Consider the following 54,757-nt stretch of genomic DNA (forward strand, 5'->3'; position numbering starts at 1 on the left):
TCCAGTGGTACGAACGGACGCTGCTCGACGCCGGTGTACTCCGCGCTCGGCCGGATGATGCGGTTGTTCGCCCGTTGCTCGAAGACATGGGCGGTCCAGCCGGAGACCCGCGAGCAGACGAAGATCGGCGTGAACAGCTTGGTCGGGATGCCCATGAAGTGATACGCCGAGGCATGGTAGAAATCGGCGTTGGGAAACAGCTTCTTCTGCTCCCACATGACCCGCTCGATGGCCTCGGAAACCGGGAACAGCACGCTATCGCCGACTTCGTCGGCAAGCTGCCGGCTCCAGCCCTTGATCACCTCGTTGCGCGGGTCGGACTCCTTGTAGATCGCATGGCCGAAGCCCATGATCTTGTCCTTGCGCTCGAGCATCGCCAGGGTACCGGCGCTGGCCTCTTCGGCCGAGGCGAACGTCTCGATCATCTCCATCGCCGCCTCGTTGGCGCCGCCGTGCAGCGGCCCGCGCAGGGAACCGATGGCCGCGGTGACGCAGGAGAAGATGTCGCTGAGCGTCGAGGCGCAGACCCGGGCGGTGAAGGTCGAGGCGTTGAATTCGTGCTCGGCGTAGAGAATCAGCGACACGTTCATCACCTTGACGTGCAGCTCGCTGGGCTTCTTGCCGTGCAGCAGCGCCAGGAAGTGACCGCCAATGGTCGGTTCAATGCTGTTGCAGTCGATACGCCGGCCTTCATGACTGAAGCGGTACCAGTAGGTCATGATCGCCGGCAAAGCGCCGAGCAGGCGGTCGGCCTTTTCGCGTTGCTGCTCGAAGCCGGTTTCCGGCTCCAGATTGCCCAGCACCGAGGCGCCGGTGCGCATCACATCCATGGGATGAGCCTCTTTCGGGATACGCTCCAGCACTTCCTTGAGTGCCTGGGGCAGATCACGCAGGCCCTGCAGTTTCTTCAGATAACCGTCCAGTTGCGCCTGGTTCGGCAGCTCGCCATACAGCAGCAGGTAGGCGACCTCCTCGAAAATCGCCCCACCCGCCAGCTCACGCACGTCATAACCCCGATAAGTCAGCCCGGCACCGCTCTTGCCCACGGTGCACAACTCGGTCTGCCCGGCGACCTGGCCACGCAGGCCTGCGCCACTCAACACTTTTGCTTCAGCCATTGCCCTCTCCCGTTTTCTTGAAATTGTCGGATCTGCAATTTTTTGCTGGGCCAGCCTCATCACTGGCCCGGGTTTTCAACTCTTCTTCTGTGCAAACAACGCATCGAGGCGCTGCTCGAAGGCGTGATAGTCGATACGTTCGTACAGCTCCATACGGGTCTGCATGGTGTCGACCACGTTCTTCTGCGTGCCATCGCGGCGAATCGCGGTGTAGACGTTTTCCGCGGCCTTGTTCATGGCGCGGAACGCCGACAGCGGATACAGCACCAGGCCGACGTCGACCGCGGCCAACTCATCGGTGGTGAACAGCGGCGTGGCGCCGAACTCGGTGATATTGGCCAGAATCGGCGCCCGCACCCGGGCGGCGAAGGTCTTGTACATCTGCAGCTCGGTGATGGCCTCCGGGAACACCATGTCGGCGCCGGCTTCGACGCAGGCCGCCGCCCTGTCCAGAGCCGCTTCGAGGCCCTCCACGGCCAGGGCGTCGGTACGCGCCATGATCACGAAACTGTCGTCGGTGCGCGCATCGACGGCGGCCTTGATGCGATCGACCATCTCCTGCCGCGAGACGATTTCCTTGTTCGGCCGATGACCGCAGCGCTTGGCGCCGACCTGATCCTCGATATGGATGGCGGCGGCGCCGAACTTGATCATCGACCTGACGGTACGCGCCACGTTGAACGCCGAACTGCCGAAGCCGGTGTCGACGTCCACCAGCAGCGGCAGGTCGCAGACATCGGTGATGCGACGCACATCGGTGAGCACGTCATCCAGGCCGGTAATGCCCAGATCCGGGATGCCCAGGGAGCCGGCGGCCACCCCGCCGCCCGACAGGTAGATGGCCTTGAAACCGGCGCGCTTGGCCAGCAACGCATGGTTGGCGTTGATCGCGCCGACGACCTGCAGGGGGTGTTCGCTGGCGACCGCATCGCGAAAGCGCTGACCGGGAGTGCTCTGACTCATGACTTGCCTCTGGACTTGACGGTGGAAGGGTCCGCGCTCTGGTAATGGCGCTCGATATTGCGTCTGGATGCGCCGATGTGACGGCGCATCAGCAGTTCGGCCAACTCGCCGTCGCCATCGGCGATGGCGTCGAGAATGCGGTGATGCTCGGCAAAGGCCTGGCGCGGGCGATTGGGCGTGGCGGAAAACTGGATGCGGTACATGCGTACCAGCTGATACAGCTCGCCACAGAGCATCTTGACCAGGGTGCGGTTACCGCTGCCCTGAATGATGCGGTAGTGAAAATCGAAATCGCCTTCCTGCTGGTAATAGCCCACGCCGGCCTTGAATGCCTCGTCGCGCTCGTGGGTCTCGAGCACCCCGCGCAACTCGTCGATCTCGGCCCGGCTCATGCGCTCGGCCGCCAGCCGGCAGGCCATGCCCTCGAGGGATTCGCGAATCTCGTACAGCTCGATCAACTCGTCGCGGTCCAGCGACACCACGCGGGCGCCGACGTGGGGAATGCGCACCAGCAGACGCTGCCCCTCCAGGCGATGGATCGCCTCGCGCAGCGGGCCGCGGCTGATGCCATAGGTACGCGCCAGTTCCGGCTCGGAAATCTTGCTGCCCGGAGCGATCTCACCCTTGACGATAGCCGCCTGAATACAGCGGAACACATGTTCGGAGCGTGTTTCCGAATCGTTCACGGCATCAGGCAGCGCTTCAATGACATCCGGCATATTGTCGACACAAGTAAAATTTGAGTGACCGGAAGATAGGAAAAAAGCCCGAAGAAGACAAGCAAAAGAAGAATATTGTCGACAATACCGAATAAAGGCTTGCCCCCTCGCCTCACCGCTGTCAGCCGCAGAAACGCCCATAAGCGTCTGTCGCCACGGAAAAACCCCATGTTAGAATGCGCGCCACTTACGCTTGGTGGGTGCTGCAGAGCGCCTGAGATGCCATGCCAGGCAGCGCGCGGCGGTTCCTGACCCTCCGGGGCCGGTCTTTCGATCCATCGATTGCCATCCATCCAAACAGGACTTATGAGACTCAAGCCCTTTTCATTGCTTCTTTGCCTATTGCTCCTGCCCGGCCTTGGCGTCGCTGCCGACAAGACCATCTATGGCCTGACCGAATACGTCAGGCTCGACCTCGACATCGACGTCGCCGCCAAGCTCGACACCGGCGCCCAGACCGCCTCGCTCAGCGCCCGCGATATCGAACGCTTCAAGCGCGATGGCGAAACCTGGGTGCGTTTCTACCTGGCCATCGACGACGCCCATGCCCATCCGATCGAGCGCCCGCTGGCGCGCATCAGCAAGATCAAGCGGCGTGCCGGCGACTACGATGCCGAAGAGGAAAAGACCTATACCGCGCGGCCGGTGATCGAACTGGACGTGTGCATGGGCGGCACCCTGCGCCAGATCGAAGTGAACCTCACCGACCGCAGCGCCTTCCAATACCCGCTTTTGATCGGCTCGGATGCGCTCAAGCGCTTCGATGCCCTGGTCGACCCAAGCCTAAAATACGCAGCAGGAAAACCTGACTGTGCCACCGTCGCGAAATCCGCCGAGTAATCCCCATGCGCGCTCTTACCCTGCATCTGAAAATCCTGATCACCTTGCTGGTGAGCCTGGGCATTCTGATTACGGCCTATCAGATCTTCATTCTCGGCATTCCGGTCAGCGGTGACGAAACGGACGACCTGTGGAACATCGACGCCCGCGTCGAATTCCAGGCCAATGGCCGCGACCCGATCAAGCTGCAGATGTTCGTACCGCCGCTGAACCAGGATTACGTCAGCCTCAACGAGAGCTTCATCTCCAACAACTACGGAGTGAGCGTCAACCGGGTGGACAGCAACCGCAAGGTGACCTGGTCCGCCCGGCGCGCCAACGGCAAACAGACCCTCTACTACCGCCTGGTGCTGACCAAGCGCTACAGCGGCGAACAGGCCAAGGCCAAGGGCCCGATCTTCCGCGACAGCATCCCCGTGGAAGGCCCGGAGAAGATCGCGGCCGAAGCCCTGCTGGCGCCGATCCGCCAGCACTCGGCCGACGTCGAGACCTTCATCAGCGAAACCATCAAGCGGGTCAACAACAGCAATGACGACAACGCCAAGCTGCTGCTCGGCGGCGATGCCTCGACTTCGAACAAGGCCCAGGCCATCGAACTGCTGCTGTCCATCGCCCACGTACCCATGGAGCGCGTGCACACCATCCGCCTGGCGGCCGATATCCAGCAGAGCCCGGAACTCTGGCTGCGCAGCTTCAACGGCGACCGCTGGCTGTACTTCAATCCGGAAAGCGGCGAACAGGGGCTGCCGAACGACCGCCTGGTCTGGTGGACCGGCGACGAGCCGCTGATCACCCTGGACGGCGGTCGCCAGGCCCAGGCGACCTTCACCCTCAACAACAGCGAAATGAACGCCATTCACCTGGCCAAGCTGACCGACGAGAACACCGACGCCGACTTCCTCGAATACTCGCTGTACGGCCTGCCGCTGCAGACCCAGCAGACCTTCATGATCATGGTCATGATTCCCATCGGCGTCCTGGTGATCCTGGTCCTGCGCAACCTGGGCGGCCTGCAGACCCTGGGCACCTTCACCCCGGTGCTGATCGCCCTGGCCTTCCGCGAGACCCAGCTGGGCTTCGGCATCGTGCTGTTCACGGTGATCACCGCCTTGGGCCTGTCGCTGCGCTCCTACCTGGAACACCTGAAGCTGCAGATGCTGCCGAGGCTGTCGGTGGTGCTGACCTTCGTGGTGGTGCTGATCGCCGTCATCAGCCTGTTCAGCCACAAGCTCGGCCTGGAGCGCGGCCTGTCGGTGGCGCTGTTCCCGATGGTGATCCTGACCATGACCATCGAGCGCCTGTCGATCACCTGGGAAGAGCGTGGCGGCAGCCATGCCTTCAAGGTGGCCATCGGCACCCTGTTCGCCGCGACCCTGGCGCACCTGCTGATGAGCATCCCGGAACTGGTGTACTTCGTCTTCACCTTCCCGGCGATTCTGCTGGTCCTGGTGGGCTTCATGCTGGCGATGGGTCGCTACCGCGGCTACCGCCTGACCGAGCTGTTCCGCTTCAAAGCCTTCCTGAAGGATTGAGCCAATGCTAGGTCTCTGGAAAACCTGGAAGGCCCTTGAAGCCAAAGGCATCATGGGCATCAACCGACGCAATGCGGACTACGTGCTGAAGTACAACAAACGGCACCTGTACCCCATCGTCGACGACAAGATCATCACCAAGGAGCGCGCCATCGAAGCCGGCATCCACGTGCCGGAAATGTATGGGGTGATTTCCACCGAGAAGGAAATCGACAAGCTCGACGGCATCATCGGCGGACGTAGCGACTTCGTGGTCAAGCCGGCCCAGGGCGCCGGCGGCGACGGCATCCTGGTGATCGCCGACCGCTTCGAGGATCGCTACAAGACGGTATCGGGCAAGATCGTCAGCCACGCCGAGATCGAACAGCAGATCTCCAGCATCCTGTCCGGCCTGTATTCACTGGGCGGACACCGGGATCGCGCGCTGATCGAATACCGCGTGACGCCCGACCAGATCTTCAAGAGCATCAGCTACGAAGGCGTGCCGGACATCCGCATCATCGTGCTGATGGGCTATCCGGTCATGGCCATGCTGCGCCTGCCGACCCGCCAGTCGGGCGGCAAGGCCAACCTGCACCAGGGCGCCATCGGCGTCGGCGTGGATCTGGCGACCGGCGTGACCCTGCACGGCACCTGGCTGAACAACAAGATCAGCAAGCACCCGGACACCACCAATGCGGTAGACGGTGTGCAACTGCCGAACTGGGACGGTTTCATGAAGCTCGCCGCCGGCTGTTACGAGCTGTGCGGCCTGGGCTATATCGGTGTGGACATGGTCCTGGATCAGGAGAAGGGCCCGCTGATCCTCGAGCTCAATGCCCGCCCCGGCCTGAACATCCAGATCGCCAACGACTGCGGCCTGACCCATCGCGCCCACGCGGTGGAGGCCCGTCTCGAAGAGCTGGCGGCCAAAGGCATCCAGGAAAACGCCGAAGAACGCATGCGTTTCTCCCAGGAGCTGTTCGGCCATATCCCGGCTGCCCAGCTCTGAGCCCTGCCCTGCTGCCGAACTGATCGGCAGCAGGCTCCCTCTCATCAAACATCAAGCAACCAATTGATTTATAGGTGGTTAAAAATTGCAGGATGGGCCGGGCCGCGCAGGTGCTAAGCCATCGCGATGATGGGTTAGCACCCATCCTACTCTGCCTGCATCGACCTGTTGCTGCGCGACAGCGCTGCGGCGAAGACGCCTCCTAAAGACTCAACTGACGATTCGACGCCTTCAGGAACTCGTTCTTGAGGTCTGCGTAAGTGTGCACGGCCGGAAACTGCGGGAATTCGCGAATCACGTTTTCCGGCGCATGGAACAGGATGCCAGCGTGGGCTTCGCTGAGCATGGTGGTGTCGTTGTACGAATCGCCGGCAGCGATCACGCGATAGTAGAGGCTCTTGAAGGCCAATACCGACTGACGCTTGGGATCCTTCTGGCGCAGCTGATACGCCACCACGCGATCGTTTTCGTCGGTGATCAGGCGGTGGCAGAGCAGGGTCAGGAAGCCCAGCTGGCGCATCAGCGGCTGGGAGAACTCGTAGAAGGTGTCCGAGAGGATCACCACCTGGAAGCGCTCGCGCAACCAGTCGACGAATTCGACGGCACCTTCGAGCGGCTCGAGGGTGGCGATCACTTCCTGGATGTCCGACAGCTTGAGGCCGTGCTCGTCGAGAATGCGCAGGCGCTGCTTCATCAGCACGTCATAGTCGGGAATGTCCCGCGTCGTCGCCTTGAGCGATTCGATACCGGTTTTTTCCGCGAAAGCGATCCAGATTTCGGGAACCAGTACCCCTTCCAGATCGAGACAAGCGATTTCCACGGCACACTCCTAGGTTGGGCTTTAAAGTTGGCGGCAACTCTACACGATACGGCCAGCCCCTGCCGCTACGCAGATTTGCTACCATCGCCCTCCTCACGCATATGCCCTGGAGCCTGCCATGGATCTCGATCTGGACACCCTCAACGCCGAACTCGCCAACCAGCCGGAGAAGCTGATCGAATGGGCGATCGGCCTGGGCAAACCGGCGATCTGCACGACCAACTTCCGCCCCTTCGAGGCGGTCATCCTGCATATGGTCAGCCAGGCCAAAGCCGATATTCCCATCGTGTGGATGGACAGCGGCTACAACACCGAGGCCACCTACAAGTTCGCCGACGAGGTGACGCGCCAGCTCGGCCTGAACCTGATCACCTACCTGCCCAAGCGCAGCCGCGCCCATCGCGAAGCGATCGACGGCCCGACGCCGGGCCTGGACGATCCGCGTCACGCCGCCTTCACCGAAGAAGTCAAACTGGAGCCCTTCGCCCGCGCCCTGCGCGAAACCGCGCCGAGCGTCTGGTTCACCGCCCTGCGCGCCAGCGACACTGCCGTGCGTGCACAGATGCAGCCGGTGAGCATCAACCCCGACGGCCTGATCAAGGTCGCGCCGCTGTTGCACTGGTCGTCCAAGGATCTGTACCAGTACCTCACCGCCCACGGCCTGCCGAACAACTTCGACTACTTCGACCCGACCAAGGGTGAAGACAACCGCGAGTGCGGCCTGCACCTGAGCCATTGAATCAAGCTGCAAGCCTCAAGCTACAAGCTGCAAGCTGCAAGTCAGAAGCCGCGCGAACCATGCTTCTACTTGCCGCTTGTGGCTTGCAGCTTGTCGCTAACGCTGTCAGTGCAACGGCAGCTCGACGTCCTGGAACAGGTCTTCCAGCTCGGCCTTGTTGTGGCACTGCACCGCCTTGGCCAGCATGTCGCGGGTCAGGTGCGGGGCGAACTTCTCGATGAAGTCGCACATGAAGCCGCGCAGGAAGGTGCCGCGGCGGAAACCGATCTTGGTCACGCTCGGCTCGAACAATTCGCTGGCGTCGAGCACCACCAGGTCGGGATCGAGGGTCGGGTCCACCGCCATCTTGGCCACGATCCCGACGCCGAGCCCCAGGCGTACATAGGTCTTGATCACGTCGGCGTCGGCCGCGGTGAACACCACCTTGGGCGTGAGGCCGCGATGGTTGAAAGCCTCGTCGAGCTTGGAGCGACCGGTGAAACCGAAGGTGTAGGTGACGATCTCGTGCTCGGCCAGCGCCTCCAGCGTGAGCTTGGGCAGTTTGCTCAGCGGGTGCCCCTGGGGCACGATCACGCAACGGTTCCAACGGTAGCAAGGCATCATCACCAGATCGTTGAACAGCTCCAGGCCTTCGGTGGCGATGGCGAAATCGACGGTGCCGTCGGCGGCCATCTCGGCGATCTGCGTCGGCGTACCCTGGTGCATGTGCAGCGCCACTTCCGGGTACTGCCTGATGAAGCTGCTGATCACCGGCGGCAGCGCATAACGCGCCTGGGTATGGGTGGTGGCGATGGACAGGGTGCCCTTCTTCTCGTTGGAGAATTCCTGGGCGATCTGCTTGATGCTCTCGACCTTGCGCAGGATTTCACCCGCCGTGGTGATGATGCGCTCACCGGCCGGCGTTACCCGCGTCAGGTGCTTGCCGCTACGCGCGAACACCTCCACGCCCAGTTCGTCCTCGAGCAAGCGGATCTGCTTGCTGATGCCGGGCTGCGAGGTGTAGAGACTCTGCGCCGTGGCCGAAACGTTGAGGTCATGGTGCGCGACTTCCCAGATGTAGCGCAGTTGCTGGAGCTTCATAAAAATCCCTCAAAGCGGATAGGCAGCCGTTAATCATCGGCGTCGATATATAACCATATTAATGGTTCAGGCGATAAATATAGATGATTTATTTTGGCTCCACAGCCGCATCATTCACCACGGGCGCGGTGCTGCAGCATCGGCACCAGGTAGACCGGCACATCGGACAGCTGTAACAGGCGGGCCGCCGTGCGACCCAGCGGAACCTCGAGCGCGGCACCATGGCTATGACTGCCTACGACCAGTAAATCCACGCCGAGTTTCTGCGCTTCCTCCAGAATCGCCAGCGGCGGATCGCCCTGCAGCACGCGCACCGAATTGATCAGTTCCAGATCCTGGCGGTTGTCGCCCAGTTCGTCGCGGAAGCCTTCGAGCACGCGCAGCTCGATGCTGTTCATCACCGTATCCAGACCGGTACTGCGCAATTCCTTGAGGCGTGCCTCGTCCACATAGGTCTGCAGGACGGACTCGGCGAACAGGCCCATGGGCTCGACGGCATGCACGACATAAAGCCGCGCATTGAAACTGCGGGCGAGCGCCAGGGCATGCTGCAGTACATAGGGCGCATAGAGCCCGAGGTCGGTGGCATAGAGAATCGAACGGATCATGCGGCCTCCTCGACTGCCGACACGGCGGGGCCTCGCTTGAGCTTAGCAGCGCCATCCACAAGTCAACGAATAGGCCATCATTCAGGACGAATGGCTATATGCCGCCTACTGCCGGCCATGGCGCTTCGGCCACACGGAGCGGCGCCACGGTCCCTCCCGGGAGTGGCTCGAAAACCCTCGCGACGATGAAATACCGGCCCTATAACAACCTTGGCCCCATTGTCTCGGCGGGCGTTAACGCGCTAAGGTTCGGCCTCCCCGCTCTGCCCATACTGCTGTGCCCGCCGCCCGGGGATCGTTGGCGGCCGGCACCCGTGACCCGATGACGTTGACTGATGAAAAGCACGATGGCTGATTTACCGATTAATGACCTGAACGTTGCCTCCAACGAGACCCTGATCACGCCGGAACAGATCAAGCTCGACATTCCGCTGACCGCAGCCGCCCAACGCACCGTCGCGGCCGGCCGGCAGGTGGTGCGCGATATCCTCGACGGCAAGGACCATCGCCTGTTCGTGGTCATCGGCCCCTGCTCGATTCACGATATCGAGGCCGCCCACGAATATGCCGAGCGCCTGAAGGTGCTGGCCGAGGAAGTGTCCGACACCCTCTACCTGGTCATGCGCGTGTACTTCGAAAAGCCGCGCACCACCGTCGGCTGGAAAGGCCTGATCAACGATCCCTACCTGGACGACTCCTTCAAGATTCAGGATGGCCTGCACATCGGCCGCAAACTGCTGCGTGACCTGGCCGAGATGGGCCTGCCCACCGCGACCGAAGCCCTCGACCCGATTTCCCCGCAATACCTGCAGGACCTGATCAGCTGGTCCGCCATCGGCGCCCGCACCACCGAATCGCAGACCCACCGTGAAATGGCCTCGGGCCTGTCCTCGGCCGTCGGCTTCAAGAACGGCACCGACGGCGGCCTCACCGTGGCGATCAACGCGCTGCAGTCGGTCTCCAGCCCGCACCGCTTCCTCGGCATCAACCAGCAGGGCGGCGTATCCATCGTCACCACCAAGGGCAACGCCTATGGCCATGTGGTTCTGCGCGGTGGCAACGGCAAGCCCAACTACGACTCGGTCAGCGTCGCCATCTGCGAACAGGAACTGAACAAGGCCGGCATCAAGCCCAACATCATGGTCGACTGCAGCCACGCCAACTCCAACAAGGACCCGGGCCTGCAGCCGCTGGTCATGGACAACGTCGCCAATCAGATCGTCGAAGGCAACCAATCCATCGTCGGTCTGATGGTCGAAAGCCACCTGGGCTGGGGCAACCAGTCGATTCCCAAGGACCTGCAACAGCTCAAGTACGGCGTCTCCATCACCGATGCCTGCATCGACTGGGACAGTACCGAGAAGACCCTGCGTGCCATGCACAACAAGCTCAGGGACGTGCTACCCCGCCGCCGTCGCGGTTAGAGCAAATGAAAACGCCGGGCATTGCCCGGCGTTTTTTCGTCCATCGGCAAGCGTATTCAGCCGTGGCCGGGCGTACCCTGACGGCGCTCCATGTAGCGTTCGACGTAGGAGCAGGATGGGATGACCGTGTAACCCATGCGCTCGGCGTAACGCAGGGCGTCTTCGGTCAGGGCGGCGGCGATGCCGCGGCCACGCAAGGCATTCGGCACGAAGGTGCGATAGATATCCAGCGTCTGTTTGCCCAGGTCCATGTAAGCGAGATAGGCGCGATCACCATCCACCGTGGTCTCGAACTGGTGACCCGCAAGGTCATGATGAATGGACAGTGACTCGCTCATTACAACTCCTCTCGAATTAGCCGACCGCTTCTGCCGGTCATTTGCCGGCTTGCGGTTGTGAATCCTCGGCAACAATTGGATATATGAAGCCAGTCTAGATGATAAAGGGCAAGGCGAAACCGCACTTGACCTGCGTCACGACGAGGGGTAGTTCGGGCGGCTGTCGCACGGGAAAACGGCTGTCGCTTTTCCGGCCGGCAACGAACCAGCGCGCCCCTGGTTGCCATGGACAAATGGCATTGGTTCTCTGCGGTTTTCATGATTGTGAAAAAAACCATACGCCCTTGCCCCGCCTGCGTTTACTTACTACAAGTTACAGGTAGTATGTATGCCGGCCAATTTCCCGGTATTGGGGAATGGCTTTGATAAAGCAAAAACTTCACCCCAAGGGGAACACGATGAACAACGTTCTGAAATTCTCTGCTCTGGCTTTGGCCGCAGTTCTGGCTACCGGTTGCAGCAGCATCACCAAAGAAACTGAAGCCCGTCTGACTGCAACTGAAGATGCAGCCGCTCGCGCCCAAGCCCGTGCCGACGAAGCCTACCGCAAGGCTGACGAGGCGCTGGCCGCTGCTCAGAAAGCTCAGCAGACCGCTGACGAAGCCAACGAGCGTGCTCTGCGTATGCTGGAAAAAGCCAGCCGCAAGTAATAGCGTTTGGCTGATAAAGCCGGCCCGTTACAAGGCCGGCTCTTTATTGCATGAAAACCACTGCGCGGTAACGCCAGTGGTTTTTTATCGCCGGCCGCCGGCCATTTTCCATGCAAGGGCGAACTTAGAGAGTGGCTGACTGCTGGACAACACCGTGCTCCGGTGCGGCGATTTCGATTGGCAAACCATCTTCGGCGGCGATCACTTCGCGCACCACATCCCAGTCCAGATTCAATGCATTCAAATCATCGCGCCTGATCAAGGTATTGATCACGGCAGCGTGCCTGTCGACCGCAGCAGCATCGCCTTCATCGTCGAGCGGCGTATGGGCTTCGAGGTAGACCTTGCCGGCGCTGCGACCGAACTTGTACGGCTCGTTGATGATGCGCACCGAGGTCCCGACCGGCACCATATCGGCCAACTCCAGCACGTTGTTGTTGAGCATGCGGAAGCAACCGTGGCTCACGCGCATGCCGATACCGAATTTCTTGTTCGAACCATGGATCAGATAGCCCGGTACCGACAGCGTCATCTTGTAGGGCCCCAGCGGATTGTCCGGGCCAGGCGGCACATAGCTGGGCAGCGGATCGCCGTCGGCGGCGTGCTCATCGCGAATGGACTGGGGCGGATACCAACCCGGATTCGGCGTCTTCGCGGTGATCCTGGCCTGGGTGACCGGCGAGCTCCAGCCCTCACGCCCGATGCCCAACGGGTAGGTATGCACCACATTCTGCCCTTTCGGGTAGTAGTACAGGCGGTATTCGGCCAGGTTGATGACGATACCCTCGCGCGGCCCCGGCGGCAGGATGAAGCGCGTCGGCAGCACGATCGGGGTACCGGCGCCCGGCAACCAGGGATCGACGCCTGGGTTGGCCGCGACCATCTCCAGATACCCCAGGTCGTTGGCCACGCCGAGGTCGGCGAAGGTGTCCTCGTAACGCGCCTCGACGACCTGCACCTGACCGACCACGTCCTCGCCGGGCGGTGGCAGCGGCAACTCCATGGCGACAGCGGAACCCGCTACCTGGAGGGCAGACAACGATAGACAGCAGGCAACGGCTGAGACACGCGACAACATGCGGGAGCCCCTTGGCGAAATAGGTAAAGTGCAAGACTAGGATTGTACACCGCCGCCCTCCCGGCCGGGAGCGCTCAGCGACCCGGCCACAGCGGGCGCTCGCCGCGACGCTGCGCTTCCAGGGTGGCCTTGCAGGCAGGGCACAGACGCCTGTCGCGCAGCATCCGCGCCTCCAGATCACGCCACAGCGGCTGCGCCGGCAGCAGGCCGCCGCACAGGGTACGGTCGGCATGGCCGCCCAGCTCGAGCTGGCGGGCGACCAGGTGCACGCGCACCTCGCGGCAGGCGAACAGATCCAGCTGCTCGTCCGGCTCGATCAGTTGGTAGGCGTACAGGGACCAGGCAGGACGCGGCATCGAGGGCTCCAGTGCGGGGGCGCCACATTAGCCGAAAGCCAGCCGGCGGAAAAGCCCATCAGAGCAGTGGTTCCAGGGCCGGCCAGACATTCTCCAGCAGAGCGGACTGCGCGCCCGACGCCGGGTGCACACCGTCATCCTGCATCATGCCCTCGACGCCGCCCACGCCCTCCAGGAGGAACGGCACCAGCGGCACGTCCTTGTCCTGCGCCAGATCCTGGTAGACCCGGGCAAAAGCCGTGGTGTAACGCTCGCCATAGTTCGGCGGAATGCGCATGCCCAGCAACAGCACCTTGGCGCCGCTGGCCCGGGAGGCGTCGATCATCGTGGCAAGATTCTGTTGCAATTGGCTGGGCGGCTGTCCGCGCAGGCCGTCGTTGCCTCCCAGCTCCAGAATCACCAGCTCGGGCTCATGCTCCGCAAGCAGCGCAGGCAGCCGCGCGGCGCCCCCTGCGCTGGTGTCGCCACTGATCGAGGCGTTGACCACCTGGTGCTGGAAACCCTGTTCCTGCATGCGTTTTTCCAACAACGCGACCCAGCCCTGCCGGGTATCCATGCCAAAAGCCGCGCTGATACTATCGCCGACGACCAGCACGGTACCCGCCTGCGCGATCTGCCCCAGAAACAGCAGGCCGAAAGCGGCCCCTTTCCACCATGCACGCATTGGATTCCCCATGAGCTCTAGCATTCTGTCTGCGCGGAACCTTAACAAAGTGGTTCCCAGCGCGGAAGGCGAGTTGACCATCCTGCACGATCTATCCCTGCAACTGGACAAGGGCGGCAGCCTGGCCATCGTCGGCAGCTCCGGCTCGGGCAAGTCGACCCTGCTCGGCCTGCTGGCCGGGCTCGACCTGCCCAGCAGCGGCAAGATCCTGCTGGCGGGCAACGACCTGGGCGGCCTCGACGAAGATGAGCGCGCCCGCGTGCGCGCCGAACATGTCGGCTTCGTGTTCCAGTCGTTCCAGTTGCTCGACAGCCTCAATGCCCTGGAAAACGTCATGCTGCCCCTCGAGCTGGAGGGTCGCAGGGACGCCCGCGAACGGGCCCAGGCCCTGCTCGAACGGGTCGGCCTCGGTGGGCGCCTGACCCACACGCCACGCCAGCTCTCGGGCGGCGAACAACAGAGGGTGGCCATCGCCCGCGCCTTCGCCGCCGACCCCGACGTGCTGTTCGCCGACGAACCGACCGGCAATCTCGACAGCCACACCGGCGAACGCATCAGCGACCTGCTCTTCGAGCTCAACCAGGAGCGCGGCACCACCCTGGTACTGGTCACCCACGATGAACGCCTCGCCGCCCGCTGCCAGCGCCTGATCCGCCTGGAAGGCGGCCACCTCGTCGACGCCGTGGACGCCTGATGACCCACTTGCCCCTCTCCCGACTGCTGTCCCTGGCCGCCCGACAATTGCTGCGCGATGCCCGCGCCGGCGAGTTGCGCGTGCTGTTCTTCGCCCTGATGATCGCCGTCGCCTCGAGCACCGCCATCGGCTACTTCGGCGCTCGTCTGAACGACGGCATGACCCTGCGCGCCACCGAGTTCCTCGGCGCGGACCTGATCCTGCGCGGCAGTGCGCCAGCGACTGCGCAGCAGATCGAAGCCGGTACCCAGTTGGGGCTCGAACATGCCCAGGTGGTCGAATTCTCCAGCGTGATCGCCAGCGACGAAGGCATCCAACTGGCCAGCGTCAAGGCCGCCAGCGATCGCTACCCCCTGCGTGGCGAGCTGAAGAGCGCGGCCGAACCCTACGCGGCCGAGCAAGTCAGCCAAGGGCCGCGCCCCGGCGAAGCCTGGGCCGAAGCACGGCTGTTCGCCGCCCTGGATCTGCAGACCGGCGACAACATCGAGGTCGGCTCGAAAACCCTGCGCCTGACCCGGGTACTGACCTACCTGCCGGATGAGGCCGGCGACTTCTACAGCCTCACGCCCCATGTGCTCATGCACCTGGACGACCTCGCCGCCACCGCCGTGGTGCAGCCCGGCAGCCGGGTCCGCTACATCGAACAGTGGGGTGGGCAGAGCGAAGCCCTGGCCGCCTACCGCAAGGCGGTCGAAGGCGATCTCGCCGCCCACCAGCGCCTGGACGATGCCCGCAATGGCAGCCGCCAGATCGGCGGCGCCCTCGATCGCGCCGAGCGCTACCTCAACCTGGCCAGCCTCGCCGCGGTACTGCTGGCCGGCGTCGCCGTCGCCCTGTCCGCCGCCCGCTTCGCCGCCAGACGTTTCGATGCCAGCGCCCTGCTGCGTTGCCTCGGCCTGTCGCGCAACCAGGCGCTGGGTCTGTTCGGCCTGCAACTGGCGCTGCTCGGGCTGACGGCCAGTCTCGCGGGCGCCCTGCTCGGCTGGCTCGCCCAGCAGGGCCTGTTCCTGATGCTGCAAGGGCTGCTGCCGGCGGACATTCCCCCGGGCGGGCTGTGGCCCGCGCTGGCCGGCATCGCCACCGGCCTGGTCGCCCTGGCCGGTTTCGCCCTGCCGCCCTTGGCCGCGCTGGGCCGGGTACCGCCACTGCGCGTGCTGCGCCGCGATCTGTTGCCGGTGCCGGCCAGCTCCTGGCTGGTCTATGGCACCGCCCTGCTGGCCCTGGGCCTGATCATGTGGCGCCTGAGCCTGGACCTGCAATTGACTCTGGCGCTGCTCGGCGGCGGCCTGCTCACCGCCGTGCTGCTCGGCGGCCTGCTCCTGCTCGGCCTGCAGAGCCTGCGCCGGCTGCTGGCCAGGGCCTCGCTGCCCTGGCGCCTGGGTCTGGGCCAGTTGCTGCGCCGGCCGCTGGCCGCCGCCGGGCAGGCGCTGGCCTTCGGCCTGATCATTCTGTCGATGGCGCTGATCGCCCTGCTGCGCGGCGAACTGCTGGATACCTGGCAGAATCAGCTTCCCGAGGAGGCGCCCAATCATTTCGCGCTGAATATCCTGCCCGCCGACAGGGACGCCTTCGCCGCCCGCCTCGGCGACCTCTCACCGCATCCCGCGCCCCTCTATCCCGTGGTTCCCGGACGCCTGGTCATGGTCAATGGCGAGCCGGTCAGGCAGTACGTCAGCAAGGACTCGAGCGGCGAGCGGGCCGTGCGCCGCGACCTGAGCCTGACCTGGGCCAGCGATCTGCCGGCGGGCAACAGCCTGGTGGCCGGCCAGTGGTGGACGGCTGCAAAGGAAGACGATCTTCCCGGGGTTTCGGTGGAGTCCGAACTGGCCGAGAGCCTCCAGATCAAGCTGGGCGACCGCCTGAGCTTCAGCGTCGGCGGCAGCAACCGCGACGCCCGGGTCAGCAACCTGCGCGAGGTCGACTGGAACAACTTCCAGCCCAACTTCTACATGATCTTCGAGCCCGGCACCCTGCAGGATCTGCCGGTCACCTACCTGACCAGCTTCTACCTGCCGCCACAGCAGGAACGCCAGTTGGTGGAGCTGTCCCGGGCCTTCCCGGCGGTTACCCTGCTGCAGGTGGAGGCGCTGCTGGCGCAACTGCGCAGCATTCTTGCCCAGGTTACCCTGGCCATCGAATTCGTCCTGCTGTTCGTGCTGGCCGCCGGCCTCGCGGTTCTCTTCGCCGGCCTGCAGTCGACCCTCGACGAACGTATCCGCCAGGGCGCGTTACTGCGCGCCCTGGGCGCCAAGCGCAAGCTGATGATCCAGGCCCGACGTGCCGAATTCGGCCTGCTCGGCGCGGCCAGCGGATTGCTGGCGGCGCTGGGCTGCGAGCTGATCAGTTTCCTGCTCTACCGCTATGCCTTCCAGCTCGAATGGCAACCGCATCCCTGGTTGTTGCTGCTGCCGCTGATCGGTGCATTGCTGGTGGCCACGGCCGGTGTGGTCGGTACCCGCCGGGCACTCGACGCCAGCCCGCTGACCGTGCTGCGCGAGGGCTGATAGACTTGCCGGCCTGTACAGACGCGAACGCACCATGAGCCGTTATCGCCCTCCGCGCACCGCCGGCACGCCGCTGATCACCCCCGAGGGCGAGGCGCGCCTGCGCGCCGAACTGCATGAACTGTGGCATGTGCGCCGCCCGGAAGTGACGCGCTCGGTCAGCGAAGCCGCCGCCCAGGGCGATCGCTCGGAGAACGCCGAATATACCTACGGCAAGAAAATGCTGCGCGAGATCGACAGCCGCGTACGCTTTCTGAGCAAGCGCCTGGAAAACCTCAAGGTGGTCGACAGCCGCCCCGCCGATCCGCAGAAGGTCTATTTCGGCGCCTGGGTCAGCCTGGAAGACGAAGATGGCAACGCCTCGCGCTACCGCATCGTCGGGCCCGACGAACTGGATCTGAAACTGAACCTGATCAGCATCGATTCACCGCTGGCGCGGGCCCTGATCGGCAAGGGCCTGGACGCGGAAATCACCGTGCAGGCCCCGACCGGCGAGAAGCACTGGTACATCGTCGCCATCGACTATCACTGAGCTACAAGCTACAAGCTAAGCATAGGTGCCTATGACTAATGCCGATCAGATAAGGTTTTTGTAGGAGCAGGGAGCGCCTACAGAAGAGCGTCAAAGCGCCGCCCGTGTAGGAGCGTCGACCCCGGCGCAATGCGATGGCGGCCATGCTGTAAAACCGCGGGATGGTCACGATTCGCCGCGAGGTCGCGGCTCCTACAGGGCCAGAGTAAACCGCCGGTTTGCGGAGCAAATGCTTCACTGACTGGCATTAAGCATAGGTGCCCGCTTTTAACTTGCGGCTTGTAGCTCCCCCCTCTCAGCGCAAGGTGATCAGCCCCTGACGGGCGACCCGGGTCAGCTCGCCGAGGGTTTCGCCGAGCCGCTCGCGGCTCGGCGCCTGCAGCACCGCGAAGTCGAAGCTGTCGCTGGCAAAACGGGCCAGCGATTCGCCGTGCTCGACGAACTGCACCAGAAAGGCACGCTGGCCATGGCTGCGCCGCGGCCAGCCATCGAGGTAACGCAGCAGGGTTGGCTGATGAGTACCGCCCAGCAGGATTCTGGGATTGTGGCGAATCAGGCCGGTGGTGATGGGCGCGATGCGAATTTGCGTCAGGGGACAGGTCATTTACTCTGTGCTCCGCCTCGTGAATCCCGCTGGGCAGCGGTGAGAGGCGACACCGAACCAGCGCTTTAGCGGTATTTCGAGGCTCCCGTGGAATCCTCTCAGGGTTGTCGGCAACCCGGCGCCCCGCAAGTAGCTGTCTAAATCGGCGCAGGCAGCATCCTAGAGAGGCCGATGGCAGACTGTCAATAACGAAAAAAGCCCGCAGTGGCGGGCTTTCCGGATGGTGGCAGGGCTCAGCCGGCGATACGTTTGTCCAGCGAGAGGCGACCGGCACCTTCGACCAACAGGGCCAGACTCGCCGCCATCAGGGCCAGGGCGAACTCGTAGCCGTTGTCGCTCATGAAGAAACCGTTACCGATGTGCACGCTGAAGATCGCCACCAGCATGGTCAGCGTCAGCACTGCGGCGGCCGGGCGCACCAACAGGCCCAGGATCAGCGCCAGACCACCGAAGAACTCGGCACTGCCGGCCATCAGCGCCATCAGGTAACCCGGCGCCAGGCCGATGCTCTCCATCCACTGGGCAACGCCGGCCAAGCCGTAGCCACCGAACCAGCCGAACAGCTTTTGCGAACCATGGGCAACGAAGGTGATGCCCACCAGTACCCGCAGAATGGTCAGACCGAAACCTGCCTGGGTCGAAGTTACCGATTTGATGAGTGCGTTCATGTCAGATGCCCTGCCGTATGAGAGAAGATGCAACGCATAATAATTTGATTATTGGATATGAATAGCGGATAAATCCGTCAAATCATATTGAATAAATCGATTACTTGCGCATGCTCACTGCCCGTCCGACAGGCTCCAGGGAATAGCGCTCGCGGTCATAGGCCAGGTAATACTTGTTCACGCTGTTGACGTAACTGACCACCCCCATGCCGATCTCCTCCATGGCGATGCGCTCGACCTGGAAGAACCACTGGTCCGGGTTCAGGCCACGCCTTCTGGCTTCGGCGCGCAGGCTTTGCACCCGTTGCGGGCCGAGGTTGTAGCCGGCCAGGACAAAGGCCATGCGCTCACGCTCGTTGAGCCTCGGGCTGCTGAAGAAGCCACGGCGGATCATCGCCAGGTACTTGGCGCTGGCCAGCACGTTGTTATCGAGTTTGCCGATATCACTGACGCCGACACTGCGGGCGGCTGCCGGGGTGATCTGCATCAGCCCGGTGGCGCCACTGCTGCCGCGGGCGCCCGGATTGAGGGTCGACTCCTTGAAGGCCAGCGCGGCCAGGGCCAGCCAGTCGAAATCATGTTGTTCGGCGTAGCGCTGCAGCACCGGGCGCACCTTCTCCAGGCGCTGCCGCTCGGTACGGCCCATGGGCGAGTGCACCTTGTACAGGCGTCGGTAGACCCGTTCGAAGGCCGCGTCCTGATCGTCCGGGCTCCGATAACCGGCCAGGAAGCGGTCGACGCTGGCACTCAGCATCGGCGTATCACGGCGCATGTACCAGCGCATGTCGCCCTGCTTATCGAGCACCAGTTGCCGCTCCAGACGCAACTTGGGCATGACCTTGGCCCAGCGTTCGGCGATGTGCTGCTCCACGGCGGTGAAATCGAAAATACCGGCCTGCACCATTTCCAGGACGTCTTCGACGGCCAGGGTCGGGTCGACCCACTCGACCACGATCGGTGGCAGTTTGCGCTCCTGCAACTGCTGGTTGATGGTATGCAGGGCGTCCTTGGCCACGCTGCCGACCGGTAATGCCAGGCTGCGTCCGGCCAGTTGCTCGAGACGCTGGTAACGCCGGTTGCCCTGGCGCGAGACGATGATCACCGGCACGTCGCTGCGAATCGCGGCGCTGGCGCTGACGCTCGCTCCCTTGCTGCTGAGCAGTTCGCCCGGCGCGACCAGGTCCCCCTCGCCCCGCTGCAAGGCACCCAGCAGTTGATCCTTGGCCTTGGGGATCATCTTCAGGCGCACGCTGCGCCCATCCCGGACATTGCGATTGAGGTATTGCTCGAAAGCACGCAGGCGGTGGTACTCGACGCCAATGCTCTGCCCCTTGACCTCACCGGAGCTGTTGCGGCTCTGGTTGACCAGCACCCGCAGTTCACCACTGCTGCGTATGCTCGACAGGTCGCGCACCGCCGCCGGTCTGACCACCTCCAGGGGGCCGGCCAGACGCGCCGCTGCCGTTAACGGCAGCAACAGCAGCAGGCACAGCACAAGCAAGGGACGCGACATCGGGGCTCCGGGAAGAATCGGCCGTACGCTGGCTGGCCGATTCCGGGGTAATAGGCAAATCAGGCTGCCCACGGGGGCGCGGAGATTCGCACAGCCCGGGCTCTGACGCCAATAATAGTTTGTACACAACATTACAAAGAGCCTCCAACTCCTTGTAATTAATACTCTTATTAATGATGAAAAAGCTCTGATAAGCTGCAGTGTCACGTTCGCCAGGTAACACCATGCAACTCATCGACATTGGCGTCAATCTGACGCACGAGAGCTTCAACGACAAGCGTGAAGCCGTACTGGCCCGAGCGACGGCCGCCGGCGTCTGCCAACTGGTGCTGACCGGCACCAGCCTGCCAGAAAGCGAACACGCCCTCAGCCTGTGCCGACAATTGGACGCCGAAGGCCAGCGTCTGTTCAGTACGGTGGGCGTCCATCCGCACCATGCCAGCGACTGGAACAGCGATACGGCCGCCCAGCTCAAGGCCTTGCTGAAGGAACCGCCGGCCAGGGCCGTGGGTGAATGCGGGCTGGACTTCAACCGTGACTTCTCGCCGCGGCCACAGCAGGAAAGGTCGTTCGAAGAACAACTGGCCCTGGCTGCCGACCTGCAGATGCCGGTGTTCCTCCATGAGCGCGATGCCCACCCACGCTTGCTCGAGATCCTGCGCGACTACCGTGATCGCCTGCCCGCTGCGGTGGTGCATTGCTTCACTGGCGAAAAACGCGCGCTCTTCGACTACCTCGACCTGGATCTGCACATCGGCATCACCGGCTGGATCTGTGATGAAAGACGCGGCACCCATCTGCATCCCCTGGTCAGGGAAATCCCCGCGGGACGCCTGATGCTCGAAAGCGATGCGCCCTACCTGCTGCCGCGTAGCCTGCGGCCCAAGCCGAAGAGCGGACGCAATGAACCGGCGTTTCTCGGCGAAGTGCTACGCGAGGTGGCACGCCATCGGCAAGAGTCCGAAGCCGATCTGGCTCGCCACACCAGCGCCTGCGCCCGAGCCTTTTTCGGCCTGCCGACCATCGAGTGAAACCGATCCGCCGATGTAGGAAGAGACGCCAAACCGCACCACCAGCCGCCAACCGCCTCGGGCTGGCGGCCAAACGAGACCAGGAAAAGCGCGTCTGCGTGCTACGCGCCCTGGCTTGCGGCTTGCCGCCTGAAGCTTGCAGCTATCTTTCGTGCTAAAGCCGCAACGATAGCCGCCGTTAACCTCTGAGTGGCTGTTGATGCGCGTCAACAGGCCTGCGGATGACAGGTGAAACAATACTGTCGCCTTGCCATCAATCCGTTCTTGCCGAGAGCAGAAGAATATGCCCGCTTGGATTCGCGATATTTCCCTGAAGCACAAATTCTGGGCGGTGAATGCCGTCGCTTTCATCACCACCCTGTTCCTCGTGCTGTTCGCCATGGTTCAGGAACAGGACACCCAGGCCAACGCCGCCCGCCAGGCCGCCGCCAGCCAGGCCCGTCTGCTCGCCAGTTGGCCCGCTACCCAACCGCTCCCCGGCGACGCCAGCCTGCTGCCCTTCGCCAGTGGGGAAATCCCGCGTCTGCCCGCTAACCAGGACGCCCAGGCACTGCGCAGCGCGCGTGGCTGGACAGCGCTGCCACACGACAGGCTGTTCGGCAGCGACCCGGTCATCGGCGCTCATGTGATCGATCTCGCCGATGGCCAACGCCTGGCCATACTCGCCCACGGACACAGCCTGGCCCAGGTATTCGCCGAGCGAGCGGGCAGCTACGCCATTGCCGTCGCGATTCTGATGCTGGCCCTGCTGGGCGCCTCGCAATTGCTGATCCGTTTCCTGCTGACCCACCTCAACACGCTCAAGGACGTCATGCTGCACGTCGAGAGCAGCGGCGACCTGTCCGCTCGCGTGCCCCTGGAAAGCCGCGACGAGGTCGGGCAGATGGCCAGCGCCTTCAATGCCATGCAAGCCGGCTACCAGCGCGTGGTGGGCACGGTGAGCCAGGCCGCCTCGCGTCTGGACGACGGCACCGGGCGTCTGGCCCAGAGCATGAAGGAAGTCCGCCAGGGCATGCTCGGCCAACAGAGCGAGACCGACCAGGCCGCCACCGCCATCAATGAAATGTCGGCCACCGTGCACCACATCGCCCAGCACGCGGCCGATACCCGTGATCAGTCCCAGGCCGCCGATCAACTCGCCGGAGCAGGTCAGGCCGTGGTCAGCCGGGTCGCCCACTCCATCACCGGGCTGTCGACCGGCGTGCAGCAAACCGCGACCATGATTCAGCAGGTGGCCGAGGACAGCCAGAAGATCAGCAGCGTGGTCAACGTCATCCATGGCATCGCCGAGCAGACCAACCTGCTGGCGCTGAACGCGGCCATCGAAGCGGCGCGGGCCGGCGAAATGGGCCGCGGTTTCGCCGTGGTGGCCGACGAGGTGCGCAACCTGGCCAAGCGCGTGCAGGACTCCACCGATGAAATCACCAGCATGATCGGCGCCCTGCAGAGCGGCACCCGGGACGCGGTCGAATTCATGCAGGAAAGCTCGCTGAAAGCCGACGACTGCGTGCAGGCCGCCCATGAGGCCGGCGAAGCCCTCGCCGCCATCACCGGCGCCGTGGCGCAGATGCGCGAAAGCAACACGCAGATCGCCGTCGCCGCCGAACAACAGAGCCAGGTGGCCGAGGAAATGACCCGTGCGGTGGTCGGTATCCGCGACGTCACCGAGAGAACCGTGCAACAGACCCTGGAATCGGCGACCACCAGCAGCGAGCTGGCGGAACTGGCCGGTGAACTGTCGCGGGCGATTCGCCAGCTCAAGCTGTAAAAGGCATGCCTTTCAACAAGTTGGCGGCCGAGAAGAGCGCTGGAGGCTTGAGGCTGGACGAAATGCGGCGTTGCTCTTCTCGTCCAGCCTTCAGCGCTCTTTGCGGCTTCATAGCTGTTGTTACCCGATCGCCGTCTTTCGAGGCGTTGAAAGGCATGGCCGTAAAAGGCTATGTACCCGATAGCGCGGAACAATTCGCCGGCCCCTCGGGGCCGGCCTAGACTGGGCGCATCTGATACAGGGAGCCGCCCATGAACGCACGAACCGCCACCTGGAACGACAGTCGCAACCAGGCCGACACCACCCAACTCGCCATCGCCGTGCCACTGCTCCTGGTAGCCTCGCTGCTGGCCGGTTTCGCCCAGCCCGGCGCGCTGCCGCTCGCCCTGTCGATGATCGGTGGAGCTGCCGCCTACGTGCTGATACGCGCTGCTAGCCAAACACCGTAACGGTCTGGCGGCTGATGGCCAGCAACTCGCCGCTGTCCGCCCAGAGTGCGGCCGCCACATGCCCATAGCCATCGCGGGCATGCTCGATCTCGGCGCGATACAGGCACCAGTGCGCGGTGGTCAACGCCAGCAGCGGCTGGATGAACTCGATGGTCCAGGTCAGCGAACTGCCTGGCGCCGGACTTTTCAGATGCGACAGCAGCGCCGGCGGCCAGGCGTCGACCAGCGCCAGCAAGTGGGCTTCATCGATCGGTTCAGGCTTGTGCTGATCGCGAAAACGCACCCAGCCGCCCATTTCCCGGGCTGAAGAGCCGGTGAAAGGCATGCTCCCCAGCCCCCAGCGCATGGCCAGATGGCGGGTGAACTCGGGCGTGACCTGAGGGATATAGGGCAGCTCCTGGCAATCCGTCACGGCCTTGATGGTCGGCGCCGGTGCCGCCGCGACACTGACCGAGGACGGCCGGGGGGCGCCAAAGCTGCCCTGCACCAGGGCGACCACCTCACCGTTCTGCAGCGCCCGCCCCAGCACCTGGCTGACTGCCTTGCCCTCGCGCAACAGCTCGGCCTCGAAGCGGGTCGGGACATCGGCCGCCACCGGCCCGACGAAGGTGATCGCCAGCGAACGCGGCGCACGCTCGGCCGGCACCTGACGGCGCATGCAGGCATACACCAATGCCGCCACCAGACCGCCGAAGCTGGCGCGTCCCTGGCCCCAATCCGCTGGAATACGCAACGCATCGGGCGTCTGGCGTACCGCTCGCAACAACTCGGAAAAATCCATCATCACCTCCCCGGAGAACCTTCGACGATCTTAGGGGATCGCAGCGGCCCGCCGCGAGCGCCACTTCGGTCAATAGCGAGGGGAGAAATGCGCGCCAGCAATCCGCTCATTCGGCCAGGCGGCTTTCCAGTTCGGCCAGAACGCCTTCGGCACGCCGTTCGGCGGCCAGCATGGAACGCTGCCACACTGGCACCCGGGGCAGCAGATCCGGCTCCTGCTCGGCGCGCGCCAGCCACTGCTGGTGGTCATGCCAATCGCCCAGGGCCGACTGGGCCTTCTTCAGTTCCCGGATCTGCGCGGCGGGCACCGCCGCCAGGTCAGGATAGGCTTCGGCGGTATAGCGCACGCGCTTGATCAGCAAGCGCAGGCGGTGGCCGTCATGTGCCGGGTCCTGCAGGGCGCTGGACAAGCGCGACCGCTGCTTGCGCAGGTAGCGCCGCACGCGCTTTTTCAGGCCGTCGAGCTGCCCGTCCGCCCGGGCCTCGTTCAAGACCTGTGGCCACTCGTCGAGCGCCAGCAACAGCGCCGACAAGCTGCGGCTGCCCAACAGGCCTAGCACACCCTGCTGCCAGCGCGGCTCGCGCCTGTCCGCGGCGGCGTCCAGAGCGCACTGGCGCAGGTGGGCGATCAGCACCTCGAGGTCGCGCAAGGGCCCGCTCAGCCGCCCCAGCTCAGCCGCACGCTGCTGCAACAGATCGCTGCCGGCCGCCCCCTTGAGGGGTTTGAGCAAGCTGCGCAAGCGGCGCAGGGCAACACGCAGATCATGCAGGGCCTCGCTATCGGTGTGCGCGACCAGGCGCTCCCGACAGGCGTAAAGGGTCATCTGCTGACGCAGTACTTCGGCGCGCAGCTCAGGGACGAAACCAGCCATCGCTCATACTCCTCGCGGCCGCCGGCCTGGCGGCAAGTGATCGTTCAATCGGAACGGGTCAAACGCCATGGTAACGCCCGGCGCAACGCGCTCAAGCGTTCTCGCAACAGATGCGGCGAACCGCTCTGTCCGGCATAGCGCTGGGCTTCATAGGCCGCCACGAATGCATCGATGGCGCCGGCTTGAGCGGGCAGCGCCAAAGCCGCCCGGGCGGCGAATGCCCGTGGCCCTTCCCCTGGCTGACGCCGCAGGCCATGACGCGCCAGCAGCCGCTCGAAGCGCAGGAACATCCGCTGCTGGCCATCGCGCCGGGTTTGCCAGGGCTTGAACAGACAAAGCGACAACAACGCCAGCAGCAAGCCACCGCCGCCCACCAGGGCGAGCACCAGACGGGTGACGTCGATACCGCCCAACCAGCGCTGCAACAGCTCGAGCTGCTGCGCGCCCTGGTAGCCGAGCACCCAGCGCTGCCAGCCGTAGTTGAGCCTGTCCCAGGCCAGGCGCATTTCGTTCAGCCAGCTCAGGTTGCGGTAGCGCAACGGCGAGAACGGAGAGCCCTCGAGAAAGCTCTGCTCGCCGGCCAGCGCCTCCTCCAGCCCCTGCTCTATCCGCTCGGGCGCCACCTGGAAGGTCGGATCGACGCTCACCCAGCCCGTGCCGGGTTGCCAGTACTCGACCCAGGCATGGGCATCGAACTGGCGCACCTGCACGTAGTTGCCCCCCGGATTCAGCTCGCCGCCCTGGTAACCGGCAACCACCCGGCTGGGAATGCCCGCAGCACGCAGGACGTAGGTCATGGCGCCGGCGTAGTGCGCGCAGAAGCCACTGCGCGTATCGAACAGGAATTCATCGATGCTATCGGCGCCGAGCGGCGCAGGGCGCAAGGTGTAGACATAGGGCTGACGATTGAAATGCTCGAGCAACGCCCCGACCAGTCGCTCATCCTCCGCGAATTGCTGGCGCAGCGTCTGCGCCCAGGCCCGGGCCCGGGGGTCCCCCTGCTGCGGCAGACGCAGCCAGGTCTGCATGCCGTTCGGCGCCCCGGCCGGCTCGCGCAGTGCCTGCGGCCATGAGGTCACGTTGTAGAGCAGTGTGCGATCCACCGGGCGGCGACGCTGCAGACGGAAATCGCCCATCTGCCGGGTGCCTTCCAGGTCGCTCTGCGCCACATCCAGGGCGAACAGCCAGGGCCGCGTACTGGGCTGCATGACCACGCTGTAGCGCACCGGCTCTCCCCTGGCCTGCCATTGCGGCGCCGGTGAGAACTGCGCCGTGGGCGACTGCGACCAACGCCGCCCATCGAAGTGATCCAGCGTCAGTGCGCGCCAGTACAATTGGCTGCGCGGCGGCACTTCGCCCGCGAAACTGGCCCGAAAGGCCAGCTCGGCGGAACGACTCAGTTCGGCGATATCGGCGGGCGCCATGCTGTCGGCCAAGCCCGTCACCCCACGCTCGCTGGGCACTGGCAGCGACCACAGCGGCCCCAGCCGCGGGAAGAACACGAACAGCAGCAACATCAGCGGCAAGGCCTGCAGCAACAGGCCGGCCGCAAGGCGCAGCGTCCGCCACGGCCGCGTGGCGGTGGCGCTCTGCTGCAAACCGATCAGGGCCGCCAGCAAGGCGCAGACCGGCAACAGGCTGAACAAGGCGACGAGCATGCCATCGTCGAACAGATAGGCCGTCACCACGGCGAAAAAACCCAGGAAAATCAGTACCAGGGCATCGCGCCGTGTACGCATTTCCAGCAACTTGAGAACGAACGCCGCGATCAGCAGCACCACGCCGCCGTCCAGCCCCACCAGGCTGCCCCGGGACAGGAACACGCCCAGCATGACCAGCACCATCAAGGCGGCCTTGAGCCAGCGGCTCGGGTAACCGAGCCGCATGCGGTAGATCTGCACCCGCCAGGCCGCACAGCCCAACCATAGCGCGACGACCCACAGGGGCAGGTGCACCAGGTGGGGAACGATCACCAGCGCCTGGGCGACCAGCAGCCAGGTCAGAGCGATGCGTGGAATCCCTTGGGCCACACTCATGCGGCTGCTCCATGCAAGGCCAGGGCACGCAGGCACTGTTCACGGTGGCGCTCGCCGATATCCACCGCGAGGACGCTGCCGGGCAGGCTGAGCGCGAACGGCTGCTGGCGCTCGGACAGCAGCAGCACCCAATGGCACAGCAACGACAGACGACTTTCCACATCCCCGCTCAGCACGGCGAAATCCAGCAGCAGATCCCGCCCGCTCTGCGCGGCGAAATCCTTGACCAGCAAGCCCTGCCCCCGGGAGTAGGCCTTCCAGTGCAGGCGTTTGCGCGAGTCGCCGGGCTGGTAGCTGCGCAAGCCCTGGAAGTCATCGCTGCCCTGGCCGAGCGTGAGCCGGCCCTGCTCCCGCTCGTCCTCGCGGCCACCGGCAGCCAGCGGTAACTCGCCCTCCAGTGGCCGTGGATAGACGAGCACCGCCTGATCCAGATCGACCCAGCTCCAGGCCACCAGAATCCCCAGGGGGAAACGGCTCTCCACCCGCAAACGGCCCGGGCGCAGCCAGCCGCGTCGGGGTGCGGGCAGGCTCAGTTCGCACTCGCAACTGCCGGCCGCCGGCACGTCCTGGCGCTGGGCCTCGGCAGGCGGCCAGGCGAGCGCCACGGCCTCATGGGCCCGTCCGCGGCTTTCCAGGCGCACGCGCAAGCGGGCCTGCTCGCCGGCGAACACCGCCACGCCACCACCCGCGTGCAACACCAGGCCGGCAAGATTGCGGTAGGTGTGCAGGATGGTCACCACGAACACCGATGCCAGGAGAAAGGTCAAGCCATAGGCCAGGCTGTTCTGGTAATTGATCGCGGCCAGCAGCATCAGCAGCAGCGCGGCGATGAAGGCCATGCCCATGCGCGTCGGCACGATGGAGATGCGTCGCTGGCTGAGCTGCACGCTGGCCGCAGCAGGCATGCGCCTGCTCAGCCAGCGGTTCCAGCGCTGCCGGAGTGCGGCTTTCAAAGTGCCTGCACCTCGCGCAGCAGCCATTGCACCAGAGCCCCGCCACCCAGGCCCGCCGGGTCACCCTGGTCGCGCAGGCGATGGCCGACCACGGCGGGCAGGATCGCCTGCACGTCTTCCGGAATCACGTAGTCGCGCCTGGCCAACAGCGCCCAGGCCCGCGCGGCCGCCAGCAAGGCCAGGCTGCCACGCGGCGACAGGCCCCAGGCGAACTGCGGCTGGGTACGCGTGGCCTCGACCAGGCGCAGCACATAGTCGACCAGCGCATCGCTGACCCGCACCTTGGGCACCTCGGCCTGCAGCCGCGCCAGTTCGGCATGATCGAGTACCGCATCCAGTGTCGGCAGCATGGAGCGACGCGGCTCGCCGAGCAACAGCGCCCTTTCCGCCGCCCTGGCCGGGTAGCCGAGCGACAGGCGCATGAGAAAGCGGTCGAGCTGCGACTCCGGCAAGGCGAAGGTACCGCTCTGGCTGATCGGGTTCTGGGTGGCGATGACGAAGAACGGATCCGGCAGCGGGCGGGTCGCGCCCTCGATGGTCACCTGGCCTTCTTCCATGGCTTCGAGCAGCGCGCTCTGGCTCTTCGGCGTGGCGCGGTTGATTTCATCGGCCAGCACCAGCTCGGCGAAGATCGGCCCGGGGTGAAAAAGGAACTGCCCGCTGTCCTTGTCGAACACCGAGGTACCGAGGATGTCGCCGGGCAGCAGGTCGGAGGTGAACTGAATGCGCTGAAAACTCAGGCCCAGCACCTTGGCCAGGGCATGGCTGAGGGTGGTCTTGCCCATGCCGGGCAGATCCTCGATCAGCAGGTGACCGCGCGCCAGCAGACAGGTCAGCGCCAGGCGCACCTGGGGCTCCTTGCCCAACAGCACCTGATTGACCGTCTCCAGGCAAGCATCCAGTTTCGTGTGCATCGTCCACTCCTCATACGGGTGGAGTGATGCTACTGGCCATGGCGCAGCGGGCAAAGCATTGCGTAACCTTTGCTCACGAAACTGTGGGCGAAGCCCGGATTTGAGCCTCTACAGACGAAAATGCCCGGCCATGCCCTGCAGTTCGCGGCCGAGTTCGACCAGCTGGATGCTGGAGCCGGCATTCGCCTCCATGGCCGTGGCCGACTGCTCGGCGATGTCGCGGATGGAGGTCACACTGCGGCTGATGTCTTCCGCCACGGCCGTCTGTTGCTCGGCGGCCGCCGCGATCTGCTGGTTCATCTCGTGGATCACCGCCACCGCACTGGCGATACCGGCCAGTGCCTCTTCGGTCTGCCGGGCGCCCTGCACCACCTGCGCCACCCGTTCGCCGCTCTGACGCATATCGGTCGCGGAACGGCACGCGCCCTCACGCAACACGCCCAGCAGCCCTTCGATCTCCTCGGTCGAATGCTGGGTACGTTTGGCCAGCGCGCGAACCTCGTCGGCCACCACGGCGAAGCCGCGTCCCTGCTCACCGGCGCGGGCCGCTTCGATCGCCGCGTTCAGCGCCAGCAGGTTGGTCTGCTGGGCCACGCTCTTGATCACCTCCAGCACCGAGTCGATGTGGCGGGTGTCATGGCTCAACTGCTCGATGCTTTGCGTGGTCACGGACACCGCGGCGGCCAGTTGTTCGATGCCCTGCAGGGTCTGGCGCACCACCTCGCCACCGCTGCCGACCCGCGCATCGGCCTGAGCCGCGGAGGCAGCCGCCGCCTCGGCGTTACGCGCAACCTCATGCACGGTGGCGGCCATCTGGCTCATGGCGGTGGCGACCTGGTCGGTCTCCTCCTTCTGCCCGTTCACGCCCTGGCGCGTCTGCTCGGTCACCGCCGACAAGGCCTGGGCGGAGGCGGATATCTGCGCCACGCCCCCCTGCAGGCGGCCGACCATGCCGCGCAGATCCCGCGACATGCCCTGCATGGCCAGCAGCAACTGGCCGATTTCATCACTGCGCTGTACGTCGATATCCCCGGTGAGGTCGCCACTGGCTATCCGTCGCGCGACGTCGGTGACCTGCTTCAACGGCCTGACGATCAACAGGGTAATGAGCGCGGTCGCCAGCAAGCCGATCAGCAGGGCCAGTGCCGACGCGCCCAGGATCAGCCAGGCGCTGCTGCTCAGTTGCCCGTGCAGCGCCCGCTTCTGGCGCTGATAGGACTGCTCGACGAGCGCAACGATCTGCTCGGCCTGTTCGACCAGTCGTACGTGCTCCTGCTTCTGCTGCTGCAACAGTTGGGTGTATTCCTGCAGGCGCTGGTTGAACGAGTCGAGGTTGCCGATGACCTCGACCAGCACGGCGCTGTAGCCAGGATCGTCCATGGCATCACGCAGCTCGCCGGCCAGTTGCTGTGCGTCGGCGGCCTGCTGAATCTCGGTCTGCGGCACCTCGCCACTGCTGCGGCTCTGTTCCAGACGCATGCGCGCCTCATCCAGTGCCTGCAACAGCAGCACATGCACCTGGCCGATCTGCCCGGCCTGCAGCACCGAGTCGCCACCTTCGCTGCCCTGGCTGTTCTTCAGCGCATCGACACCGTCTTCGGCCAGCCCCTCGCGCAGCAGGTCCAGGCTGTTGGACGCACTGATCACCAACCACTTGGCCGCCTCCAGGGCCAGGCGCATGTTGTCGCTCTGATCGACATAGCGATCGAAGGTTGCGCGGTACCCGGCAATCCCCTCCTGCACCTGTTGCAGGGCATCACGCTCCTCGGCGGACACCCGCTCCTGCAGTTGCTGGGTGCTCTCGCCGACCTGCTGCGCCTGCTCGTGCAAGCGCGTGCTGTCCAGCTCATCGTTGCTCATGGCGAAGGCCTGCTCACTGCTGCGCATGCGCGCGACCTGGTCATTGATTTCGCTCATCCGCTCGAGCAGCGCGAAGCGTGCGCCGACGTCACGCAGCGCCCAGAAACCGGTAACGGCCACGACCAGGGTCAGTGCCAGTACCACGCCGAACCCCAGCGACAATTTGCTTGCCGTGCTGAGACTGGCCACCGTGCGTAGCGAAACCAAGCCCATACCCACTCCCCGACGCAAGCATGGCCAGAAGCGACCACTAAACCTGTACGACGAGCAGATTGAAACAGTGAATTGATAGCGACAAGCCATCAACGGGCACGGGCGGTGCTTTTAGCTAAATACAGGTCGTTTTCAGGCTATGAAGTGCCTGTTCTGCGCAATGGGCAGGTCGATCGAAATTGAGCCGGCCTGCAATCGCCGCGCTCACGCACCGGGCACGCGCCTCAGCTCGGCCGTTGCAACTCGAAGGTGTCGCGGGTGCGGCTGTAAGCCATGCCGCCAAGACGACCGACCAGATCCAGCTTGTACGGGTCGACCCGGCCCTTGTCGGTCAACACGGCATCGTCGACATGCGCCAGCAGCACCTCGGCGAAGATCAGATGGCAGTTCGGCTGCTGCCGTGGATAGGGCATGAGTTCGGCCAGACGACATTCGTAGGCGATCGCGGCCGCCGCGACCCGAGGCGGCGCGATACGCTCGCTGGGCAGTTGCGCGATCGCGCACCGTTCGAATTCGCTGACCTCGTGCGGCAGGATCGCCGCGCTGGCGTTCATGGCTTCGGCCTGGGCGAAGGAAACCAGCTGGATCACCAGCTCACCGTTGTCCTGCACATTGCGCAGGGTATCCTTGAGGCTGCCATCGTCACGGGTGCCGACGTTGACCATGAGCGTCGCCGGCTCGTCGCTGATGACCTGGAAAAAGCTGAATGGCGCCAGATTGGCGACGCCGTCACGCGACAGGGTGGACACCCAGGCAATGGGCCTGGGGGTGACGGTGGAGGCCAGCCAACGGTAGCGCTCCAGCGGGGTCAGATCGGCAAAATCGAGCAGCATCCCATTCTCCTGCGACGGTTTGCCGAGAGCTTACCGCAATCCCCGCTCAGCGACCCGCACGGGACTCGCGAATGTAGAAACGGGCTTTTTCCGCTTTGTCGGTGCAGCCGCGATAGGCCTCGAATTGCTGCTGGGTCTTGGCCCCGGTCATCAGCGACAGTGCCTTGGAATAGCTGACGGTACCGGCGAAGCCTTCGGCCTTGGCCAGATCGAGCTCCTCCCAGGCGGCGTCCAGCTGGGTGGCGCAGCTTTCACGGTACGAGGTCGTCGCTGCGCAGCCTGCCAGCAGCGCTATCGGTAACAGAATCCACGCTTTCATGTCGCATACTCCTTGGATTGATCGACAATGCCTGATTATGACGGCTACAGGCACAAAAAGTGCCACTACCATGATTGCGCACCGTCCACCTCCACGGGTAATAGCTGCAACGGAGGGAACATGCCTTGGCGCAAGGGGAGCGCCGGCGTATGTTGCAAGGCTCTGCATGGGGAGAGGTTGAATGAGCAAGAGAGTGGCACTGGTACTGGGTTCGGGCGGGGCACGGGGCTATGCCCATATCGGCGTGATCGAGGAGCTCGAGGCCCGCGGCTACGAGATCGCCTGCGTCGCCGGCTGCTCCATGGGCGCCGTGGTCGGCGGGATCTACGCCGCTGGCAAGCTCAAGGCCTATAGCGAATGGACGCAGAGCCTGGACTATCTGGATGTGCTGCGCCTGCTCGATGTGAGCTTTCGCCTCGGCGCCATCCGTGGCGAGAAAGTCTTCGGCCGGATTCGCGAGATCGTCGGCGAAGTCAATATCGAGGCGTTGTCCATTCCCTTCACCGCGGTGGCCACCGACCTGACCAACCAGCAGGAAATCTGGTTCCAGGAAGGCTGCCTGCACCAGGCCATGCGCGCCTCCGCCGCGATCCCCAGCCTGTTCACCCCGGTCATTCAGGGCAAGCGCATGCTGGTCGACGGTGGCTTGCTCAACCCTCTGCCGATCGTTCCCGTGGTGTCCAGCCATTGCGACCTGATCATCGCCGTCAACCTCAACTCGGCGCAGCAGCAACAGTATCAGCTACCGGTGATCGAACGTACGCCGGCGCTCAAGGGCCGCTTCGATCAACTGATGACGTCGCTGGGCTCGCGTCTGCCGTCGCTGCGCCGCAAGAACGGCGACGACGACCCGCTTCTGCTGCTGGAGGACAAGAGTGCCGCAAGCGTGGCCGAGCCAGGCGATCCGTGGCTGCAGGAGCCGGCCGCGGCACCGCAGAGCGAGGCCGCGCCGAAGTCGGCCAGCGGCTCGCGGGTGGCGAATATGGCCGGCCCGGCCTCGCTGCTGGAACTGATCAACCAGAGTTTCGAAGTCATGCAGACGTCGCTGTCGCAATACAAGATCGCCGGCTATCCGCCGGATATCCTGATCAACGTGCCCAAGCGCGTCTGCCGCTTCTTCGAGTTCTACAAGGCGCCGGAACTGATCATGCTCGGCCGGCAGATCGCCCGCGATACGCTGGACAAGTATGAGCGTGGCGACCACTGAGAAGCTGTTCGCCTGCACCGCCCTCCCCGCGCTTGTCAGCGTGGCGCGTCGCCGTCCCTGGGCGGCAGCGGGGCCTTGCGCTCGACCCAGTCGCTGAGCAGGCTGTAGGCCACCGCCAGCAGGGTCGGGCCGAGGAACAGGCCCATGAAGCCGAAGGCCAGGATGCCGCCGAACACCCCCAGTAGCACCACCACCAGCGGCAGGTTGCCGCCGCGACTGATCAGGTAGGGCTTGAGGATATTGTCCACGCCGCTGATGATGAAAAAGCCCCAGATGCCGAGGAAGATCGCCATGCCGATCTCGCCCTGCCACACCAGCCAGGCCACCGCCGGGCCCCAGATCAGCGGCGGCACCATGATCAGGCTGCAGGCGAACGTCAGCAGCCCCAGCAGCAGCGCCCCCGGAATGCCAGCGATCAGGAAGCCGATGTAGGCCAGGATCGCCTGGGCCACGGCGGTGCCCAACACGCCGTTGACCACCCGCTGCACGGTACCGGCGACCAACTCCAGATAATGCTCGGCACGCTCGCCGATCAGGCGCTCCAGCAGACTCTCGACGAAAGCCGCCAGACGCGGACCATCGCGGTAGAAGAAAAACACCAGGATCAGGCTGAGCGCCAGTTCGAGAATGCCGCCACCGATCTTGGCGCTACGCACCAGCAGGAAGTTGCCGACCTGACCCAGGTAAGGCTGAACCGTGGCGAACAGTGCCGAACCCTGCTGATCCAGGGTCTCCCAGGCGCTTACCAGACGGTCGCCGACCAGGGGCACGGCCTCCAGCCAGGCAGGCGGGGGCGGCAGCCCTTCGACCTGGAAGCCCTTGATCATCGCCGTGGCGTCACGGATATGATCGGCCAGGTTGAATCCCAGCATCACCAAGGGTACCGCCACCAGCACGATCCACACCCCGGTCAACAGGCCGGCGGCAGTGGACTGGCGGCCCTTCAGCAAGCGCGTCAACCAGCGCATCACCGGCCAACTGGCGAAAGACAGCACGGCAGCCCAGAACAGCGCCGACCAGAATGGCGCCAGCACCCAGAGACTGGCACCGAGCAAACCCAGCAACAGGATCTGTACCAGCAAGCGGTCGTTATTCGGCATCTTTCAGATATTCCAGAGAAACGGGCAAGCCCCCGGGGGCATGAACCAGCGCTGCCGATTCCGAGCGGCGATCAGCGCAGCACGTCGACGCTCAGGCCTTCGCCGCTGCTCTCACCGACCTCCAGGCGAGCCGCCCTCACCCGCTGCTCGATAAGCGCCTCGCGCCAGGCTTCGGCCTGGCTGCCGCTCAGGCTGACACGCAAGGTGCTGTCCAGATTGAGGCTACGGGCCAACAGCTCGACCCAGTCCTCGCGCGGCTCGGTCTGTTCGGGCAAACGTAGCTCACCCGTGCTTTTCAGCTGCCGCGACAGGGTCGCCGGGGTCGGCAGCACGGCGCCGAGGGGCGTGCTGGAGGCGAGCATCTCCGCATGCAGATAGGCCCGCCGATTACCGCGCGTGATGCTGTACAGGCTGACCAGGGTGTCCTGGTTCGGCTGGGCCAGGCGCAGCAAGGCGTAGGCCTGCTGATCGTCGGAACCGTACAGCGTGGAATTGCCGAACACCGAGTTGGCCCACAGGCTGCTGGAGCCGCACTCACGGCCCTGGCACCAGTAGAGCAGTTGCGCATCCTTGTCCTGCAGGGCCTCGCGGGCCTCGGCGAAGACGTCGTTGGCACTGTGGGTCTGTGGCAGTTCGTAGGTGATGGCGGTCAGTTGCCCCTGGGCCAGCACCTCGCGCTCGTAACGCAGGCGGCCGCTGATGCGGCGGATCGTGCCCTGCGGGTAGATGCGCTCCTGCTCCGCCTGCTCCTTGAAGGTGACGATCTGGCTGCCGGGAAAGCGCGGCAGTACATCGAGATCACGGCTACCCGGTACATCGGCAGCGGAAACCGTGGCACTGGCCAACAACAGGGCCAGCAGACTGGTCAGGCGCATGGGCATCCTCATAGAACCAACATCGACTGAGCGGTTTTCACCGCCTGCTCATCGGCAGCCTCGCGGCGCTGCACCTGCAGAGCACGCTGTACGGCCGGACGGGCATCGAGTGCGGCGTGCCAGCGCTGCTGGGTGGGGTTAATTCCGAGAAAAGCGGGCGCCTGCTGTTCCTTGCGATCGAAACTCAGGGCGTGAAGGGCATAGGACAGTTGCAGCTCTTCCAGAGCGATGGACGCCTTGTGCCCGTTAGGGGTGGCGGCGGTATACAGGTCGATCATGCGAATCTCCGTTGCAATCGCCACACCATTCCCCAGTTGCCGTGAGCAAGTCAAGGCGGGCCCAGGAAAGGATTGAAACAGTCTGCTACGAGCTGCGCACCGGCCTCATCGTCCAGATGCAGATGATGACCGCCCGGCAGGCGCTCGACACTGATCGAATGCCGCTCCAGCAACGCATCGAGCCCGTCCTGGCGCACCAGCATACCCTGCTCGGCCAGCAGCAACCTGACCGGGCAGACCAGGCCGGCGACGAACGCCTGGGCGTGCTCACGGGTCAGGCGCAGGGGCGATGGCAGGGTCAGGCGATTGTCGGTACGCCAGGTGTAGCCGCCCGGCACCGGCATCAGGCCACGTTGCGCCAGGAGCCGGGCCGCCTCCAGACTGACCAGCCCCACCCCGCGCCTACGCACTTCGGCCGCCCGCTCGATGCTCGGATACACCGGTTTGCGTTTACCCGGCAGGGCCATTTGCGCGCGCAATGCCTCGCTCAGGTTGTGCACCGCGTGCCCGGCTTCGGTGGTGGGCGGAATCAGCCCGTCGATCAGCGCCAGGCGCTCGACCCGCTCCGGGAACGTTGCGGCCAGCAGCACGGAAACGATGGCGCCCATGGAATGCCCGAGCAGGCTGAAACGCGTCCAGCCGAACTGTTCGGCCACCAGCAGCACGTCGTGCACGTAGTCCCACAGCGCGTAACCGGCGCCTGCCGGGCGGTGATCGGAATGGCCGTGGCCGGCCAGGTCGAGGGCGACGATACGCACCCCGTTCAGCCTTGGCGCCAGCCGGGCGAAACTGGCGGCGTTGTCCAGCCAGCCGTGCAAGGCCACTACCGGTTGGCCATCGGCAGGCCCGTAAAGATGGGCCGCCAGCTCGATATGCGGCAGGCGCAGACGCACTTCCTCGAAATCCGCGCTCATGCCGGGGGCTCCATGGCCGCTTGCCGACTCCAGCGGCCGAACAGCGAGCGGATCAGCGCGGCCGTGTCGGTGGGACATTCCAGCGGAAACATGTGTCCGCCGGGCAGCGTCATGAATTCGCCACGTGGCGCACGCCGCGCCATGCGCGCGTGGTGCGGCAACACCACCCGGCTGTGCTCACCGCCAACCAGGGCCAGCGGCACCTGCAGTTGCTGTGGCCGCCCCGGGCTGGTATGGGGCACGCTGCGGTAGATACTGAGCTCGGTGGCGGCCGTGAAGCGTAGCCGCATGCCATCCTCGATGGGGTGCAAACCGTGCTCGACATAGGCATCCAGGCATTCGGGGTCGAAACGCCGGAACAAGGCCTTCTCCGCGAAGTAGCGCCGCGCTTCGACGGCGTCGCTGAAGGTTTCGCGGCGCCCCATGGTACGCCCGGCCGGCGTCAGGCGGTCGATGAAACCGAAGCGTTTGGCCGCGCGAATGACCAGTTGATCCACCCGGGTCAATACCGGTGAATCGAGCATCACCAGGCCGCGGTACAGATCGGGCCTGCGCAACGCCGCATGGTAATGCAGCACACCGCCCAGGGAATGCCCCACGCCCCAGACCGGCGCCGCGCAGGTTTCGAGGTGATGCAGCAGTTCATCGACCAGGTTGCTCCAGTTGTCGTTGACCGGAAAACGAGGGTCGTGGGCATGTTGCGGCAGATGCTGCACCTCGTACTCGGGCGCCAGCGCACTGAACAGCTTGCCGTAGGTGGCGGATGGAAAGCCATTGGCGTGGGCGAAGAAAATGAGCTGGGACATGATGTCGACGCGGGTGGCTGGCAATGCCCGGATTGTCGGGCAGCCACCGCCCCCGGGCAATGACCGTAATGGCCAGTGATGACGACGCTCCGGCCAAATGATCGCTCCGCTCAGCGCGTTGGCGGCTCGCTACCCACTGGCACCACGGCCATGGTCAGGCGCGCAATGCAGCTGATCCTGCCGTCGTCGTCGTTCAGGCGGATATCCCACACATGGGTGCTACGGCCGAGGTGCACCGGCCTGGCCACGGCGGTTACCCGCCCGCCACGCACCGCGCGCAGGTGGTTGGCATTGACCTCCAGGCCGACGCAGAAGAACTTGCTGGTATCGATGCACAGGTAGCTGGCGGTGGAACCCAGGCTTTCCGCCAGCACCACCGAGGCCCCGCCATGCAGCAGGCCGTAGGGCTGATGGGTGCGCGCATCGACCACCATGCTGGCGGTAATGGATTGGTCGTCGAAGGACTCGAAGCGGATATCCAGTTGCTCACCGATGGTGTTGCGCTGGGAGGCATTGATCTTGTCGAGGTCGGGGGTCTGTCGCCAGAGGCTCATGGAGAATCCTTGTCGTAGGCTGTCGAACACGGCGCGGCGGATGGCTCCGCAGCCCGATCGTGCCACAGAAACACCGCAGCCCCCAGAGCGAAAGCGTCTCGCCGGCACCCGGGCCGACGTTGCTTCAGCGGCTTGCGGGGTGTACCAGCAGGCTCAGCGACATCAGCCCGGCCGCCAGTTCGTCGGCCTCGAGCAACGCCAGGCTGGCGGTCTGCATCGGCAGCGGCTGTTGCCGGTGACCATGCACCAGCAACCCGCCCAGGGCGCCGATGAACGGCTGGTGAGAAACCAGCAGGATCTCGCCATCGGCGAAGCGCTCCAGGCGTAGCAGGCTTTCCCGCGGATCACTGTCCGGCGTCAGCCAGGGCACGCTGCGCAGCTCGTCGGGCAGGCCCAGGGCATCGCGGACCAGTGCGGCGGTTTGCTGGGCACGCACGTAGGGGCTGGCGAAGATGCTCCCCTGGAAGCCGCCGCGCAACCGCTCCGCGGCCTGGCGCACCTCGCCCCGGCCGTGTTCGGTCAGTTCCCGCTCGGCGTCGCTACGGGCGTGGCTCTCGGCCTGGCCGTGACGCAGCAGCCAGAGCTTCATCGGCCACGGCTCACAGCTTGGGCTCCTCGTCACGCACCGGGTGGGCGGCCGGCGGCACGCTGTGGGCTGCTTCGCCCTGGGGTGGGCGCGGCGTCGGCCAGTCGGCGAAGGGCCAGGGTTTCATTTCGCTGTTGAAGGTGCCGAAGCGGCCGATTTGCGCCAGGTACTGGCTCAGGCTGTCGCCGAAGCCGAGCAGAGCGGCATTCGGCGCCCCGTAGAACAGCCGATAGATCAGTTGCAGCAACACCACGGCGCCCAGCACCAGTTCGGCCAGTTGCCAGACGATCACGAACAGCAGCATCCACAGAATGCGCAGGCCGATGGACTCGCTTTTCTCATGCTCACTCATGTGCAGTCTCTCCCACTTCGTCAGAAGCCTGTGGCTGGAATGAAATCGACGTCCGTCTTCGGCTCGGCGCGCATCAGCGCGGCGATCACCTGATCCAGGGTGCGCCCCTCGAACAGGATGGCATGCAGTCCCGCCACCAGCGGCATATAAACCTGCAGCTCATCGGATTTGGCCTTGAGCACCTTGATGGTGTTCACCCCTTCGGCCACTTCGCCGAGGCGCTGCACGGCGGCATCGAGCGTCAGCCCCTGGCCCAGGGCGAAACCGACCTGGTAGTTGCGGCTCTTGGCCGACGAACAGGTGACGATCAGATCGCCGACACCGGCCAGGCCGAGGAAGGTCATGGGGTTGGCGCCCAGGTGCACGGCGAAGCGGGTCATCTCGGCCAGGGCCCGGGTGATCAGCATGCTCTTGGTGTTCTCGCCCATGCCCAGGGCCGCCGCCATGCCGGCAATGATCGCGTAGACGTTCTTCAGCGCCCCGCCCAGCTCGGCACCGAAGCGATCGGCACTGGCATAGACGCGGAAGGTGCGCCCGTGCAGCACGGCCTGCACCCGTTGGCAGAGGGCTTCGTCCTCGCTGGCGACCACGGTGGCGGTCAGTGCATGTTCGGCGATTTCCCTGGCCAGGTTGGGCCCCGACAACACACCGATGCGCGCCTGCGGTGCGATGTCCTGGAGAATCTCGCTCATCAGCTTGAAGCTCTGCGCCTCGATCCCCTTGGTGGTACTGACCAGCATCTTGCCGGCGAGCAGCGCCGATACCGGCTGCAACGCCTGGCGCAAGGCACTCGACGGCAAGGCGACGAAGGCCAGGGCGCAGCGGTTGAGCACCGCCGGCAGATCCGTACTCGGCTCGACCCCCGCCAGCACCTTGATTCCCTTGAGATAACGGGGATTCTCGCGATTGACGCGTATGGCCTCGGCCTGCTCGGGGTCGCGCATCCAGTGCAGGACGTGCTGGCCATTCTCGGCCAGCAGGTTTGCGATGGCGGTGCCGAAGCTACCGCCGCCAAGCACCGCGATGGGTTGCTGTTGAGTCATAACCGATCCGTAGTGAGCCTTGAGGCAATGGTCACGCATTATACGGCTCGATCGCGCTGCGGCCAGCCTCGAGGCAGGCGGCTCGAGCAAGGCGGTGGCTACGCGGCGGGCAATCCGCGGCACGATTTCGCCGCCAGGCAGCGCGCAGCCAGGCTCTGCAGCGTTCCGGCACAAGCCGCGCCGCGACGCGGAATCTCGCCAGGTAATCGGTTAACATGCGCCAACTGCGCGAACAAGGCCGTTGCGTGACCAGCCAGAGCCACTCCCCGATTGATGTCCTGTTGCTGACGCTTCTGGCGGCAGGCAACGCCGTGGCCGACGATCCGTTCGGCAATGCCCAGGCCGTTCCCGAGGCGCCGACAGGCACAGGCCCGAAGCAGACGGCCGAGCGACTCGACGAGCGCCGCCGGCTCTACCTCAGCGCAGAGCGCGAGTTCTAGCATGGCTGGAAACCGTTCGAGGAAACGCTACGGGCAACGTCCATGGCTACGCTGCGTTCTGCTTCTGCTGTGCCTGGCCCAAACACGGCTCGACGCCGCCGAGCTGCTGCTCAGCAGCGCCGGCGATACCAGCGAGCTACACGATTTCAGCGCTGCCCTCGCCGCGTTACGCCCCGCCGATCGAATTCGCGTGGAACCCCTGAGCAACCTGCCACCCGCCAGCGAACTCCCGGCCGACACACGCCTGATCCTGTTCGGCCAACCGGCCCTGGCCTGGCGCCTCAGCTCGGCGAACGGCCCTCCCACGCTGGTGCTGCAAGTCAGTCAGGTCCAGGCCCGGGCGACCCTGGGCAAGCGGCGACCGAGCAACCTCAGCCTGCTCTGGGCCGATCCCGCCCCGCTGCGACAGTTGCGCCTGGCCCAGCACCTGCTACCCCACATCAGACGCGTTGGCGTGTTGCACGATGCCGATAGCAGCTTTCTCCTCGATGAAATGCAGCAGGCGGCCGCCAGCCTGGGCCTCGAACTCATTGCCCAGGCCTGGCCGAACCCCCGCGACAACCGTCCGCTGCTACGTTTGCTGCGCGACAGCGACATACTGCTGGGCCTCGCCAATGACGATCTGTATAACGCACACACGGCCAGGAACCTGCTGCTGGGCAGCTACGCCCAGCAGCGCGCGCTGATAGGCCCCAGCGCCGGCTTCGTCCGCGCCGGCAGCCTGGCCAGCACCTACAGCGACCAGCACGACTGGCTCGCCACACTCGACATCCTGCTCGACCAGCCCCCCCAGCGCTGGCCACGCACCACCTATTCGCATGCCTTCAAGGTGCTCGGCAACCCTCAGGTAGCACGCGCGCTCGCCGTGGCGTTGCCCGCGGACGAGGCACTCGCACAGCGCTTGGCAGAAGGAGAAGCACCATGAAACAGCGGCGTGGCTGGAACATCCACACCCACACCCAACTCATCAGCATCGGCCCCGCGCTGCTGTTGACGCTGCTGCTGACAGGCTTTCTGACCTTCAACCGGCTGCAGGATCTGCGCCTGGAAATCAACCGCACCGGGCAACTGATCGCCAGCCAGCTGGCGCCGGCCACCGAGTACGGGGTGATCTCCGGCAATCTGGAGGTGCTCGAGTCCCTGCTGCAAGCCACCCTCAAGACACCCCATGTGCGCTTTGTCGAAGTGCGCGACCGTGACGACAACATTCTCCTCTATGTCGAACAACCGGCGCAGCGCAACCCGGGCAATGGCCAGATCGACATATTCCAGTCAGCCATCCAGCGGCAGCAAGTCGACATCGGCACCGACTTCATCCAGGAGCAAACGCCCAACCACCCCTTCCTGGCGGGCGATTACCTGGGCCGGGTCATCGTCGGCATGTCCAGCGATGCCTTCAACAGCCGCCAGCAGGACATCCTCCTGAAGGTCACGGTGCTGGTACTGTTTGCCCTGCTGCTGACCTTCCTGCTCGCCCGCCGCCTGGCCAGCCGTCTGTCGCAACCGCTGAGCGCCATGAGCGATGCCGTCACGGCCATTCAGAGCGGCAACTACCAGACCACGCTGCCGGAACTGGGCAGCGGCGAACTGGCCACCCTGGCGCGGCATATCAACCAATTGGCCAACGGTTTGAACAACGCCAGCCTGGAACAGCAGCAGGCGATGGCGATGCTGATCAAGGCGCGCGAGGAGTCGGAACTGGCCAATCGCGCCAAATCCGACTTCCTGGCCATGATGAGCCACGAACTGCGCACGCCCATGAACGGCGTGCTCGGTATGCTGCAATTGCTGGAAACCACCGACCTGACCCAGGAGCAGCGCGAATACGCGGCGCTGGCGACCGAGTCGACCGAACACCTGCTCAAGGTCATCAACGACATTCTCGACTTCTCGCGCATCGAACGTGGCGCCCTGGAACTCGAACGCATCAATTTCAACCTGCGGGATCTGCTCAGCACCTGCATGCAGGCCTTTCAGCACAGCGCCCAGCAACGCGGCCTGCTGTTACGCCTGGACATCCCCGATGACCTGCCGGCCCTGCTGATCCAGGGCGACCCCACGCGCATCCGGCAGATTCTGGTCAACCTGATCGGCAACGCCCTGAAATTCACCGAGCACGGCGAGGTACGCGTGGAGGCCCACTGGCAAGCCCTGGACAATCAGGTGCTGTGGTTCACCTGCAGCGTGCACGACACCGGTATCGGCATCAGCGCCGAGCGTCTGGACAAGATGTTCGACGCCTTCCTGCAGGCCGACACCTCCATTTCCCGGCGTTATGGCGGCACCGGCCTGGGCCTGCCCATCGCCCGCACCCTGGCCGAACGCATGGGCGGTACCCTCAGCGCCCGGAGCGAACCCGGCCGGGGCTCGTGCTTCACCCTGGAAATCCCCCTGCCGTTTTCCGAGCAGCAGAGCCGCCCGCCACACGCCGAGGTGGCACGGCCGGGCACCCCGAGCGACCAGCACCACGTGCTGCTGGTCGAAGACAATCCGGTCAACCAGACGGTCATCGAGGCCATGCTGCGCAGCCTGGGCTATCGGGTCAGCCTGGTCGGCGACGGCGCCCAGGCCGTCGCCGCCATGGAGCAGGGACAATTCGCCGCAGTGCTGATGGATTGCCGCCTGCCGATCATGGATGGCTACGAAGCGACCCGCCGCATCCGGCAACTCGAACGCTGCGGCCAGTTGCCGATCATCGCCCTGACCGCCAATGCCCTGCAGGGCGACCGCGAAGCGTGCCTGCAAGCCGGAATGAACGATTACCTGGCAAAGCCGTTCAAACGAGTTGAATTGCAACGGATACTCGAGCGCTGGCTGGAATCTCGACGATAGGCGGGTGGTCAGGCAGGCTGAAATGTTGCACGCTTGCGGGTTGAAGCGGGCGCCCGACGGGCATCTGTGACAACATTGTCGCCGCAGAGTACAACTGTACTCAGTGCGCTGTGACTTTCACCACAACGCAACAGTCTATGACTAGGCTGCTGGCGGTCGCACCCTGATGCGCAGCCAGCCAGGACGATTTACCCAGCCTAGGTGCGTGGGGATTATTGAGGAGCTCGCATGACCAAACAAAACGCCTTCACCCAGGAAGACCTGTTGCGCTGCAGCCGCGGCGAACTGTTCGGCCCGGGTAATGCGCAACTGCCCGCCCCCAACATGTTGATGATCGACCGGATCGTCCATATCAGTGAAACAGGCGGCAAGTACGGCAAGGGCGAAATCGTTGCGGAGCTCGATATCAACCCGGATCTGTGGTTCTTCGGCTGCCATTTCGAAGGCGACCCCGTCATGCCGGGCTGCCTGGGCCTCGATGCCATGTGGCAACTGGTAGGTTTCTTCCTCGGCTGGCAGGGCAACCCGGGCCGCGGCCGCGCCCTGGGCTCGGGCGAAGTGAAATTCTTCGGTCAGGTACTGCCGACCGCCAAGAAGGTCACCTACAACATCCATATCAAACGCACCATTACCCGTTCGCTGATCCTGGCAATCGCCGATGGCACCGTGAGCGTCGATGGCCGCGAGATCTACAGTGCCGAAAGCCTGCGCGTCGGCCTGTTCACTTCCACCGACAGTTTCTAAAGGATCTTCTCCATGCGTCGCGTCGTTATTACCGGTCTAGGCATCGTTTCCTGCCTGGGCAATGACAAAGAGACCGTCTCCGCCAACCTTCGCGCTGGCCGTCCCGGTATCCGCTTCAATCCGGAATACGCCGAAATGGGTCTGCGCAGCCATGTCTCGGGCTCCGTCGACCTGAACCTGGAAGAACTGATCGATCGCAAGCTGTTCCGCTTCATGGGCGACGCCGCGGCTTATGCCTACCTGGCCATGGAGCAGGCGATCAAGGATTCCGGCCTCAGCGAAGAGCAGATTTCCAACCCGCGTACCGGCCTGATCGCCGGCTCCGGTGGCGCCTCCACGCTCAACCAGATGGAAGCCATCGACACCCTGCGCGAAAAAGGCGTCAAGCGCATCGGCCCATACCGCGTGACCCGCACCATGGGCAGCACCGTATCGGCCTGCCTGGCCACGCCGTTCAAGATCAAGGGCGTCAACTTCTCCATCTCCTCGGCCTGCGCCACCAGCGCGCACTGCATCGGCCAGGCCATGGAGCAGATTCAACTGGGCAAGCAGGACGTGGTCTTCGCCGGCGGCGGCGAAGAAGAACACTGGAGCCAGAGCTGCCTGTTCGACGCCATGGGCGCCCTGTCCACCGACTACAACGCCACGCCCGAGAAAGCCTCGCGCGCCTACGACGCCAAGCGTGACGGTTTCGTCATCGCCGGCGGCGGCGGCATGGTGGTGGTCGAGGAGCTGGAGCACGCCCTGGCCCGCGGCGCCAGGATCTACGCGGAAATCGTCGGTTACGGCGCGACCTCCGACGGCTACGACATGGTCGCTCCGAGCGGCGAAGGCGCGATCCGCTGCATGCAGCAGGCGCTGGCCACCGTCGATACGCCGATCGACTACCTCAACACCCACGGTACTTCCACGCCGGTCGGCGACGTCGCGGAAATCAAGGGCGTGCGTGAGGTGTTCGGCGACAAGGCCCCGGCCATCAGCTCGACCAAGAGCCTGTCCGGCCACAGCCTGGGCGCCGCCGGCGTGCACGAAGCGATCTACTGCCTGCTGATGATGGAAGGCAACTTCATCACGGCTTCGGCGAACATCGAAGAGCTGGACCCCGCGGTCGCCGACCTGCCGATCCTGCGCGAAACCCGTGAGAACGCCAAGCTGGACACCGTGATGTCCAACAGCTTCGGCTTCGGTGGCACCAATGCCACCCTGGTGCTCAAGCGCTGGGCCGGCCAGTAGGCCGCAGAGCCCGCAAAGAAACCGGCGCCCCAGGGCGCCGGTTTCGTTTTACCTCGCCCCTCAACGTACCTGAAAGCGCTGCTCGGCGAGCTTGCGATCGCCCTGGAACAGCAGGAAGTGCCACTCGCCCGGCACCACTTCGTAAGGCTCGGAGAACTCGAAGGCCATGACGTCCTGGGCCACATCCGGATCGAGTTTCTGGGTGACCACGAACTTGTCGTGGCGGGCGCCATCGTTGCCGACCACACCCGGTGTAAGGTAGAGCAGCGTCACCGGCTCGGCATTGGCGGTCTTGCCCGCCAGGCTATAGCGCATGCCGAACTTGGTGCCCAGCCTGGCCGGAATGACCTCGGCAGGCTGGATTTCCTGGGCCGCCCGGGTCAGCACACGTTCGCCAGGCTGAAAATCCTGGTACTGGCTGACGAAGATCCCGTACTCGACGGCCCCGTCGACACGAACCTCGGCCCGGGCCATGCCGGCCAACGCCATGCAGGTCAGCAACGCAGTGAATCGGATGTGGTGCATGTCTGTCGCGCTCCTTGTTGGGGGATGGCGCGAGGCTATGACATCGGCGTGACAGGTTGATGACGTCGGCGTGGCATCAGGGCTGCCCAGGCAGTTCGGCTTGTACCCGCCGTGGCAGTATCGAGAGGAAGTTGTCGCGGGCGACCTGTCGGGCGACAGCTTCGGGCAGCGCGTCGAGGAAGCGATCGAAGCCCCGCATGTACTCGCCCATGCTGTCGAAGCGCCCCACCACATCGGAACCGAGCATGAAGCGCGCCGGGTAGCTGCTGACCAGGTGCACCCATTTCGCATCGGGCTTGCCGGTGTCGTCGGTGAGGTAGGGCCTGAGCATGGTCCAGGACAAGTCGACGTACAGGTTGGGATAGGACTCGAGCATGCGCTCCAGGGTGTCGAAGAGGAAATCCAGCTTCTCCTGATGACGATGGATCTCCATGCTGGTGCCGGCATGAGCCCAGATGAAGCGCACATGGGGATGGTTGCGCAACGGCTCCTCGATCTCCTGCAGATACAGCGGATTGCGCTCGCGCTTGGAGGTGATGTTCGAGTGCAGCATCACCGGCAGATCGTATTCGGCGGCCAGGTGGTAGACCCGCGTCATGGCCTCGTTGTTGGCCCGTGGGGTGGCGCCCTCGATCAGCGAGGTGAGGTCGTCATGCCGGGTGAAGACCTCGCCAATGCCCTGCCAGAGTCCCGGGTCGAGCTCGAGCATGCGCCGGATATGCGCATCGGAATTCTTGTCGTTGGGATTGAAGCCGGACAGAAAGGGATGGAAACGGTGGCGCTGCTCGGCGGGCAGTTGCTTGTAGGCATGGGCGATCAGCACATCGGTGGCGCTGTACCAGTAGGCGGCCGCATCGTCGCCGGCGTAGTAACGCGGGCGCTTGGGCTCATTCTCGTGCCACTTCTTCGCCACCGGAATGCCGGAGAACATCACGTGATCGACGCCCGCCTCGTCCATGCGCGCGAGCAGCGTGTCCATGCCAGCGCTTTCCTGGAAGAAATCGACGTAATGCAGATGAGCATCGCTATAGCGGTACTCACGCGCGTCCACGCCACCCCAGCACAAGCCGATGAACAACAGAAAACTCGAACGGATCACATGCAAACTGGCGCCCTCCTGACGATAAGCAGCATAGACTGTGGCCCGCGCGGGCAAGTTCAGCCATTGATGGCAGCGCGCAGGACAGCTTCACGCTTGCCCCGCCCGTCCCGGCACGACGCGAGAACATTTGTTTCACTCCCGATGCATCCGCCAGGGCCACTCTCGGGTATAACCCCTGACACATCAAGGACGCAGCCCACAGGATGACGGCATGCCTGACCCGATGTTCGATTACGAAAGCATCCTCGAGGCCTGCGCCCGCCAGGACGAGCGCGCCTTCCAGGCGCTGTATCGCCAGGAGGCGCCACAGATGCTCGGCCTGGCGATCAGCCTGCTCGGCCAGCGCGACCCGGCCGAAGACTGCCTGCACGATGCCTTCGTGCAGATCTGGCGCAATGCCGGGCGTTTCCAGCGCTCGCTGGGCAGCGGTCGCGCCTGGATCTACAGCATCCTGCGCTACCGGGCGCTGAACCAGTTGCGCCAGCGGGGACGGACGGTAGAGCTGGATGACGACATCGCCGAGCACCTGGTCGACGACAGCCTCTCGGCCGCCCAGCAGCACGAACGGCAGGCGGACAAGCGTCACCTGCGCAGTTGCCTGCAGAACCTCGAGCGGCCACGGCGCCATCCCATTCTGCTGGCGTTCTACCGTGGCCTGACCCATGAACAGATCGCGACTCGCCTGACCACGCCGCTGGGTACCATCAAAGGGCGCATCCGCAGCGGTCTGCGTGCCCTGCAGGAGTGTTTGCAACGATGATCAGCACCGACCCCGCAGAACGCCGTGCACTCATCGGCGAATACGTCCTCGGCCTGCTGGAGCCGGATCAGGCCCGTGAGGTCGCGGAACTGATCGAACGCGACCCGCAAGCCGCGGCCATGGCCCTTGAGTGGGAACAGCACCTGCTGGAGCTGAGCGACAGGCTCGAGCCCTGCGCGCCCTCCCCCGGGCTCTGGCCGCGCCTGCAACAGAGCCTGAACCTGCAGCAACAGGCCAACGCCTGGCAGGCCTGGTGGTCGAGCCTGACCGCCTGGCGCCTGACCAGCGCGGCGCTGGCCGTGCTGCTGATCATCGCCCTGTTGCCGCTGCCCTGGAGCCAGGACACGCCCGCCACGACCTACACCGCCGTGTTGCAGCCACCGGGCGAGGCCGCGGCGCCAGGCTGGGTGGTGCATATCGATAGCGATGGCGGCTTGCTGCTGGAACCACTGCGCCAGGATCAGGTCGCCACGAACCGCTCCGTGCAGTTCTGGACCCTCATCGACCCGGCCGAGGGCCCACGCTCCCTGGGCCTGGTCGAGCCGGGCAAGCGCCTGGCGCTGTCGCCACGGCAGATCGGCGCGGTGCAGGCCGGGCAACTGTTCGAGCTGACCCTGGAGCCAGCCGGGGGCTCGCCACTCGACAGACCGACAGGCGAAGTCTTGTACATCGGCCGCGCAGTCATGGCGGTGCTCGACTGAAAGGCGGCGGTCATGGCGCCTTGCGGCGTATGGAATCGGCAAATGTAAGCAGAGATGTCTGCCGACATCCACCCGCTCATCTCGTGGGTATCGCTATCAGGTGCTCAGTACGGCGCCTGGACGCTAGCGCGAAGACTCCTTCGCGCCTTACCCAAGAGAGGACGCTTATGAACATCTCCAAGAAACTGCTCGGTATCGCCATCACCACCGCAGCGCTGGGTTGCGCCACTGCCGGCGCGGACGAACTGCTGGCGCTCAGCGCCGACGGCAAGCTGCTGCGCATCGACATGCAGAGCCGCACCATCACCGCCAGCATGGCGGTCAGCGGCGTCGGCGCATTGCGCGGTATCGATGTACGCCCCGCCAACGGTGCACTCTACGGCCTGGGCGATGACGGCCAGTTGTACAGCCTCGATCTGGCCAGCGGCGCCGCCAGCAGCGTGGCCAGGCTGAGCCAGACGCTGCCGGGTAAAGGCCAGGCCGTGGTCGACTTCAACCCGGTAGCCGATCGCCTGCGTCTGCTGGCGGCCGATGGCACCAGCCTGCGGGTGAATGTGGAAAACGGAGAAGTGGTGGTCGACGGCCAGGTGGCCTATGCCAAGGAGGGGCCCTATGCGGGCAAGACCGCCAAGGTGGTGGCCGGTGCTTACAGCAACAGCTTTGCCGGTACGCAGAGCACCGCGCTGTACACCGTGGACCTGGCCAGCGGCAACCTGATGCTGCAGGACCCGCCAAACGACGGCATCCAGCAGGTGGTCGGCAAGATCGCCGACGATCTGCCGGGTGCCGCCCTGGATATCCAGAGCGATGGCAAGGGCGGCAACAGCGCCTACCTGCTGAGCGCAACCACCCTGCACCGCATCGACCTGGCCACGGGCAAGGCCAGCGCCCTGGGCGAGATCGAGGATCTGCCCGCCGACATCATCGACATCGCCGTACTGCCCACCAAGTAGGGCGCCATCGGGGAAGGCCCTAGGGCCCTCCCCGCACGGGCTACTCGAAGACCTCGTCGAGCAGGTTGTCCATCGCCTTGAACGCGCGTGTCGCCACCAGCGGATGGTACTGGTTGCTACCGGGCGTATTGGCCAGGGGGTTGGTGAACGAGTGCACCGCACCGCCATAGCTGACCAGTTGCCAATCGACCTTGGTCGCCTTCATTTCCGCCACGAAGCCATCGACCTGTTCCTGTGGCACCGCCGGATCGTCGGCACCGTGCAGCACCAGGACCGGCGCCTTGATGTTCTGCGCATCGGCCGGGTTGGGCGTATCCAGATTGCCATGGAACGACACGAAGGCCTTGAGCGGAGCGCCCGAGCGGGCCAGCTCCAGGATCGTTCCGCCACCGAAGCAGAAACCGATCGCCCCCAGTTTCCCGGTATCGATCGCCACCTGAGCAGTCTGCGCCTTGAGCACCTCGACGGCGGCCTGGGCACGCTTGCGCATCAACGCGCGGTCACTGCGCACAGTGGTTGCGGCGGCCTTGGCTTCATCGGGGTTGCTCGGGCGGATGGACTTGCCGTACATGTCGGCCATGAACACCACATACTTGTCACCCGCGGCGCGGGCAGCCTTCTGTGCGGAAGCCTCGTTGACGCCCATCCAGTTCGGCACCATCAGCAGCCCGGGGCGCGGCTCGGTCACGGCGTCGTCATAGATGAGCATGCCTTCGAACGGCACACCATCGATTTCGTAAGGGACGGGTTTGACCACTACCCCGGCTTCGGCCAGACCGGCCAGACCCAGCAACGCGAACGGTATCAGCGATTTCTTCATTGTTTGACTCCCATGTACGAGTGCTCCAGCAAGCACGGCGTGCCGTTGCCTCAAGAAAGCACATTTGCGGCGGCATGGAAACCCATGCCGCTGCCACACGGGAAGGCCGGCGCCTCAGGCGCTGGCGAACAGTGCGCCGATCTGCGCCCGAGCATCGCGCAGTGCGCTGGCTTTCGGCTCCTCGCCATAGGCCAGGCCTTCGGCGCGAACCACCTCGATATCGGTGATGCCCAGAAAGCGCAGTACCAGGATCAGATAATCTTCATGGGCCTGCCCGCTGGGCTGACCGGCATGAATACCGCCGGCGGTGGAAACGATGACCACTTTCTTGCCGCCCGCCAGGCCTTTCGGACCGTTCTCATCGTAGGCGAAGGTCTTGCCGGCGATGGCGATACGATCGATCCACGCCTTGAGCTGGGTCGGGATGGTGAAGTTGTACATCGGCGCGCCGATGACCAGCGCATCCGCCGCGAGGAATTCCTCGAGGGTCGCTTCGGCCAGCGCCACTTCATGGGCCTGGGCGGCATCGCGCAATTGCTCGGGTGTACCAGCGGCCAGCAGGCTGGCGGCAGACAGGTGGCTCAGCGCATCGCTGGCCAGGTCGCGGTAGGTGACCTGCACGCCAGTCTCCCGGCTCTTCCAGGCATCGACCAGGGCGGCGCTGAGTTGGCGAGAAGCGGAGGCATCGCCGAGGATGCTGGAATCGAGATGCAGAAGTTTCATGACGGACGGTTCCTTGAATGGTGATCGGTACGATGCGGCTCATCCTACTGGTGAAGACAAACGCCGATTAGTCGGTAAAAATGCGATGATACGTTCCACTGGCAGAACGATCACAGGTAATGCCCCTCCTCGCTGCGGACCCCCTCATGCCGGATCTCAATGACCTGATGTACTTCGCCAAGGTGGTCGAACACGGCGGTTTCGCCGCTGCCGGACGGCGCCTGGGCATCCCCAAGTCACGCCTGTCGCGCCGCATCGCCGAACTGGAGGCGCGTCTCGGTGTTCGCCTGCTGCAGCGCACCACCCGCAAGCTGGCGCTGACCGAGGTGGGCGAGCGCTACCTGCGCCATTGCCAGGCGATGCTGCTGGAGGCCGAGCAGGCGGAAGAGGCCGTGGCCTCCCTGAGCAATGAGCCGCGCGGGAGAATTCGCGTGTCCTGCCCCAACGAGTTGGCGCGGACAGGCCTGAACCAGGTCGTCACCAGCTTCCTGCTGCGCTACCCACTGGTGCAATTGGAAGTCGTGCTGAGCAACCGCCGCGTCGATCTGCTCAACGAAGGCATCGATGTCGCCCTGCGTGTCCGCGAGCAGGGCGATGAAGACCCGTCCCTGATCAGCCGCCAACTGAGCCCCGCAGCGGCGTATCTGATCGCGGCCCCGGCACTGGTGGCCGGGATCGCCATCGACACACCGGAGGATCTGCAACGGCTGCCGGCACTCGGCGCCGTGGACAGCGATCGACGCATCCATCAACGGCTCAAGCATATCGATGGCAGCCGCCGCGACGTGGTGCTGGAAGCTCGCCTGAGCATCGAGGACTTCGAGATCCGCAAAGAAGCGGCCCTGCTCGGCCTGGGCTTCTCCATGCTGCCGCAGATGCACTGTCAGCAGGAACTCGACGATGGCCGGCTGCTGCGCCTGCTGCCGGACTGGGAGCTGCCGGGTGGCCACCTGCAGGCGGTGTACCCGCACCGGCGCGGCATGTTGCCCGCGGTGCGCGCCTGGATCGAGCACCTGAGCCAATCCCGCGAGCACGGCGGGCTGTTTCAACCCTGCGGACTTTCCTTGTCCGTTGCGCTGGGCGATGATGGCCGGCGTCCCCCTCCCGACCAGGTTTCTCGATGAGCGCCCGCCAGGCCTACGCAACCGGCAAGACCGCGCAGATTCTCGGCGTGGTGATCTTCACCTTCATCGGTTTTCTCTGTGTCGGCCTGCCCCTCGCCGTGCTGCCGGGCTTCGTGCTCAACGACCTGGGCTATGGCTCGGTCATGGCCGGCCTGGTCATCAGCCTGCAGTATCTGGTCACGCTGATCTCACGTCCCATCACCGGTGTGCTGATCGATCGCATCGGGCCCAAGCGCGCGGTCAGCTACGGCCTGGCCGGTAGCGTCGCCAGCGGCCTGCTGACCCTGGGTGCAACCAGTCTGCATGGCTTGTCGAGCGACGTCGGCCTTGGTCTGCTGCTGGTTGGGCGGGTGGCACTGGGCGTCTCCCAGGCGCTGATCGGCACGGGCTCGATTACCTGGGGCATCGGCCGCGTCGGCGCGCAGAACACCGCCCGGGTGATTTCCTGGAATGGCATCGCCTCTTATGGCGCCATTGCCGTGGGTGCTCCGCTGGGGGTCGTCATGGCCGCCACACTCGGCCTGTGGAGCATCGGTTGCGCGATCACCCTGCTCAGCGCTGGCGCCCTTTGGCTGGCCCAGGGCAAACCGGCCATCCCAGTCATCCAGGGCAAGCGTCTGCCCTTTCACAACGTGTTCCTGGCCATTGCGCCCAATGGCGTGGCCCTGGCCCTGGGTTCGATCGGCTTCGGTACCCTGGCCACCTTCGTCACCCTCTATTACGCCAGCCTCGGCTGGGCGCACGCGGCCTACTGCCTGAGTGCGTTCGGCTGCGCCTTCATCGTGGCGCGCCTGCTGTTCGCCGGCACCATCGAACGCCGTGGCGGCTACCGCGTGGCGACCATCTGCCTGGCGATAGAAACCCTTGGCCTGCTCCTGCTCTGGTTGGCGCCGCATCCGACCCTGGCACTGTGCGGCGCCGCCCTGACCGGTTTCGGCCTGTCCCTGGTGTATCCGGCGCTCGGCGTCGAGGCCATCGCCAACATTCCCGCCGCCAGCCGCAGCTCCGCACTGGGCGCCTATGCCCTGTTCTTCGATCTTGCCCTGGGCATTGCCGGCCCGCTGATGGGCATGATCGCCAGTGCCTACGACTACGCAGCGGTCTTCCTCGCAGCGGGCCTGCTCGCCCTGCTCGGCCTCGGCCTGAGCCTGTTGCTGCTGCGCAGAGCCGAGCGGCCACGAGAGGCGCGACCATGACCCCGGAAGAAATCGCCGCTTTCTGCCTGCAACTGCCTGGCGCCCGCCTGGACTTCAAATGGGGCAGCAACCAGGTGTTCTCGGTGGCGCACAACAAGATGTTCGCCATCCTCAACTTTCTCGGCGACAACCTGGCCTTCAAGGTCGATGACAGCCTGTTCCTCGGCTACACGGATCGCCCTGGAGTCCGTCCGGCGCCTTATCTGGCCCGCGCCCACTGGATCAGCATGAACGCCAGCCAACCGCCAATGGGCGACGCCGAGCTGCGCGAGCTGATCACCCGCTCCCATCAACTGGTGGTGCGGCGCCTGCCCAAGCGGCAACAGGTCAGCCTGCTGCTCGACCTATAGCAGGGCCGGCAAGGCATGCAACCAGTGGCCCAGGTACTTGCCGGAGAGCAGCCACTCATCGAGCCAGAACAGCTGATGCGCAGCCACGATCAACCAGAACAGCGCCTGATAGGACAGCTTGCGCGTCTTGTGGCGAAACACCTGCTGCCCCAGCAGAGCGCCAGGCCAGCCGCCCAGCAACTCGACCAGATGCAGGTGTTTCTCGGGAATTCGCTGGCGCCCCGCAAGCGCGCTGGCCTTATCGTTCCAGTAGAGGACGAAGCACAGGACGCTGGCCAGGGGATAGAGTACCAGCGGCCAGACGATCTGCAGTTCGAACAGCCAGCGCAGCGAGCCGAACAACGGCAGGCTGCACAAAGCGCCCAGCAGCACCAGTTTGGCGGCGAGGTTGCGCACCGGGCCCTGGGCGCGTCCAGGCAAGCGGGCACGTGGTTTATCCAGGCGCGTGCGTGGCGGCTGCCCAGGCTTGCCGGCACTCTTCACCCGGATCTGCGGTCGATCCAGCACCAGTTCCCCGGCCAGGCGCAAGTGCTCGGCGCGTAATCGCCCCTGTCCATCCCGGGAGGGCACGAACAGCACCTGATCGCCGGTACGTGGCCGTCGCTCACCATGCACCACCGAAATATGCGCGAACACCTGTTCACCGCCGCCAGCGGGCTGAATGAAGCCGAAGCCCTTGTCGTCGTTCCAGCTTTTCAGCCGTCCGGATTGTTCCATTGTCTGCACGTTCGTCCCTGTACGCGAGAGGCGATCAGCCCTCGGCGGTGCTCCAGTCGATCAGATCGAATTGCCAGGTCGCCAGGATCAACAGGCCGAAGGCGATGCGATACCAGGCGAATACGGCATAACTGTGATTGGCGATGAATACCAGCAGCGCCCGCACCGTCAGCATGGCGACGATAAAGGTGGTGACGAAACCAATGGCGAACATCGGCAGGTCATCCCACTGCAGGATATCGCGGTACTTGTACAGCGAATAGACCGTGGCAGCGACCATGGTGGGCATTGCCAGAAAGAAGGAGAACTCGGTGGCCGCCTTGCGCGACAAGCCGAACAGCAGGCCGCCGATGATCGTC

General features: G+C 64.7%; 59 protein-coding genes and 1 pseudogene (2 of these 60 cut by a window edge). 24 read left to right on the plus strand and 36 right to left on the minus strand.

Features of this window, described 5'->3' with window-relative positions:
• From prpC to DNK34_RS01290, 3 genes are all read right to left on the minus strand, one after another.
• Positions 1-1,118 carry the 5' portion of a bifunctional 2-methylcitrate synthase/citrate synthase gene (gene prpC / locus DNK34_RS01280; protein ID WP_131174145.1) on the minus strand. 10 nt of this gene lie to the left of the window's left edge, so the window shows 1,118 of its 1,128 coding nt (coding positions 1-1,118); its start codon is at positions 1,116-1,118; its stop codon lies beyond the left edge, outside the window.
• A 75-nt stretch (positions 1,119-1,193) separates the two neighbouring features.
• Positions 1,194-2,081 (minus strand): methylisocitrate lyase, encoded by an 888-nt coding sequence (prpB, locus tag DNK34_RS01285; protein ID WP_131174144.1) that lies wholly within the window; start codon positions 2,079-2,081, stop codon positions 1,194-1,196.
• Positions 2,078-2,800 carry a GntR family transcriptional regulator gene (locus tag DNK34_RS01290; protein ID WP_131174143.1) on the minus strand — a complete coding sequence of 241 codons (723 nt, stop codon included), beginning with the start codon at positions 2,798-2,800 and terminating at the stop codon, positions 2,078-2,080. The genes prpB and DNK34_RS01290 overlap by 4 nt, the downstream gene beginning before the upstream one ends.
• Positions 2,801-3,106: 306 nt before the next feature.
• Between DNK34_RS01290 and rloA the strand changes: the two genes are divergently transcribed.
• Genes rloA through DNK34_RS01305 form a run of 3 tightly spaced genes read left to right on the plus strand, consistent with a single transcriptional unit; the run spans position 3,107 to position 6,163 of the window.
• Positions 3,107-3,640, plus strand: coding sequence for a retropepsin-like aspartic peptidase RloA (gene rloA / locus DNK34_RS01295; RefSeq protein ID WP_131174142.1), 534 nt, complete (start codon positions 3,107-3,109; stop codon positions 3,638-3,640).
• Positions 3,641-3,645: 5 nt separating this feature from the next.
• A complete protein-coding gene (gene rloB / locus DNK34_RS01300) occupies positions 3,646-5,172 on the plus strand; it encodes an osmotic stress tolerance membrane protein RloB (RefSeq protein ID WP_131174141.1) in 1,527 nt (508 codons plus the stop codon).
• Between the two features lie 4 nt (positions 5,173-5,176).
• Positions 5,177-6,163, plus strand: a complete 987-nt coding sequence (locus DNK34_RS01305; protein ID WP_131174140.1) for an alpha-L-glutamate ligase-like protein — start codon at positions 5,177-5,179, stop codon at positions 6,161-6,163.
• 202 nt (positions 6,164-6,365) lie between these two features.
• Here DNK34_RS01305 and thrH read toward each other — a convergent pair whose 3' ends face one another.
• Entirely contained in the window at positions 6,366-6,983 is a 618-nt protein-coding gene (gene thrH / locus DNK34_RS01310; protein ID WP_131174139.1) for a bifunctional phosphoserine phosphatase/homoserine phosphotransferase ThrH, read from the minus strand.
• 118 nt (positions 6,984-7,101) lie between these two features.
• Between thrH and DNK34_RS01315 the strand changes: the two genes are divergently transcribed.
• Positions 7,102-7,722 carry a phosphoadenosine phosphosulfate reductase domain-containing protein gene (locus tag DNK34_RS01315; protein WP_131174138.1) on the plus strand — a complete coding sequence of 207 codons (621 nt, stop codon included), beginning with the start codon at positions 7,102-7,104 and terminating at the stop codon, positions 7,720-7,722.
• Positions 7,723-7,827: 105 nt separating this feature from the next.
• Here DNK34_RS01315 and cysB read toward each other — a convergent pair whose 3' ends face one another.
• Both cysB and DNK34_RS01325 read right to left on the minus strand, forming a co-directional pair.
• On the minus strand, positions 7,828-8,802 hold the full coding sequence (gene cysB / locus DNK34_RS01320; RefSeq protein WP_131174137.1) for an HTH-type transcriptional regulator CysB: 975 nt from the start codon (positions 8,800-8,802) through the stop codon (positions 7,828-7,830).
• A 110-nt stretch (positions 8,803-8,912) separates the two neighbouring features.
• Positions 8,913-9,410 carry a universal stress protein gene (locus tag DNK34_RS01325; RefSeq protein ID WP_131174136.1) on the minus strand — a complete coding sequence of 166 codons (498 nt, stop codon included), beginning with the start codon at positions 9,408-9,410 and terminating at the stop codon, positions 8,913-8,915.
• 347 nt (positions 9,411-9,757) lie between these two features.
• On the opposite strand from DNK34_RS01325, the gene DNK34_RS01330 reads away from it, so the two are divergent.
• Entirely contained in the window at positions 9,758-10,834 is a 1,077-nt protein-coding gene (locus DNK34_RS01330) for a 3-deoxy-7-phosphoheptulonate synthase (protein WP_131174135.1), read from the plus strand.
• A gap of 56 nt (positions 10,835-10,890) precedes the next feature.
• Here the strand turns inward: DNK34_RS01330 and DNK34_RS01335 are convergent, their stop codons facing one another.
• Positions 10,891-11,172 (minus strand): GNAT family N-acetyltransferase, encoded by a 282-nt coding sequence (locus DNK34_RS01335; protein WP_131174134.1) that lies wholly within the window; start codon positions 11,170-11,172, stop codon positions 10,891-10,893.
• Between the two features lie 398 nt (positions 11,173-11,570).
• Here DNK34_RS01335 and oprI point away from each other — a divergent pair, with 398 nt between their 5' ends.
• Positions 11,571-11,822 (plus strand): outer membrane lipoprotei OprI, encoded by a 252-nt coding sequence (oprI, locus tag DNK34_RS01340; RefSeq protein ID WP_131174133.1) that lies wholly within the window; start codon positions 11,571-11,573, stop codon positions 11,820-11,822.
• A gap of 124 nt (positions 11,823-11,946) precedes the next feature.
• On the opposite strand, the gene DNK34_RS01345 is transcribed toward oprI, so the two are convergent.
• From DNK34_RS01345 to DNK34_RS01355, 3 genes are all read right to left on the minus strand, one after another.
• Complete coding sequence (locus DNK34_RS01345; protein WP_131174132.1) at positions 11,947-12,900, minus strand: L,D-transpeptidase family protein; 954 nt, start codon at positions 12,898-12,900, stop codon at positions 11,947-11,949.
• A 74-nt stretch (positions 12,901-12,974) separates the two neighbouring features.
• Complete coding sequence (locus tag DNK34_RS01350) at positions 12,975-13,256, minus strand: hypothetical protein (protein ID WP_131174131.1); 282 nt, start codon at positions 13,254-13,256, stop codon at positions 12,975-12,977.
• 58 nt (positions 13,257-13,314) lie between these two features.
• Positions 13,315-13,920 (minus strand): arylesterase, encoded by a 606-nt coding sequence (locus tag DNK34_RS01355; protein WP_131174130.1) that lies wholly within the window; start codon positions 13,918-13,920, stop codon positions 13,315-13,317.
• A gap of 10 nt (positions 13,921-13,930) precedes the next feature.
• On the opposite strand from DNK34_RS01355, the gene DNK34_RS01360 reads away from it, so the two are divergent.
• Genes DNK34_RS01360 through greB form a run of 3 tightly spaced genes read left to right on the plus strand, consistent with a single transcriptional unit; the run spans position 13,931 to position 17,650 of the window.
• Positions 13,931-14,614, plus strand: a complete 684-nt coding sequence (locus DNK34_RS01360; protein ID WP_131174129.1) for an ABC transporter ATP-binding protein — start codon at positions 13,931-13,933, stop codon at positions 14,612-14,614.
• A complete protein-coding gene (locus DNK34_RS01365) occupies positions 14,614-17,118 on the plus strand; it encodes an ABC transporter permease (RefSeq protein WP_131174128.1) in 2,505 nt (834 codons plus the stop codon). The genes DNK34_RS01360 and DNK34_RS01365 overlap by 1 nt, the downstream gene beginning before the upstream one ends.
• A 34-nt stretch (positions 17,119-17,152) precedes the next feature.
• The gene (gene greB, locus DNK34_RS01370) at positions 17,153-17,650 is read left to right on the plus strand and encodes a transcription elongation factor GreB (protein ID WP_131174127.1); all 498 of its coding nucleotides are present in this window, start codon (positions 17,153-17,155) and stop codon (positions 17,648-17,650) included.
• Positions 17,651-17,945: 295 nt separating this feature from the next.
• Here the strand turns inward: greB and DNK34_RS01375 are convergent, their stop codons facing one another.
• From DNK34_RS01375 to DNK34_RS01385, 3 genes are all read right to left on the minus strand, one after another.
• Entirely contained in the window at positions 17,946-18,254 is a 309-nt protein-coding gene (locus tag DNK34_RS01375) for a class I SAM-dependent methyltransferase (protein WP_131174126.1), read from the minus strand.
• A gap of 233 nt (positions 18,255-18,487) precedes the next feature.
• Positions 18,488-18,922, minus strand: a complete 435-nt coding sequence (locus DNK34_RS01380; RefSeq protein ID WP_131174125.1) for a DoxX family protein — start codon at positions 18,920-18,922, stop codon at positions 18,488-18,490.
• A 100-nt stretch (positions 18,923-19,022) separates the two neighbouring features.
• Entirely contained in the window at positions 19,023-20,435 is a 1,413-nt protein-coding gene (locus tag DNK34_RS01385; RefSeq protein WP_131174124.1) for an MltF family protein, read from the minus strand.
• A 224-nt stretch (positions 20,436-20,659) separates the two neighbouring features.
• Here DNK34_RS01385 and DNK34_RS01390 point away from each other — a divergent pair, with 224 nt between their 5' ends.
• The 3 genes from DNK34_RS01390 to DNK34_RS01400 all read left to right on the plus strand — a co-directional run bounded on the left by DNK34_RS01390 (position 20,660) and on the right by DNK34_RS01400 (position 23,683).
• Positions 20,660-21,466, plus strand: a complete 807-nt coding sequence (locus DNK34_RS01390; protein ID WP_131174123.1) for a TatD family hydrolase — start codon at positions 20,660-20,662, stop codon at positions 21,464-21,466.
• A 283-nt stretch (positions 21,467-21,749) separates the two neighbouring features.
• Positions 21,750-23,234, plus strand: a complete 1,485-nt coding sequence (locus DNK34_RS01395) for a methyl-accepting chemotaxis protein (RefSeq protein ID WP_131174122.1) — start codon at positions 21,750-21,752, stop codon at positions 23,232-23,234.
• 251 nt (positions 23,235-23,485) lie between these two features.
• Positions 23,486-23,683: a hypothetical protein gene (locus DNK34_RS01400; RefSeq protein ID WP_131174121.1), complete on the plus strand. Its 198-nt coding sequence runs from the start codon at positions 23,486-23,488 to the stop codon at positions 23,681-23,683.
• Here DNK34_RS01400 and DNK34_RS01405 read toward each other — a convergent pair.
• From DNK34_RS01405 to DNK34_RS01440, 8 genes are all read right to left on the minus strand, one after another.
• On the minus strand, positions 23,667-24,464 hold the full coding sequence (locus DNK34_RS01405; protein ID WP_131174120.1) for an acyl-CoA thioesterase: 798 nt from the start codon (positions 24,462-24,464) through the stop codon (positions 23,667-23,669). The two genes, DNK34_RS01400 and DNK34_RS01405, sit on opposite strands and share 17 nt — an antisense overlap.
• A gap of 106 nt (positions 24,465-24,570) precedes the next feature.
• Positions 24,571-25,335 (minus strand): CHAD domain-containing protein, encoded by a 765-nt coding sequence (locus DNK34_RS01410; protein WP_131174119.1) that lies wholly within the window; start codon positions 25,333-25,335, stop codon positions 24,571-24,573.
• A gap of 44 nt (positions 25,336-25,379) precedes the next feature.
• A complete protein-coding gene (locus DNK34_RS01415; RefSeq protein WP_131174118.1) occupies positions 25,380-27,371 on the minus strand; it encodes a transglutaminase TgpA family protein in 1,992 nt (663 codons plus the stop codon).
• The gene (locus tag DNK34_RS01420; RefSeq protein ID WP_131174117.1) at positions 27,368-28,324 is read right to left on the minus strand and encodes a DUF58 domain-containing protein; all 957 of its coding nucleotides are present in this window, start codon (positions 28,322-28,324) and stop codon (positions 27,368-27,370) included. Before DNK34_RS01420 ends, DNK34_RS01415 begins: the two co-directional genes overlap by 4 nt.
• Positions 28,321-29,238: an AAA family ATPase gene (locus tag DNK34_RS01425; RefSeq protein WP_131174116.1), complete on the minus strand. Its 918-nt coding sequence runs from the start codon at positions 29,236-29,238 to the stop codon at positions 28,321-28,323. Before DNK34_RS01425 ends, DNK34_RS01420 begins: the two co-directional genes overlap by 4 nt.
• Before the next feature lie 108 nt (positions 29,239-29,346).
• Positions 29,347-31,311 (minus strand): HAMP domain-containing methyl-accepting chemotaxis protein, encoded by a 1,965-nt coding sequence (locus DNK34_RS01430; protein ID WP_131174115.1) that lies wholly within the window; start codon positions 31,309-31,311, stop codon positions 29,347-29,349.
• 224 nt (positions 31,312-31,535) lie between these two features.
• Positions 31,536-32,144 (minus strand): flavin reductase family protein, encoded by a 609-nt coding sequence (locus DNK34_RS01435; RefSeq protein ID WP_131174114.1) that lies wholly within the window; start codon positions 32,142-32,144, stop codon positions 31,536-31,538.
• Between the two features lie 46 nt (positions 32,145-32,190).
• Positions 32,191-32,463, minus strand: coding sequence for a hypothetical protein (locus DNK34_RS01440; RefSeq protein WP_131174113.1), 273 nt, complete (start codon positions 32,461-32,463; stop codon positions 32,191-32,193).
• Positions 32,464-32,644: 181 nt separating this feature from the next.
• On the opposite strand from DNK34_RS01440, the gene DNK34_RS01445 reads away from it, so the two are divergent.
• Positions 32,645-33,670: a patatin-like phospholipase family protein gene (locus DNK34_RS01445; RefSeq protein ID WP_131174112.1), complete on the plus strand. Its 1,026-nt coding sequence runs from the start codon at positions 32,645-32,647 to the stop codon at positions 33,668-33,670.
• Positions 33,671-33,705: 35 nt separating this feature from the next.
• On the opposite strand, the gene DNK34_RS01450 is transcribed toward DNK34_RS01445, so the two are convergent.
• From DNK34_RS01450 to DNK34_RS01490, 9 genes and pseudogenes are all read right to left on the minus strand, one after another.
• Positions 33,706-34,770: an AI-2E family transporter gene (locus tag DNK34_RS01450; protein ID WP_131174111.1), complete on the minus strand. Its 1,065-nt coding sequence runs from the start codon at positions 34,768-34,770 to the stop codon at positions 33,706-33,708.
• 71 nt (positions 34,771-34,841) lie between these two features.
• Positions 34,842-35,645 (minus strand): DUF4892 domain-containing protein, encoded by an 804-nt coding sequence (locus tag DNK34_RS01455; RefSeq protein WP_131174110.1) that lies wholly within the window; start codon positions 35,643-35,645, stop codon positions 34,842-34,844.
• 134 nt (positions 35,646-35,779) lie between these two features.
• Positions 35,780-35,923: pseudogene (locus tag DNK34_RS25635) on the minus strand (thioredoxin domain-containing protein); the annotation flags it as partial.
• 50 nt (positions 35,924-35,973) lie between these two features.
• Complete coding sequence (locus DNK34_RS01465) at positions 35,974-36,837, minus strand: alpha/beta hydrolase (protein ID WP_131174108.1); 864 nt, start codon at positions 36,835-36,837, stop codon at positions 35,974-35,976.
• Positions 36,834-37,643, minus strand: a complete 810-nt coding sequence (locus DNK34_RS01470) for an alpha/beta fold hydrolase (protein WP_131174107.1) — start codon at positions 37,641-37,643, stop codon at positions 36,834-36,836. The genes DNK34_RS01465 and DNK34_RS01470 overlap by 4 nt, the downstream gene beginning before the upstream one ends.
• Before the next feature lie 110 nt (positions 37,644-37,753).
• Positions 37,754-38,197, minus strand: coding sequence for a hotdog fold thioesterase (locus tag DNK34_RS01475; protein WP_131174106.1), 444 nt, complete (start codon positions 38,195-38,197; stop codon positions 37,754-37,756).
• 124 nt (positions 38,198-38,321) lie between these two features.
• Entirely contained in the window at positions 38,322-38,786 is a 465-nt protein-coding gene (gene sixA, locus DNK34_RS01480; RefSeq protein ID WP_131174105.1) for a phosphohistidine phosphatase SixA, read from the minus strand.
• 10 nt (positions 38,787-38,796) lie between these two features.
• Entirely contained in the window at positions 38,797-39,135 is a 339-nt protein-coding gene (locus tag DNK34_RS01485) for a DUF4389 domain-containing protein (protein WP_131174104.1), read from the minus strand.
• 20 nt (positions 39,136-39,155) lie between these two features.
• Complete coding sequence (locus DNK34_RS01490; RefSeq protein ID WP_131174103.1) at positions 39,156-40,178, minus strand: NAD(P)H-dependent glycerol-3-phosphate dehydrogenase; 1,023 nt, start codon at positions 40,176-40,178, stop codon at positions 39,156-39,158.
• Between the two features lie 215 nt (positions 40,179-40,393).
• Here DNK34_RS01490 and DNK34_RS01495 point away from each other — a divergent pair, with 215 nt between their 5' ends.
• The 5 genes from DNK34_RS01495 to fabB all read left to right on the plus strand — a co-directional run bounded on the left by DNK34_RS01495 (position 40,394) and on the right by fabB (position 45,427).
• On the plus strand, positions 40,394-40,618 hold the full coding sequence (locus DNK34_RS01495) for a hypothetical protein (protein ID WP_131174102.1): 225 nt from the start codon (positions 40,394-40,396) through the stop codon (positions 40,616-40,618).
• 1 nt (position 40,619) lies between these two features.
• Positions 40,620-41,543, plus strand: coding sequence for an ABC transporter substrate-binding protein (locus DNK34_RS01500; RefSeq protein WP_131174101.1), 924 nt, complete (start codon positions 40,620-40,622; stop codon positions 41,541-41,543).
• Positions 41,540-43,450, plus strand: coding sequence for an ATP-binding protein (locus DNK34_RS01505; protein ID WP_131174100.1), 1,911 nt, complete (start codon positions 41,540-41,542; stop codon positions 43,448-43,450). Before DNK34_RS01500 ends, DNK34_RS01505 begins: the two co-directional genes overlap by 4 nt.
• A gap of 228 nt (positions 43,451-43,678) precedes the next feature.
• Positions 43,679-44,194, plus strand: coding sequence for a 3-hydroxyacyl-[acyl-carrier-protein] dehydratase FabA (gene fabA, locus DNK34_RS01510; protein ID WP_013791679.1), 516 nt, complete (start codon positions 43,679-43,681; stop codon positions 44,192-44,194).
• Between the two features lie 12 nt (positions 44,195-44,206).
• Positions 44,207-45,427, plus strand: coding sequence for a beta-ketoacyl-ACP synthase I (fabB, locus tag DNK34_RS01515; protein WP_131174099.1), 1,221 nt, complete (start codon positions 44,207-44,209; stop codon positions 45,425-45,427).
• Positions 45,428-45,487: 60 nt separating this feature from the next.
• Here fabB and DNK34_RS01520 read toward each other — a convergent pair whose 3' ends face one another.
• Positions 45,488-45,952, minus strand: coding sequence for a DUF3859 domain-containing protein (locus tag DNK34_RS01520; protein WP_131174098.1), 465 nt, complete (start codon positions 45,950-45,952; stop codon positions 45,488-45,490).
• Positions 45,953-46,028: 76 nt separating this feature from the next.
• Complete coding sequence (locus tag DNK34_RS01525) at positions 46,029-47,057, minus strand: amidohydrolase family protein (RefSeq protein ID WP_131174097.1); 1,029 nt, start codon at positions 47,055-47,057, stop codon at positions 46,029-46,031.
• Positions 47,058-47,265: 208 nt separating this feature from the next.
• Here DNK34_RS01525 and DNK34_RS01530 point away from each other — a divergent pair, with 208 nt between their 5' ends.
• From DNK34_RS01530 to DNK34_RS01540, 3 genes are all read left to right on the plus strand, one after another.
• Positions 47,266-47,814: a sigma-70 family RNA polymerase sigma factor gene (locus DNK34_RS01530; protein ID WP_131174096.1), complete on the plus strand. Its 549-nt coding sequence runs from the start codon at positions 47,266-47,268 to the stop codon at positions 47,812-47,814.
• A complete protein-coding gene (locus tag DNK34_RS01535; protein ID WP_131174095.1) occupies positions 47,811-48,515 on the plus strand; it encodes an anti-sigma factor in 705 nt (234 codons plus the stop codon). Before DNK34_RS01530 ends, DNK34_RS01535 begins: the two co-directional genes overlap by 4 nt.
• Before the next feature lie 167 nt (positions 48,516-48,682).
• Complete coding sequence (locus DNK34_RS01540) at positions 48,683-49,468, plus strand: DUF4394 domain-containing protein (RefSeq protein WP_131174094.1); 786 nt, start codon at positions 48,683-48,685, stop codon at positions 49,466-49,468.
• 40 nt (positions 49,469-49,508) lie between these two features.
• On the opposite strand, the gene DNK34_RS01545 is transcribed toward DNK34_RS01540, so the two are convergent.
• Together DNK34_RS01545 and DNK34_RS01550 are read right to left on the minus strand one after the other, a co-directional pair.
• Positions 49,509-50,288: a dienelactone hydrolase family protein gene (locus DNK34_RS01545; RefSeq protein ID WP_131174093.1), complete on the minus strand. Its 780-nt coding sequence runs from the start codon at positions 50,286-50,288 to the stop codon at positions 49,509-49,511.
• Positions 50,289-50,402: 114 nt separating this feature from the next.
• Positions 50,403-51,011, minus strand: coding sequence for an FMN-dependent NADH-azoreductase (locus DNK34_RS01550; protein WP_131174092.1), 609 nt, complete (start codon positions 51,009-51,011; stop codon positions 50,403-50,405).
• 146 nt (positions 51,012-51,157) lie between these two features.
• Here DNK34_RS01550 and DNK34_RS01555 point away from each other — a divergent pair, with 146 nt between their 5' ends.
• The 3 genes from DNK34_RS01555 to DNK34_RS01565 are packed head-to-tail and all read left to right on the plus strand — an operon-like array spanning position 51,158 to position 53,681.
• On the plus strand, positions 51,158-52,135 hold the full coding sequence (locus DNK34_RS01555; protein ID WP_131174091.1) for a LysR substrate-binding domain-containing protein: 978 nt from the start codon (positions 51,158-51,160) through the stop codon (positions 52,133-52,135).
• Positions 52,132-53,331 (plus strand): MFS transporter, encoded by a 1,200-nt coding sequence (locus DNK34_RS01560; RefSeq protein ID WP_131174090.1) that lies wholly within the window; start codon positions 52,132-52,134, stop codon positions 53,329-53,331. Before DNK34_RS01555 ends, DNK34_RS01560 begins: the two co-directional genes overlap by 4 nt.
• The gene (locus tag DNK34_RS01565) at positions 53,328-53,681 is read left to right on the plus strand and encodes an MmcQ/YjbR family DNA-binding protein (protein ID WP_131174089.1); all 354 of its coding nucleotides are present in this window, start codon (positions 53,328-53,330) and stop codon (positions 53,679-53,681) included. Before DNK34_RS01560 ends, DNK34_RS01565 begins: the two co-directional genes overlap by 4 nt.
• Here the strand turns inward: DNK34_RS01565 and DNK34_RS01570 are convergent.
• Entirely contained in the window at positions 53,676-54,398 is a 723-nt protein-coding gene (locus DNK34_RS01570; protein ID WP_131174088.1) for a DUF1294 domain-containing protein, read from the minus strand. The genes DNK34_RS01565 and DNK34_RS01570 overlap by 6 nt on opposite strands.
• A 34-nt stretch (positions 54,399-54,432) precedes the next feature.
• A protein-coding gene (locus tag DNK34_RS01575) for an undecaprenyl-diphosphate phosphatase (RefSeq protein ID WP_131174087.1) crosses the window boundary here: on the minus strand, positions 54,433-54,757 show its end. Its footprint extends 506 nt past the window's final position; the window shows 325 of its 831 coding nt (coding positions 507-831); the start codon falls outside the window, past its right edge — the gene reads right to left on this strand; its stop codon occupies positions 54,433-54,435.

The organism is Phytopseudomonas dryadis, assembly GCF_004327355.1.
Lineage (GTDB): Bacteria > Pseudomonadota > Gammaproteobacteria > Pseudomonadales > Pseudomonadaceae > Aquipseudomonas > Aquipseudomonas dryadis.

Coding starts and splice junctions, on each gene's coding strand:
- DNK34_RS01500 (WP_131174101.1), top strand. CDS start 40,620: ATGGCTGGAAACCGTTCGAGGAAACGCTACGGGCAACGTCCATGGCTA.
- DNK34_RS01550 (WP_131174092.1), bottom strand. CDS start 51,011: ATGAAACTTCTGCATCTCGATTCCAGCATCCTCGGCGATGCCTCCGCT.
- DNK34_RS01455 (WP_131174110.1), bottom strand. CDS start 35,645: ATGCGCCTGACCAGTCTGCTGGCCCTGTTGTTGGCCAGTGCCACGGTT.
- greB (WP_131174127.1), top strand. CDS start 17,153: ATGAGCCGTTATCGCCCTCCGCGCACCGCCGGCACGCCGCTGATCACC.
- DNK34_RS01505 (WP_131174100.1), top strand. CDS start 41,540: ATGAAACAGCGGCGTGGCTGGAACATCCACACCCACACCCAACTCATC.
- DNK34_RS01405 (WP_131174120.1), bottom strand. CDS start 24,464: ATGGATTTTTCCGAGTTGTTGCGAGCGGTACGCCAGACGCCCGATGCG.
- DNK34_RS01490 (WP_131174103.1), bottom strand. CDS start 40,178: ATGACTCAACAGCAACCCATCGCGGTGCTTGGCGGCGGTAGCTTCGGC.
- DNK34_RS01325 (WP_131174136.1), bottom strand. CDS start 9,410: ATGATCCGTTCGATTCTCTATGCCACCGACCTCGGGCTCTATGCGCCC.
- DNK34_RS01395 (WP_131174122.1), top strand. CDS start 21,750: ATGCCCGCTTGGATTCGCGATATTTCCCTGAAGCACAAATTCTGGGCG.
- DNK34_RS01570 (WP_131174088.1), bottom strand. CDS start 54,398: ATGGAACAATCCGGACGGCTGAAAAGCTGGAACGACGACAAGGGCTTC.
- DNK34_RS01530 (WP_131174096.1), top strand. CDS start 47,266: ATGCCTGACCCGATGTTCGATTACGAAAGCATCCTCGAGGCCTGCGCC.
- DNK34_RS01445 (WP_131174112.1), top strand. CDS start 32,645: ATGAGCAAGAGAGTGGCACTGGTACTGGGTTCGGGCGGGGCACGGGGC.
- DNK34_RS01360 (WP_131174129.1), top strand. CDS start 13,931: ATGAGCTCTAGCATTCTGTCTGCGCGGAACCTTAACAAAGTGGTTCCC.
- DNK34_RS01415 (WP_131174118.1), bottom strand. CDS start 27,371: ATGAGTGTGGCCCAAGGGATTCCACGCATCGCTCTGACCTGGCTGCTG.
- DNK34_RS01560 (WP_131174090.1), top strand. CDS start 52,132: ATGAGCGCCCGCCAGGCCTACGCAACCGGCAAGACCGCGCAGATTCTC.
- sixA (WP_131174105.1), bottom strand. CDS start 38,786: ATGAAGCTCTGGCTGCTGCGTCACGGCCAGGCCGAGAGCCACGCCCGT.
- DNK34_RS01430 (WP_131174115.1), bottom strand. CDS start 31,311: ATGGGCTTGGTTTCGCTACGCACGGTGGCCAGTCTCAGCACGGCAAGC.
- DNK34_RS01540 (WP_131174094.1), top strand. CDS start 48,683: ATGAACATCTCCAAGAAACTGCTCGGTATCGCCATCACCACCGCAGCG.
- DNK34_RS01350 (WP_131174131.1), bottom strand. CDS start 13,256: ATGCCGCGTCCTGCCTGGTCCCTGTACGCCTACCAACTGATCGAGCCG.
- DNK34_RS01290 (WP_131174143.1), bottom strand. CDS start 2,800: ATGCCGGATGTCATTGAAGCGCTGCCTGATGCCGTGAACGATTCGGAA.
- rloB (WP_131174141.1), top strand. CDS start 3,646: ATGCGCGCTCTTACCCTGCATCTGAAAATCCTGATCACCTTGCTGGTG.
- DNK34_RS01330 (WP_131174135.1), top strand. CDS start 9,758: ATGGCTGATTTACCGATTAATGACCTGAACGTTGCCTCCAACGAGACC.
- DNK34_RS01410 (WP_131174119.1), bottom strand. CDS start 25,335: ATGGCTGGTTTCGTCCCTGAGCTGCGCGCCGAAGTACTGCGTCAGCAG.
- DNK34_RS01435 (WP_131174114.1), bottom strand. CDS start 32,144: ATGCTGCTCGATTTTGCCGATCTGACCCCGCTGGAGCGCTACCGTTGG.
- DNK34_RS01520 (WP_131174098.1), bottom strand. CDS start 45,952: ATGCACCACATCCGATTCACTGCGTTGCTGACCTGCATGGCGTTGGCC.
- DNK34_RS01475 (WP_131174106.1), bottom strand. CDS start 38,197: ATGAGCCTCTGGCGACAGACCCCCGACCTCGACAAGATCAATGCCTCC.
- DNK34_RS01380 (WP_131174125.1), bottom strand. CDS start 18,922: ATGAACGCACTCATCAAATCGGTAACTTCGACCCAGGCAGGTTTCGGT.
- DNK34_RS01335 (WP_131174134.1), bottom strand. CDS start 11,172: ATGAGCGAGTCACTGTCCATTCATCATGACCTTGCGGGTCACCAGTTC.
- rloA (WP_131174142.1), top strand. CDS start 3,107: ATGAGACTCAAGCCCTTTTCATTGCTTCTTTGCCTATTGCTCCTGCCC.
- DNK34_RS01390 (WP_131174123.1), top strand. CDS start 20,660: ATGCAACTCATCGACATTGGCGTCAATCTGACGCACGAGAGCTTCAAC.
- DNK34_RS01355 (WP_131174130.1), bottom strand. CDS start 13,920: ATGCGTGCATGGTGGAAAGGGGCCGCTTTCGGCCTGCTGTTTCTGGGG.
- fabB (WP_131174099.1), top strand. CDS start 44,207: ATGCGTCGCGTCGTTATTACCGGTCTAGGCATCGTTTCCTGCCTGGGC.
- DNK34_RS01565 (WP_131174089.1), top strand. CDS start 53,328: ATGACCCCGGAAGAAATCGCCGCTTTCTGCCTGCAACTGCCTGGCGCC.
- DNK34_RS01440 (WP_131174113.1), bottom strand. CDS start 32,463: ATGAAAGCGTGGATTCTGTTACCGATAGCGCTGCTGGCAGGCTGCGCA.
- DNK34_RS01400 (WP_131174121.1), top strand. CDS start 23,486: ATGAACGCACGAACCGCCACCTGGAACGACAGTCGCAACCAGGCCGAC.
- DNK34_RS01365 (WP_131174128.1), top strand. CDS start 14,614: ATGACCCACTTGCCCCTCTCCCGACTGCTGTCCCTGGCCGCCCGACAA.
- DNK34_RS01465 (WP_131174108.1), bottom strand. CDS start 36,837: ATGAGCGCGGATTTCGAGGAAGTGCGTCTGCGCCTGCCGCATATCGAG.
- DNK34_RS01450 (WP_131174111.1), bottom strand. CDS start 34,770: ATGCCGAATAACGACCGCTTGCTGGTACAGATCCTGTTGCTGGGTTTG.
- DNK34_RS01470 (WP_131174107.1), bottom strand. CDS start 37,643: ATGTCCCAGCTCATTTTCTTCGCCCACGCCAATGGCTTTCCATCCGCC.
- DNK34_RS01555 (WP_131174091.1), top strand. CDS start 51,158: ATGCCGGATCTCAATGACCTGATGTACTTCGCCAAGGTGGTCGAACAC.
- fabA (WP_013791679.1), top strand. CDS start 43,679: ATGACCAAACAAAACGCCTTCACCCAGGAAGACCTGTTGCGCTGCAGC.
- oprI (WP_131174133.1), top strand. CDS start 11,571: ATGAACAACGTTCTGAAATTCTCTGCTCTGGCTTTGGCCGCAGTTCTG.
- prpB (WP_131174144.1), bottom strand. CDS start 2,081: ATGAGTCAGAGCACTCCCGGTCAGCGCTTTCGCGATGCGGTCGCCAGC.
- DNK34_RS01545 (WP_131174093.1), bottom strand. CDS start 50,288: ATGAAGAAATCGCTGATACCGTTCGCGTTGCTGGGTCTGGCCGGTCTG.
- DNK34_RS01345 (WP_131174132.1), bottom strand. CDS start 12,900: ATGTTGTCGCGTGTCTCAGCCGTTGCCTGCTGTCTATCGTTGTCTGCC.
- DNK34_RS01495 (WP_131174102.1), top strand. CDS start 40,394: ATGCGCCAACTGCGCGAACAAGGCCGTTGCGTGACCAGCCAGAGCCAC.
- DNK34_RS01385 (WP_131174124.1), bottom strand. CDS start 20,435: ATGTCGCGTCCCTTGCTTGTGCTGTGCCTGCTGCTGTTGCTGCCGTTA.
- DNK34_RS01485 (WP_131174104.1), bottom strand. CDS start 39,135: ATGAGTGAGCATGAGAAAAGCGAGTCCATCGGCCTGCGCATTCTGTGG.
- DNK34_RS01305 (WP_131174140.1), top strand. CDS start 5,177: ATGCTAGGTCTCTGGAAAACCTGGAAGGCCCTTGAAGCCAAAGGCATC.
- DNK34_RS01315 (WP_131174138.1), top strand. CDS start 7,102: ATGGATCTCGATCTGGACACCCTCAACGCCGAACTCGCCAACCAGCCG.
- cysB (WP_131174137.1), bottom strand. CDS start 8,802: ATGAAGCTCCAGCAACTGCGCTACATCTGGGAAGTCGCGCACCATGAC.
- DNK34_RS01425 (WP_131174116.1), bottom strand. CDS start 29,238: ATGCACACGAAACTGGATGCTTGCCTGGAGACGGTCAATCAGGTGCTG.
- DNK34_RS01375 (WP_131174126.1), bottom strand. CDS start 18,254: ATGACCTGTCCCCTGACGCAAATTCGCATCGCGCCCATCACCACCGGC.
- DNK34_RS01535 (WP_131174095.1), top strand. CDS start 47,811: ATGATCAGCACCGACCCCGCAGAACGCCGTGCACTCATCGGCGAATAC.